General features: G+C 60.2%; 50 protein-coding genes. 31 read left to right on the forward strand and 19 right to left on the reverse strand.

What is annotated here, in order from left to right; all coding sequences use genetic code 11:
• The first annotated feature begins 81 nt into the window (after positions 1–81).
• Positions 82–693 carry a GNAT family N-acetyltransferase gene (locus ACFP6B_RS01080; RefSeq protein ID WP_377125675.1) on the forward strand — a complete coding sequence of 204 codons (612 nt, stop codon included), beginning with the start codon at positions 82–84 and terminating at the stop codon, positions 691–693.
• A gap of 70 nt (positions 694–763) precedes the next feature.
• On the forward strand, positions 764–1,852 hold the full coding sequence (locus ACFP6B_RS01085) for a glutathione S-transferase family protein (protein ID WP_377125678.1): 1,089 nt from the start codon (positions 764–766) through the stop codon (positions 1,850–1,852).
• 47 nt (positions 1,853–1,899) lie between these two features.
• Here the strand turns inward: ACFP6B_RS01085 and ACFP6B_RS01090 are convergent, their stop codons facing one another.
• Entirely contained in the window at positions 1,900–3,786 is a 1,887-nt protein-coding gene (locus ACFP6B_RS01090) for a hypothetical protein (RefSeq protein ID WP_377125681.1), read from the reverse strand.
• A gap of 2 nt (positions 3,787–3,788) precedes the next feature.
• Positions 3,789–4,334, reverse strand: a complete 546-nt coding sequence (locus ACFP6B_RS01095) for a hypothetical protein (RefSeq protein WP_237186768.1) — start codon at positions 4,332–4,334, stop codon at positions 3,789–3,791.
• 266 nt (positions 4,335–4,600) lie between these two features.
• Here ACFP6B_RS01095 and purB point away from each other — a divergent pair, with 266 nt between their 5' ends.
• Entirely contained in the window at positions 4,601–6,034 is a 1,434-nt protein-coding gene (purB, locus tag ACFP6B_RS01100) for an adenylosuccinate lyase (RefSeq protein WP_237222072.1), read from the forward strand.
• A 142-nt stretch (positions 6,035–6,176) separates the two neighbouring features.
• Positions 6,177–7,250 (forward strand): hypothetical protein, encoded by a 1,074-nt coding sequence (locus ACFP6B_RS01105; protein ID WP_377125685.1) that lies wholly within the window; start codon positions 6,177–6,179, stop codon positions 7,248–7,250.
• Positions 7,251–7,380: 130 nt separating this feature from the next.
• Here the strand turns inward: ACFP6B_RS01105 and ypfJ are convergent, their stop codons facing one another.
• From ypfJ to ACFP6B_RS01170, 13 genes are all read right to left on the reverse strand, one after another.
• The gene (gene ypfJ, locus ACFP6B_RS01110; RefSeq protein WP_377125688.1) at positions 7,381–8,319 is read right to left on the reverse strand and encodes a KPN_02809 family neutral zinc metallopeptidase; all 939 of its coding nucleotides are present in this window, start codon (positions 8,317–8,319) and stop codon (positions 7,381–7,383) included.
• Between the two features lie 11 nt (positions 8,320–8,330).
• Positions 8,331–9,134 (reverse strand): di- and tripeptidase, encoded by an 804-nt coding sequence (locus ACFP6B_RS01115; protein WP_377125691.1) that lies wholly within the window; start codon positions 9,132–9,134, stop codon positions 8,331–8,333.
• 108 nt (positions 9,135–9,242) lie between these two features.
• Positions 9,243–10,313 carry an ABC transporter permease gene (locus ACFP6B_RS01120; protein WP_377125694.1) on the reverse strand — a complete coding sequence of 357 codons (1,071 nt, stop codon included), beginning with the start codon at positions 10,311–10,313 and terminating at the stop codon, positions 9,243–9,245.
• 58 nt (positions 10,314–10,371) lie between these two features.
• Positions 10,372–11,034: an ABC transporter ATP-binding protein gene (locus ACFP6B_RS01125; RefSeq protein WP_377125697.1), complete on the reverse strand. Its 663-nt coding sequence runs from the start codon at positions 11,032–11,034 to the stop codon at positions 10,372–10,374.
• A gap of 8 nt (positions 11,035–11,042) precedes the next feature.
• Entirely contained in the window at positions 11,043–12,206 is a 1,164-nt protein-coding gene (locus tag ACFP6B_RS01130) for a hypothetical protein (protein WP_377125700.1), read from the reverse strand.
• Between the two features lie 13 nt (positions 12,207–12,219).
• Positions 12,220–13,089 carry a hypothetical protein gene (locus ACFP6B_RS01135; protein ID WP_377125703.1) on the reverse strand — a complete coding sequence of 290 codons (870 nt, stop codon included), beginning with the start codon at positions 13,087–13,089 and terminating at the stop codon, positions 12,220–12,222.
• A 103-nt stretch (positions 13,090–13,192) separates the two neighbouring features.
• Complete coding sequence (locus tag ACFP6B_RS01140; protein ID WP_377125706.1) at positions 13,193–13,525, reverse strand: hypothetical protein; 333 nt, start codon at positions 13,523–13,525, stop codon at positions 13,193–13,195.
• Positions 13,526–13,708: 183 nt separating this feature from the next.
• Entirely contained in the window at positions 13,709–13,915 is a 207-nt protein-coding gene (locus ACFP6B_RS01145; protein ID WP_377125709.1) for a hypothetical protein, read from the reverse strand.
• Between the two features lie 198 nt (positions 13,916–14,113).
• Complete coding sequence (locus ACFP6B_RS01150) at positions 14,114–14,923, reverse strand: spermidine synthase (RefSeq protein ID WP_377125712.1); 810 nt, start codon at positions 14,921–14,923, stop codon at positions 14,114–14,116.
• Positions 14,924–14,949: 26 nt separating this feature from the next.
• Positions 14,950–15,894, reverse strand: a complete 945-nt coding sequence (locus tag ACFP6B_RS01155; RefSeq protein WP_377125715.1) for a cation diffusion facilitator family transporter — start codon at positions 15,892–15,894, stop codon at positions 14,950–14,952.
• An 11-nt stretch (positions 15,895–15,905) separates the two neighbouring features.
• Entirely contained in the window at positions 15,906–16,223 is a 318-nt protein-coding gene (locus tag ACFP6B_RS01160) for an acylphosphatase (protein WP_377125718.1), read from the reverse strand.
• 16 nt (positions 16,224–16,239) lie between these two features.
• A complete protein-coding gene (locus tag ACFP6B_RS01165) occupies positions 16,240–17,055 on the reverse strand; it encodes a carbon-nitrogen hydrolase family protein (protein ID WP_377125721.1) in 816 nt (271 codons plus the stop codon).
• Between the two features lie 47 nt (positions 17,056–17,102).
• The gene (locus ACFP6B_RS01170; RefSeq protein WP_377125724.1) at positions 17,103–17,774 is read right to left on the reverse strand and encodes a DsbA family protein; all 672 of its coding nucleotides are present in this window, start codon (positions 17,772–17,774) and stop codon (positions 17,103–17,105) included.
• Positions 17,775–17,997: 223 nt separating this feature from the next.
• Here ACFP6B_RS01170 and pta point away from each other — a divergent pair, with 223 nt between their 5' ends.
• The 9 genes from pta to ACFP6B_RS01215 all read left to right on the forward strand — a co-directional run bounded on the left by pta (position 17,998) and on the right by ACFP6B_RS01215 (position 27,769).
• On the forward strand, positions 17,998–20,109 hold the full coding sequence (gene pta, locus ACFP6B_RS01175) for a phosphate acetyltransferase (RefSeq protein ID WP_377125727.1): 2,112 nt from the start codon (positions 17,998–18,000) through the stop codon (positions 20,107–20,109).
• Between the two features lie 19 nt (positions 20,110–20,128).
• Positions 20,129–21,268 (forward strand): acetate/propionate family kinase, encoded by a 1,140-nt coding sequence (locus ACFP6B_RS01180; protein ID WP_377125730.1) that lies wholly within the window; start codon positions 20,129–20,131, stop codon positions 21,266–21,268.
• A 276-nt stretch (positions 21,269–21,544) separates the two neighbouring features.
• Positions 21,545–22,192 carry a hypothetical protein gene (locus ACFP6B_RS01185; RefSeq protein WP_377125733.1) on the forward strand — a complete coding sequence of 216 codons (648 nt, stop codon included), beginning with the start codon at positions 21,545–21,547 and terminating at the stop codon, positions 22,190–22,192.
• A 217-nt stretch (positions 22,193–22,409) separates the two neighbouring features.
• Entirely contained in the window at positions 22,410–23,843 is a 1,434-nt protein-coding gene (locus ACFP6B_RS01190; RefSeq protein WP_377125736.1) for a M48 family metallopeptidase, read from the forward strand.
• 205 nt (positions 23,844–24,048) lie between these two features.
• Entirely contained in the window at positions 24,049–24,243 is a 195-nt protein-coding gene (locus ACFP6B_RS01195) for a hypothetical protein (protein ID WP_377125739.1), read from the forward strand.
• Positions 24,244–24,309: 66 nt separating this feature from the next.
• Positions 24,310–25,281: a bile acid:sodium symporter family protein gene (locus tag ACFP6B_RS01200; RefSeq protein WP_377125742.1), complete on the forward strand. Its 972-nt coding sequence runs from the start codon at positions 24,310–24,312 to the stop codon at positions 25,279–25,281.
• A gap of 89 nt (positions 25,282–25,370) precedes the next feature.
• A complete protein-coding gene (locus ACFP6B_RS01205; protein ID WP_377125745.1) occupies positions 25,371–26,906 on the forward strand; it encodes an ATP-binding protein in 1,536 nt (511 codons plus the stop codon).
• A 157-nt stretch (positions 26,907–27,063) separates the two neighbouring features.
• A complete protein-coding gene (locus tag ACFP6B_RS01210) occupies positions 27,064–27,612 on the forward strand; it encodes a LysE family translocator (protein ID WP_377125748.1) in 549 nt (182 codons plus the stop codon).
• Positions 27,527–27,769: a hypothetical protein gene (locus ACFP6B_RS01215; protein ID WP_377125814.1), complete on the forward strand. Its 243-nt coding sequence runs from the start codon at positions 27,527–27,529 to the stop codon at positions 27,767–27,769. Before ACFP6B_RS01210 ends, ACFP6B_RS01215 begins: the two co-directional genes overlap by 86 nt.
• A 114-nt stretch (positions 27,770–27,883) precedes the next feature.
• Here the strand turns inward: ACFP6B_RS01215 and ACFP6B_RS01220 are convergent, their stop codons facing one another.
• Entirely contained in the window at positions 27,884–29,989 is a 2,106-nt protein-coding gene (locus ACFP6B_RS01220; RefSeq protein WP_377125751.1) for a glycoside hydrolase family 15 protein, read from the reverse strand.
• Between the two features lie 157 nt (positions 29,990–30,146).
• Between ACFP6B_RS01220 and ACFP6B_RS01225 the strand changes: the two genes are divergently transcribed.
• The 11 genes from ACFP6B_RS01225 (at position 30,147) to ACFP6B_RS01275 (ending at position 37,494) form a co-directional block, all read left to right on the forward strand.
• On the forward strand, positions 30,147–30,494 hold the full coding sequence (locus ACFP6B_RS01225; protein ID WP_237196150.1) for a metal-sensitive transcriptional regulator: 348 nt from the start codon (positions 30,147–30,149) through the stop codon (positions 30,492–30,494).
• Positions 30,495–30,578: 84 nt separating this feature from the next.
• Complete coding sequence (locus tag ACFP6B_RS01230; protein WP_377125754.1) at positions 30,579–30,794, forward strand: heavy-metal-associated domain-containing protein; 216 nt, start codon at positions 30,579–30,581, stop codon at positions 30,792–30,794.
• Positions 30,795–30,998: 204 nt separating this feature from the next.
• The gene (locus tag ACFP6B_RS01235; protein ID WP_377125757.1) at positions 30,999–33,281 is read left to right on the forward strand and encodes a heavy metal translocating P-type ATPase; all 2,283 of its coding nucleotides are present in this window, start codon (positions 30,999–31,001) and stop codon (positions 33,279–33,281) included.
• Between the two features lie 195 nt (positions 33,282–33,476).
• Positions 33,477–33,950, forward strand: coding sequence for an Asp23/Gls24 family envelope stress response protein (locus ACFP6B_RS01240; protein ID WP_377125760.1), 474 nt, complete (start codon positions 33,477–33,479; stop codon positions 33,948–33,950).
• Positions 33,950–34,144, forward strand: a complete 195-nt coding sequence (locus ACFP6B_RS01245; RefSeq protein ID WP_377125763.1) for a hypothetical protein — start codon at positions 33,950–33,952, stop codon at positions 34,142–34,144. Before ACFP6B_RS01240 ends, ACFP6B_RS01245 begins: the two co-directional genes overlap by 1 nt.
• Before the next feature lie 63 nt (positions 34,145–34,207).
• On the forward strand, positions 34,208–34,573 hold the full coding sequence (locus tag ACFP6B_RS01250) for a hypothetical protein (protein WP_377125766.1): 366 nt from the start codon (positions 34,208–34,210) through the stop codon (positions 34,571–34,573).
• Positions 34,574–34,713: 140 nt separating this feature from the next.
• Entirely contained in the window at positions 34,714–35,241 is a 528-nt protein-coding gene (locus ACFP6B_RS01255; RefSeq protein ID WP_377125769.1) for a hypothetical protein, read from the forward strand.
• Positions 35,234–35,851, forward strand: a complete 618-nt coding sequence (locus ACFP6B_RS01260) for a hypothetical protein (RefSeq protein WP_377125772.1) — start codon at positions 35,234–35,236, stop codon at positions 35,849–35,851. Before ACFP6B_RS01255 ends, ACFP6B_RS01260 begins: the two co-directional genes overlap by 8 nt.
• A gap of 75 nt (positions 35,852–35,926) precedes the next feature.
• Positions 35,927–36,487 (forward strand): RNA polymerase sigma factor, encoded by a 561-nt coding sequence (locus ACFP6B_RS01265; protein ID WP_377125775.1) that lies wholly within the window; start codon positions 35,927–35,929, stop codon positions 36,485–36,487.
• Between the two features lie 6 nt (positions 36,488–36,493).
• Complete coding sequence (locus tag ACFP6B_RS01270; protein ID WP_377125778.1) at positions 36,494–37,075, forward strand: Asp23/Gls24 family envelope stress response protein; 582 nt, start codon at positions 36,494–36,496, stop codon at positions 37,073–37,075.
• 5 nt (positions 37,076–37,080) lie between these two features.
• Positions 37,081–37,494 carry a hypothetical protein gene (locus tag ACFP6B_RS01275; RefSeq protein WP_377125781.1) on the forward strand — a complete coding sequence of 138 codons (414 nt, stop codon included), beginning with the start codon at positions 37,081–37,083 and terminating at the stop codon, positions 37,492–37,494.
• Between the two features lie 24 nt (positions 37,495–37,518).
• Here ACFP6B_RS01275 and ACFP6B_RS01280 read toward each other — a convergent pair whose 3' ends face one another.
• Positions 37,519–38,499 (reverse strand): AraC-like ligand-binding domain-containing protein, encoded by a 981-nt coding sequence (locus ACFP6B_RS01280; RefSeq protein ID WP_377125784.1) that lies wholly within the window; start codon positions 38,497–38,499, stop codon positions 37,519–37,521.
• A gap of 141 nt (positions 38,500–38,640) precedes the next feature.
• Between ACFP6B_RS01280 and ACFP6B_RS01285 the strand changes: the two genes are divergently transcribed.
• The 6 genes from ACFP6B_RS01285 (at position 38,641) to ACFP6B_RS01310 (ending at position 46,220) form a co-directional block, all read left to right on the forward strand.
• Positions 38,641–40,056, forward strand: a complete 1,416-nt coding sequence (locus tag ACFP6B_RS01285) for an aldehyde dehydrogenase family protein (protein ID WP_377125787.1) — start codon at positions 38,641–38,643, stop codon at positions 40,054–40,056.
• Between the two features lie 117 nt (positions 40,057–40,173).
• A complete protein-coding gene (locus tag ACFP6B_RS01290; protein WP_377125790.1) occupies positions 40,174–41,688 on the forward strand; it encodes a GMC family oxidoreductase in 1,515 nt (504 codons plus the stop codon).
• A gap of 235 nt (positions 41,689–41,923) precedes the next feature.
• Positions 41,924–43,249 (forward strand): MFS transporter, encoded by a 1,326-nt coding sequence (locus tag ACFP6B_RS01295; RefSeq protein WP_377125793.1) that lies wholly within the window; start codon positions 41,924–41,926, stop codon positions 43,247–43,249.
• A gap of 128 nt (positions 43,250–43,377) precedes the next feature.
• Complete coding sequence (locus ACFP6B_RS01300) at positions 43,378–44,586, forward strand: thiolase family protein (RefSeq protein WP_377125797.1); 1,209 nt, start codon at positions 43,378–43,380, stop codon at positions 44,584–44,586.
• Entirely contained in the window at positions 44,586–45,344 is a 759-nt protein-coding gene (locus ACFP6B_RS01305; RefSeq protein ID WP_377125800.1) for an enoyl-CoA hydratase/isomerase family protein, read from the forward strand. The genes ACFP6B_RS01300 and ACFP6B_RS01305 overlap by 1 nt, the downstream gene beginning before the upstream one ends.
• 9 nt (positions 45,345–45,353) lie before the next feature.
• Entirely contained in the window at positions 45,354–46,220 is an 867-nt protein-coding gene (locus ACFP6B_RS01310) for a 3-hydroxyacyl-CoA dehydrogenase family protein (RefSeq protein ID WP_377125803.1), read from the forward strand.
• Positions 46,221–46,317: 97 nt separating this feature from the next.
• On the opposite strand, the gene ACFP6B_RS01315 is transcribed toward ACFP6B_RS01310, so the two are convergent.
• On the reverse strand, positions 46,318–46,746 hold the full coding sequence (locus tag ACFP6B_RS01315) for a PaaI family thioesterase (RefSeq protein WP_237207457.1): 429 nt from the start codon (positions 46,744–46,746) through the stop codon (positions 46,318–46,320).
• A gap of 131 nt (positions 46,747–46,877) precedes the next feature.
• Here ACFP6B_RS01315 and paaZ point away from each other — a divergent pair, with 131 nt between their 5' ends.
• Positions 46,878–48,959, forward strand: coding sequence for a phenylacetic acid degradation bifunctional protein PaaZ (gene paaZ / locus ACFP6B_RS01320; RefSeq protein WP_377125806.1), 2,082 nt, complete (start codon positions 46,878–46,880; stop codon positions 48,957–48,959).
• On the opposite strand, the gene ACFP6B_RS01325 is transcribed toward paaZ, so the two are convergent.
• Entirely contained in the window at positions 48,956–49,384 is a 429-nt protein-coding gene (locus ACFP6B_RS01325) for a hypothetical protein (protein ID WP_377125809.1), read from the reverse strand. The genes paaZ and ACFP6B_RS01325 overlap by 4 nt on opposite strands.
• Between the last annotated feature and the right edge of the window lie 209 nt (positions 49,385–49,593).

Genomic DNA, 49,593 nt, shown 5'->3' on the forward strand with positions numbered 1-49,593 from the left:
TCTAGCCTAGTGGGTGGGGCGGGCTCTGCGGAGCTTGCTAGAGTGAGAGGGCAGTGACAGTAGGTGAAAGGACGGGCACGCATGGGTTTTGTAGCTGATGGCAGGTATGTGGTGGCGCCGGTAGGCGCTGAGGACGCCGAGAAGTATGTTGACCTGCAGCTGCGGTGCCTGGCGCAGACCTATAACGGGCTGGTAGACCCCGGTTTTGGAGCCCGGCAGGCGGCTGAGCGGGACGGCTGGTTGGAAGAGTTTGCTGAGAATATCGCAGCGCCCGGTGCCCGCGCCTTTTTTGCCTACGAGAATCCGGCATGGACGCCCGCCGGTGGTCTGAGCTGTGCGGTGGGAGGCGAGATTGATTGGGACGCCCCGGTCGGTTTTGCCCTGTCCCGCCCCGGCCCCCTGGCCTGGGAGCTAGAAATTGGCCTACCCCCGGTTGATGAGGGGACGCGGGAGCTCACCCACCTTTATACTCTTGCATCGACTCACGGCACGGGCTTGGGGGCGGCTCTTTTTGATGCTGTTCTCTACCCTGATGAACCTGCCTACCTCTGGTACATCGTGGGCAATGAGCGGGCTCGGGAGTTTTATGGCCGTCGAGGCTTTGAGGGCGAGGGGCTCCCCATTGACTGCGGTGGCGCCTGGGCTCCCGCGCGAACAGCTCGTATGTACCGCGGGCTGACGCTGCCCTCTTAGGTAAAGCCTTCAGGACGCCCCACCCCACACAATGCTTTACTTTGAAAGTATTGTGTGGGAAAGTTCTTATATGAGCGCTACCGAACAGACCGAGCATTCAACCCGTGGCTCCTACGTGCACGCCGGGGAAGAATACAACCGCGACACCACTTACATTGAAGACCGCATTGTCGCAGACCCCGCCGCTACTGCCCAGCTTGACCCCAACCACCAGCTCTGGCCGGTCAAGCCCGGTGCCTACCGCCTGGTAGCCGCCCGCGCCTGCCCCTGGGCTAACCGCACCCTGATCGTCCGTCGTCTGTTAGGTCTCGAAGACGCTCTCTCCGTTGGCCTACCCGGCCCCACCCACGACGCCCGCTCTTGGACCTTTGACCTCGATGAAGACGGCAAGGACCCGGTACTGGGTATTGAGCGCCTGCAGCAGGCCTACTTTGCCCGCTTCCCCGACTACCCCCGCGGCATTACCGTGCCCGCCATCGTCGATATTGAATCAGGTGGCGTTATCACCAATAACTTCCCGCAGATTACCGAGGACTTCTCGAAAGAGTGGAAGGCCTACCACCGCGAGGGAGCCCCTGACCTCTGGCCCGCTGAGCTCGAAGAGGAAATGCGGGCGGTGATGAAGCGTATTTACACCGAAATCAACAACGGGGTCTACCGTTGCGGTTTTGCCGGTTCCCAGGAGTCCTACGAGGCAGCCTACGACCGCCTCTGGGCGGCCCTAGACTGGGTTGAAGAGCGCCTGGCCACCCGCCGCTACCTCATGGGGGACCACATCACCGAAGCAGATGTGCGCCTCTTTACCACCCTGGTACGCTTTGACGCGGTCTACTACAGCCACTTCAAGTGCAACCGCCAGACCCTGGCCTCCATGCCCAATCTCTGGGGCTACGCCCGCGACCTCTTCCAGACCCCCGGGTTTGGCGATACCGTGGACTTCCAGCAGATCAAAGAACACTATTTTATTGTTCACGAGGACATCAACCCCACCGGTATCGTGCCCACAGGCCCTGACCTGGCTGGCTGGCTCACCCCGCACGGGCGTGAGGCGCTAGGCGGCTCCCCCTTCGATACGGACGCCGGCGCCACCGCCCCTGCCCCGGTACGGGAAGCCGAGCGAGTAGCGTCCGGCCATAACCCCCTCTACCCGGCAGCTTAAGAGCCCGCCGCTTCGTCCGCCTCCTAGCCTGGCTCCGCCCCGGTACCTCACTCGGGCGGGGTCGAGCTGGCGGGCAAAAAGACTCTCACCCCCTCATCGATTGCTTCGTCGCTGATGAGGTCACCCACCCCAGCTAGGTTGGTCAGGTTGCGTACCTGCTGCTGGGCGGTGGGTTCATACACCCGGATACTGCTATCGGGCATAGGTGCAGGCGGCTGCTCCCCCACCGCTGGCAGGGTGATGGTGGGGTTATAGAGCTGCACACCGCCAATTTCTACCTTGCGCAGCTGGGTATCGAGCCAGCGATCCCCCTTCTGTATCACCTCGGTATCTAAGGTGCGCAGGGCTGAGTCGGCGTCCTGGTAGAGGTCAGAGGGGTTAATGCTGGAACTATTGATTAAGCGGTTGCCCAACCCTATTTTCTGAGCCCCCGCGTGCACAGCGTTACCAACTCCCGCTATAGCCATCTGTTCCTGTTCGGTGCGGGTGATGTCGGGCTTCTGGGTCGTGCCGGCGGTAATCGTCGTTTTTACCACGCTGTAGCCGCCCATCAAGCCCTGCAGCTCGGGTATCACCTGCTCCGTACCGGGGTTAGCACCCGCGATCTTCACGTAGTCCGCAGCCCCGTGAACCGAGGCGTCTGCAGGTCTGTGCTGCATCACGGTAGACGCATCGGGCGCGTAGTCGGGGCGGTCACCCTGAAGGTAGGGGACGGGGTCACCCTCATACCGGGTATCAACGTGGGTCACCGAGGCAGGTACCTTGATCTCGTCCACCGGACTGCCCTGGGTGATGAGCCCCTTGACCCGGTAGCGGGAACCGAAGGACGTATTGGCCGCGAGCGCACCGGCAGCTAGCCCGCCCTGGCTGAACCCGGCCAGAATCACGCCGCTGCCCTCAGCCGCCCCTGCCTGTTCCAGGGCTCGCTCTACCTGGGTCATCAGGGCCGTGTACTGGTTAGGGGTCAGGTCGGAGCCATACCCCGAGGTGGCACTTCCGGCGGTGCCGGCCCAGGTGTTTGTGCCCCCGCGCCAGGGTTGCAAGAAATCCTCGCGCTCGCCGTCACCGTCCGTCCCGGGAATGGTGACCAGGTACTGGGTTTCACCGGTTTCTGGGTTGTAGAGGGTTTGAACCATGACGTGGTCCCAGGCGCCCTGGTAGTGGGCGGCTTCAAAGAGCTCATCGCCCCGGCTCTCTATGCCTTCCATGCGCTGGAAGTGCTCGGCGATTCCGCGGGCGCTCAGGGGTAGTTCCCGACCGGCTCCATTGGGTTCAAGCCGGGGGATACTCTTACCGGGGTCTAGGTTATCGACGCGCAGGCTGGGGCTGAGCACATCCGTCATGTCGCGGGTAGCCCGCAAGCGCCCGGTCGTACCCGTTACCTGCGCCAGCTTATTAAGTCCCTTAGTCGTATCCTGCATGATCTTACGCCCATCGGGAGTAGTGCGAGCCAGCAAGAAGGCGTCCTTCGCGTAGACCACCGCCAGCACCGCTCCCCGCTTAACAACCAGCTTAAGCAGGTCAACCCGGTAGCCGAAGGCCGACTGGGTGCCACGCAGCACCGCCATGCCCAGGGTCTGAGCCTGATTCGTCTGGTTAATAACCCGATTGGCGAAGTCCTCCGCCTGCCGGTAGTTCTCAGCGGCGCTCTGCACGCCTCGGGCTAGGCCCCGCATACCCGCCACCAGGGTGGTGAGCGTTAGGGTGTTGGTACCCAAGGACGCCAGGGCGCGGCTACCTGCCCCCGTCAGATCGAGGGAGGCCAAAAGAGCCACACGCGCAGTGAGACCACCCAGTTCCCGGCTCGCTTCTTCGTACCGCCCAGCTACGGCAGCAAGCTGGTGAGCTAGGGGCTCTAGCTCAGAGAACTCCACCGAGATACGGCCGCCCGAAGGGCCTGCCCCAGGGGCACCAGAAACGTATGCTGCGACCACGCCTACCACCCCTCTCCTGCCAAAGTAGCACTCACACGGGCAAGCAGAGGGTTGCCCATAGCCGAGGTGAGAGCCCCGTGCAGGGCAGGTAGATTAGCCCGCTCGGCGTGCACAATAAAGTCGTCAAAGTCGATATCGTCCAGCACCGCCATACCCGCTAAGGCGGCATCAAAAGCAGCCCCGGCAGCACCGATAGCAGAAGCCACCAACTCAAGCTCAGCAGCAACAGCCTCACCGGCCAACCGCACCTCCTGGGCACCGGCCTCCAACTCCCCCTGCAGAGCCCTAGCCGCACCCCCTTCTGCCTCCAAAGCCCCCTGAAAGGCACGGCCAGCCACAGAATCCCACTGCACCTGCCCCGCAGCTAAAGCCTGCCCAGAGGCCTGCCCGACGGCGTCCGCCTGCCCCAGCACCTGCTGCGCCAGCGCAGCAGACCACTCCCGCACCCGCTGAGCCAAACCCAGTGCACCCGCGGACGCGCTCGCAGCTCCCTGACTTCCCAGGCCAACCCTGCCCGCAGCCGCGACAAGCTCATACACCGAAGGCATCGCTTTTCCTCCTCACTTCTTTCACGGGCGATTCCTTAGCCCACACCCTAAAAGCAGCACCCGGCGGGACACCAGCGTCCGCCCGCCTGTGGATAAGCCCCGCCCCGGCCGTCCGCGCACACCACCCCAAAATTGGTGCAGCCGTGACGCAAGATGACGCAGCGAGTTCACACCCCTTGACGGCAGCCACCGCCTACCCGTAAAAGCCCATCTCACACCCCCGCTAAAACGTGCGCCACCCCACCTAGCCGTGAGAAACTAGAGACATGTCTCATCGCGAAAACTGCACCACCCTGCCCTCTGGCCGTCACTCCCTCACCGGCGCGGGTCTTGCCCTCGGCGCCCTCGACGGACGCTACAAGGCCGCCACCGAACCCTTGGTCGACTACCTCTCAGAAGCCGCCCTCAACCGCGACCGCATCCACGTTGAGGTCGAATGGTTCATCTACCTCTGCGACCACCAGGTACTGCCCGGTCTTGAGCCCCTCACCGACGAACAGCGCGCCGGCCTGCGCGCCATCGTCACCGACTTCACCGAAGAATCTGCCGCCGAGCTGGCAGAAATCGAAGCCGTCACCGTGCACGATGTGAAGGCCGTAGAATACTTCATCGCCCGCCGCCTCGAACCCCTGGGCCTGGGCCACCTCAAGCCCCTGGTCCACTTCGGCTGCACCAGTGAAGACATCAACAACCTCTCCTACGCCCTGGGTATCAAGGACGCCGTCACCAACGTCTGGCTGCCCGCCGCCCGCGGCCTGGTTGAGCAGATCATGAAGCTGGCCGAAGAGGCCCGCGACGTGCCTATGCTTTCTCGCACCCACGGCCAGCCCGCCACCCCCTCCACCCTGGGCAAGGAACTGGCTGTTTTCGCCTACCGCCTCAACCGCCAGATCAAGCACGTTGAAAACGCTGAATTCCTGGGCAAGATCAACGGCGCAACCGGCACTTACTCCGCCCACGTCGTCTCTGTGCCCACCGCCGACTGGCAGAAGATTTCAGAAGAGTTCGTTACCGGCCTGGGCCTGGACTGGAACCCCCTGACCACCCAGATCGAAAACCACGACTGGCAGGCTGAGCTCTACTCCTCCATCGCCCACTTCAACCAGGTGCTGCACAACCTCTGCACCGACGTGTGGAGCTACATCTCTATCCGCTTCTTCCGCCAGATTCCCGTTGCGGGCGCAACCGGTTCATCCACCATGCCCCACAAGGTCAACCCCATCCGCTTCGAGAACGCCGAGGCCAACCTCGAAATCTCCAACGCCCTGCTGAACACCCTGGGCTCAACTCTGGTGCAGTCCCGCTGGCAGCGCGACCTGACTGACTCCTCCTCCCAGCGCAACATCGGTGTAGCCTTCGGCCACTCCGTGCTGGCGATCTCTAACGTGGTCAAGGGGCTGGAGCGTCTGGACATCGCCACCGACGTCATCGCCCAAGACCTCGATGAGAACTGGGAAGTTCTGGCCGAGGCCATCCAGATGGTCATGCGCGCCGAGGCAATCGCGGGCGTCCCCGGCATGGAGGACCCCTACGAGCGTCTCAAGGAGCTGACCCGCGGCCACCGCGTTGATGCAGCCCGCCTCAAGGAATTCGTCGCTGAACTCGGTCTGAGTGCGGACGCCGAAGCCCGGCTCTCTGAGCTCACCCCGGCAACCTACATCGGCCTGGCCCCCTCCCTGCTGGAGCACGCTACCCGCTAAAGCTTAGCCAGGCACAGGTAGCAGCGTTCCTTGCCAGCTGTTACCTGTTCACATCCGGTGAATATACAAACGCAGACCCCGCGCAGACGTCATCTTCCACCTACGAAGACAGCGCCTGCGCGGGGTTTCTTACAATAGACCTATGACCGAAACCTCTCGCCCCGCAGACAGCTCACCCGAGCAGGTCCCCCTGGCTGTGCGCCGCCTGCGCAAGCTCCGTGCCCGCCACCCCGACGCCAGCCCCGCCACCCTGGCAGAGCGCCTAGGCGGAATCTTCGTGCGTGACTTCACCCTGGTCGGCTCAGCCCAGGCCGGCGCCCAGGAGCTGACCCCCAACGTCCTCGGCAGCGTCACCCGCAACCGGCGCGTTGCCGGGCTCACCCAGGCAGCCGCCCACCTGGGCGCGGTACAGCAGGGCATGGCTACCTACAGCAGGGCCGCCAACAAGGGCATCACCACCACAGCCCACGTGGGCAGCGCCCAGGCGGTCAAGACCTACCTGCACGGCATGGCCCTGCTCTACGGGCTAAAAGTTGAAAGCAGCGACGAGGCAGCAGCAGCCGTTTTAGGGCAGGACGTCAACGAGCTACTCACCCAGGTCGAAAACATCCCCAGCGCCGGAGTGCGCCAGGGGCAGCAGATGAACATTCTAGGGGCCGTGGCCGCCATCGGTCTGCGCAACCCCCAGACCCTACTGCTGGTCAAGGCGGGCGAGCAGCTGGTTAAGGCCGGTGGCGCTGTTTTTGCTAGCCAGAAGGTTCGCCGGGATTTCGCTCAGCAGCTGATTGCCCAGGTAGGGCAAAACCTGGGGGACGCCCCCGGGCAGCTACCTGCCAGCACCCTCGCGGTCTTAGACAGCGGTCAGGACGCCGGAACCCCGGGCACGGGGGCAGGGCAGGGCAGCGAGGGTTCGGCACCGGCTGCTGATGACGCTGACCTGCTAGAACTTTCTGCCGAAGAGGTCAGTGCCATTGAGTCGCCCGAGCCCGTGGAGCCCTCTCCCCTCGATGAGCCTGAGCCCGTCGAGCCCTCCCAACTTGAGGCACCCGAGCCGGTAACGGCGTCCGCCATTGAAGACCCGGCCCCGGTAGTGACCGAAACCCAGGTACGGCCCAGCACCGAGGCAGAGCTGGCAGCAGCCGACGGGGCAACCGCCAAGGGTGCCCGCCTCGCTGCCCGCGCCTTCGTCCGCGCCCGCTCCCGTTTCAAGGGTTAAAAGATAAGGACCAGATTCCTACCGAATACCGTGTGGACGTTAGGTACTTCGGTAGGAATCTGGTCCCTACTGTAAAGAGACGGGTGCGGACGCCTAGGGGCAGTTCGCGCGCCCAGGCTAAAAGCTCCGCCTAAGAGTTGAAGGGCTGGGCGCACGCTGCCATGGTGCCCTCGGTGTAGCCCTTGGTAAACCAGCTGACGCGCTGTTCTGATGAACCGTGGGTCCACAGATCGGGGTTAACCTCTTGGCCCGAAGAACGCTGAATTGCGTCGTCACCGATGGCGCGGGCCGTATCGATTGCCTGCTGGATCTGGCTCTCGGTCAGAGGGTCCAGCAGGGCGTTTTCACCCTTATCAGCCTGGGAAGCCCAGACGCCGGCATAGCAGTCGGCCTGAACCTCAACCTGTACAGCGCCCGAATCAGCACCCGGGTCCTGATAGTTGGAGTACTTCAGGGTGCCCATGGTCTGCTGAATGTGGTGGGCAAACTCGTGGGCGGTCACGTACATGACCGCAAAATCACCGTTCGACCCGCCCATAGCCTTGAGCTGATCAAAGAAGGGAACCGACATATACACGGTCTGGTCAGCCGGGCAGTAGAAGGGGCCGGTCTGCGAGATATTGGCGGTACCGCAACCGGTAGAAAGCTGACCTTCACCCAGCACCAGGTCGGGTGCGGTGTAGGAAATACCCGCCTCAGCAGGGAGCTTCTCTTCCCACACCATATCCAGGCTCACGCCGGTCGCCAGAATACGGCAATCATCGTAGCGGTTGGCGTCCTCATAGGTCTGGCAGTGGTCGAAGTTCCCGGCGCCGGTGACCTGGTCCTGCTGGGCTTCGGTGCCGTACATGGAGTTAGAACTACCGCCAGTCAGGCCACCAAGGCCGCCCGAGGCAAAAAGGAAGATAGCACCAAGAACAAGCACACCGGGAATACCGAACTTCCGAGCCACGCTACCCATGAGCATCATCATGAGCGGGTTCGCACCACCGCCACCACCGGAGTGGCCGTTGCCGCCCGATGAGCCTCGCTGGGAGTAGTTGTTATTTAGGTTGTCGTTAAAACCCATGACAGTTCTCTTTACTTCTCAAGCTGCGCGGTCTCACCCTGCGCACCCTCGGAGGTGCCGGCGTCCTCGCCCTTGCCACCCTCAAACTTGGGGGCCCGGTCGAGGTTAAGGGCATCGGGGAAGACAGCGGGCAGGGCACCGAAGGTCTGCTCCACCGACTTGACCACGTTCTTACCCAGGGCCAGGTTGGCACCGCCACCCACCACAGCACCGATACCGAACGGCAGGGCACGACCGAGCAGCGCACCGGACTGGCGGGTCAAGAAGCGCTTAATAAACATATTGCGGATGGTGCGCTCGATACTGAACACCTTGCCGGAGTCCTTGGAACCCATCATCATGCCCCACTTGCGGGAAACACCGCCGGTCTTGCCGGTATGGGCCAGGATTGAGTTCATGAGCACGGAGCCGTCCTCACCCAGCATGATGGCCATGACCATGAGGCGGGATTTTTCGGGGTCATCTACGTGCACGCCGTGCAGCTCAGCCATAGCCTGCGCGTAGATAGCGGTGCGCTCCAGGTAGCCGCCAACCGCCAGGGCAGACAGACCGACGGACGCCGCAGTACCCAGACCGGGCACGAAAGCGGTTGCGCCCACGGCGCCGCCACCAACGGTCACATCGCGCAGGTAGGCCTTTTCGAGGCGCTTGGCAATCTGGTCGGGGGTCTCGTTAGGGTGCTTCTCACGCATCTTCTTGAGCATGGAAACAATCAGGGGACGCTGAACCTTCAGCACAGTGTCGACAGTGCGGGTAACTGCGGGCTTGGGCTGACCGTTAGCGTCGAAAGCGCTAGATGCGTTGAAGTTGAACATAGCTTTTAGTTTACCGGCAAATAGCTGTAAACACAGTGTGCTTGGTATTGCAGTCTTGCGGGCGGCACGCTAAGGAAAGGACGCCGGAGCTAAACCCCGCATCAGCTTTTAGGTAAGAAGTTCAAGTGGCTGCACACGACTTGCTGAAACAGCTGGCAAAGTACCGCCGATAGCACCAGCTAGTGCACCAAGTAGAGGCAGAGCTACCGTGTACGGTGGAAGAATAATGGCCCACCCCTGGGAGACCGCCACGATACCAGCGATGAGAAGCCCTAGAAAAAATCCGAGCACCGCCCCTATAGCGCCAAGAAGAGAGGCTTCAAGCAGAAAACTGGTGAGGACTTTCAAACGCCCTAGTCCCAAAGCACGGCTAATGCCAATCTCACGTCTGCGTTCCCATACCGACATCTGCATGGTGAGAACAGTCCCGAAGCTAGTTGCAACCACCATCACAAGAAGAACAACCCTCACCAGAATACGTGAGTCAGCCCCAAGACTTTCTTTCAGCTGCGACGGTGAGGGGGCAGAGGCAACAGTAACGTTCAACGGCTGCCCAGGGTCTAGGACCATAGGCAGCTGCTGGCCAACAAGATCTGCTGAACCTGGCGTTATTCTGACATGCAGAGCTCGTTGTCGATTCTTCACCGAGGGGACCAGAGATGAGTCTGGAGGCAGTACCAGCATGGTGGAGAGGGCAGCATTATGTGGCCCATCGACAACGATACCTGAGACAGTTACCTCTTGGCCGTCTAGCACAATGCGGTTTCGCCCCTGCTGACTCGATACCCCCAAGTCACGAGCTAAGGACTTGCCTAGAAGCACAGACTCTCCTAGTGGGTAGGAGCCTTCAACAATTTCTGCTTCTCTCGCATCTAGCCCCTGGGAACTAGCGACAGTCACATACGCTTGCTGGCTGCTACCACCATAGATACTACTTAACTGGGCCTCAGGGACCTCCCCAAGAGAAAGAGTCCCCACTGCCGCCACTTCTGGAAGCTGTCTAGCAGCTTCAATAATCTGCTGTTCCCCCCATTCCCAGGCGTAGGGTTGCAAACGTACTTGCACGTTTGCTGCTTCATACTGAGTCATTCTGAGAGCCGTATGATTGACAGAACTTTCCGTTATGCCAATAAGAGCAACCAGGCTTGCTGCCCCAACAGTCATGGCAACTAAAGTCAAGAAGTTCCTGCGAAATCTCCGTAATACAGCGAGTAGGGCGTAGCGTAGCATTATTTACCTACCCGCCCTTCTCCATGAGACACCCATCTACCATAATCAAGTGCCTGTCACAACGCTCAGCAATGTCTGGCTCATGGGTGATGATAACCAGTGCACTTTCGCGATACTCAAGAAGGAGGTCAAGGACTCTGTGGGAGTTCTCGGTATCAAGGTTTCCTGTTGGCTCATCGCAGAGGATTAAAGGCGCTTTGCAGGCAAGAGCTCGTGCAACACCTACCCGTTGTTGCTCACCACCTGAGAGGTTAGAGGGGCAGTGATTAAGTCGATGGTTAAGGCCAACAGCTTCGAGCGCCTTTTGCGCCCGGTGGCGAGCTTCATTTCGTTTAACACCTCGATTTTCTAGGGCATACGAGATATTCTCCTGTGCTGTCAGATGCTGCACCAGATGAAAGGCCTGGAACACAAAGGCAATATACTCAGAACGGATGCGCGTTCGCTCAGAATCATCTGCTTGGGCGAGTTCTTGCCCGCTAATTTTGATGCTCCCCTGAGTCGGTGAATCTAGTAGGCCCAGTAAACCTAGAAGAGTAGACTTTCCAGAGCCTGATGCTCCACTGATAGCCACAGACTGCCCCGGGTAAAGGTTGAGATTGGCTTCTCTGAGAGCCCACGTTGCGGGAGGGTAGAAACGGCTGAGACCCGTGCAGGAGAGAAGAGGCACATCACTTATCATGGCCGGCTCACCTCCGTAGAAGCTAGTTCTAGGGAGGTACCTTCCACAAGCGAGGGGTCAGGGTTAATGAGTTCACAGTAGCCTCGGTAGCAGTACCCTAGAGTCACTGGGAGATGCCGGGAATCTTCGGCCAGTACAACTGAAGTAGTATCGTTATCATGCACCAGGGCAGATTCGGGCACTGTGAGTGCATTTGGGGCACTGGATCCGATAATTACTTTGGCTGCATAGTCCTGCTCAGGAGTAAGGTTGGTACCACCCGAAAAGGTAAGCGAGTATAGAGTTTTGCTGGGGGCTTCAGCCTCTCCATTATCTGTGTTACCTAAGATGTTCTGTGCAATCTCATCACTGACAGGCTTACCTAAAATACCTTCAATCGGTTCGTGACCAGTTGGTTCTAGAACTACTGTTTGACCAGGTTCCAGCTTACCAGCTGGGGTGTTTGCTTCAGCTTCAAAATAAACGCTGTAAGTTCCATCGCTGACAGTGCACAGGGGGTTAGAAGGTGTTTGACCGCGTATTCCGCATACACTTTCAACCTGAAAGGTCTCAAAATCCAGGGTGACATACTCGGTACGTGGTAGCCGTGTATTGTAGGGAGCCTCTAGGTCTTGTGACTGATCCACATCATCTGGCGGGTAGTAGCCGGAGTTCAGATAAAAACGGTAGATAGCATAGGCAGTATCACGACCGTAGTATCCCAGCTCGTCCCAGACAGGGTAGCCAAGATGTACAAGTGTTTGCTGTATCTGCGCCACGTCTTCTCCGCGTGCTCCCGGTCCTAGGTCACGGTAGGCGGGCACTGCTCCCGTAAAGATAAATAGAGGTCTTTCATCGATGGTGGTCAGCACATCACCGCTTACCAGTTGCGCTCCTGGAGGTTGAGAATCACGTGTAATAACAGAAGACGCCCCCTGAAGAACCCCAATGGCTACGCTCCGCTCAGTGGCTATATGTCCAGTTCCTCTTTGTGATTCTTGTAGAGTTTGCCTAACAATTGGTGCGGTTACTATACTCGCAGCTTGTGGCTGGTGGTTAGCCTGTTGATTATTTTTGAGTCCTTGGTATAGAAAGCCAGCACCACCAATGATGAGAACTATTAGTATAAGGAAATTAATCAGGTATTTCGTTGACAATTTAACGACTATTTCTTTAGGCATAGCTAGGCCTTCTTTAACTATTAAGAATCTGGCGTGATGACTCTTGGGCTGTCTGCTCAATATCTCGGATTTTCAGTATTAAATCTTCATGACCTGTAAGCCAATCTGATATTTTTTCAATATATGCATCGTTAATTGCTTTGACGTATCCAGATTCTTGCTGGCACCGATAATCAGCTAGTGCATAATCAACTTCTTCAGCAGAGGGCGGCTCAGCCGGTTGTCTATAGGCTCCAAGTTTCTGTGCGACTAATTCACTGGTTTCCTCCAGGGAGTGAGTGTTCAGGCCGGATGATTCTTGTATACACTTTGTATACTCAGCAAGCAGATGGTCAGCTGAATTTATAGCCTGTTTAATTTCTCCGGGGCCACCGGCGCCAAGGAGCTCATTGATGAAAGTTTCGTAGAATAAAGAGTTTTCAACTGATCCATAGACTTCTGCATAGGCCTGGGCTGCGCACCCTTCAAGGGGGCGACTAGCAACTGCTCCAGTAGAAAGTTCTACACTGACAGTTTCAGAAGTATCTGAACCATAGTAGGCCTCTTGCTCCGCTTCGGTGAGAGGTCGCTCCACCTCATAAGCGATGGTTGATTGGTATCCAGCACGTGCCTCTTCTTCATTTGTAATGACCCCTACCAAACCGGATATCGAGTACCCATGAGGCTGAAGCGAGACCACATCTTCTCTAAAACCTGCATCTCTCATACATTGGCCCGCTACCAAATTAATAGCAAGCGTAATATCTATATTGGGTGAGCTGTACTCATTGAGTATTTGCTGCACTTGGGGGTCAAAGTCAGAAGGTGCAGTGTTTTGAGTACCACACGCTACTAGTGGAAGTACGAGGGCCACCCCCGCGAGAATCGCAAGATGCCTTCTCATAGCACTCAGCTCCTTGTTAAAACTTTAAAACAAATTGTTATGAGATTTGCCCACACCCGGCAACTCAAGGAAATCCCCAAAAGTTACCGGGTGGAGCAGTTAATTAACCTCGAACATCGAAGTGGTCGATGACATCGTTCGCACTCCCCAAGTACGAGATACTCGCGTTATTGGGGACAATGTACACCTCATGAGAGGCATACGGGCCTACAATACTCCGAGCAGAGTATCCCTTACCTGAAAAATTTTTGATAGATGAAGTGCGATCATCTGCCACATCAATAACAGCAGGTGCACCTGATGAAATCCTCACCAGTTCAGCATCCCGGAAATTCGCATCGTCATACGCAACAAACAGAGCATGTGACGGCACCACGGTAGCAACTACCAAGAAAGCAGCAGCGGCTACGGGTGCAACTACTTTTTTGAGCTTCATTGCTCCTCCTAAAGTATGGGGTTTTGGGCCAGCAGACCTAAGAATTTTGGATTCACGCCACTCAGATGAACTAAGCAACTGCCTGCCTGATTCGAGAATACAACCAGGCATAAGTGATGTGCAATACATTTTGATAAGAATAAGTAGATATTCCAAGGTGTTCCACAGTGCCGTGCACCCTGCCTACCAGACTCCTTCGCCGGCATGAACGGGGCCTTCTACCACGCCATTGAGCTGCTGCCCCTGGGGCTGGCGGTCTCGGTTGAATTCGTAGGCCCGCTGGTGCTCGCGGCGGTACTCTCCCGCCAGCGCATCGACGCCCTCTGGATTACCCTGGCAGCTACCGGCATGGCCCTGATCAGAATCGAAAAGGCCTTCGGTGCCGAACACATTTCACCTCTGGGGCTCATCTTTGCCCTGATTGCAGCCTTCTTCTGGGCCTGCTATATTCTGGCCAACGCGCGGGTAGCCCAACTCCTTGACGGGGCAGGTGGCCTGGGTACCGCCCTGGTCGTGGCCACGCTCATCACGCTGCCCTTTGGCGGGTCCGGTGCCGTGCAGGCTTTTGCCAACCCGGGCGTCCTGGCCCTAGCCCAGTTTCCCCAGGAGCTCCACCAGCTCGTCAGTGCCCAGGGCGGACGCCGGGTGCGGCCCGGCACCGACCAGGCGGGTGGCGGCGTCCTGGGTGAGCGCCACGTGCGAGCCCACCAGAATGAGGTTGCCCGCGTGGCGTCCGCTCAGCATGGTGGTGTCGGCCAGGCACCAGACGTGCTCAAAGACATCGAGCAGGGTGCGGGCCTGGGCAACGAAGAAGCTCAGCCCGGCGTCATCCCCCACGTTCACAGCCAGGAGCCCGCCCGCACTCTCACTACTGGCAGGGGCCAGGGAGTCGCGCAGGTCGGTGTAAAACTCGGCGGTGGTCAGGTGGGGCGGAGCCTCCCAGCCCGAGAAAATATCGAGGACGACCAGGTCAAGACCGCCCGGGGCACCCAACTCATCCCTCAGTCGGGGAGCTGCCGCGGCGGCGTCCTCAATCAAAATTGTGCAGTTAGTACCCTCTGGCAGGGGTAGCTGCTCCATCACAAAACCGGGCAGCTCCCGCTCGATGTCAACAGCCAGCTGGGCTGAACCGGGCCGGGTGGCCTGAATATAGCGCACCAGGGTCAGGGCACCAGCCCCCAGGTGGGCGGCGGTGATGGGTGCCCCGGGCTCAGCCTGAAGATCAACCAGGTTGCCGATCCGGCGCAGGTACTCGTAGAAGATGAAGTCGGGGTGGGCTAGATCCACGTGGGACTGCTCTGCCCCGCCGATTTCAAGAATCCGGCCGGTCGCTGAGAAGCCGTCAGGGGCAACGGATGCGCTCAGGCCAGAAAAAGAAAGTTGAATGGTGCGTGACATGTTCTCTAGCCTAGCCCCTTTCCGGTCTAGTGCAGGTGCCGCAGGTCTTCGTCGGCAGCCAGGGAGCGCGGCTCCATCTGGAAGGTGGAGTGCTTGATCGACACCTCAAAATGCTCAGCCACACAGCTTTGCAGGTGCTTGAGAATCTCTACGGAGTGGCCCGAGGTGAAGCACTCGTCATCCAGCACAATGTGGGCGGTGAGCACCGGCAGGTCGGAGGAAATCTGGCTGGCGTGTAGGTCGTGTACGGCAACCACGTGGGGCTGGCTTTCCAAGTGGCGGCGGACCTCGTCGAGATCAAGCCCCCGCGGGGTTGATTCCAGCAGGACCGAGGTGGTTTCGCGGAAGAGCTTGACGGTGCGCGGGATAATCAGCAGGCCGATGAGCATAGCGACCAGGGCGTCGGCCTGGTAGAAGCCGGTACGCCATATCACCAGGGCCGAGATGATGACGGCCACCGAACCCAGGGCGTCGTTGAGAACTTCGAGGAAGGCTGCGCGCATGTTGAAGTTGGTGCGGTCACCACCGAGAAGAACGGCGATCATCACAATATTGCCTACCAGGCCGATGACGCCGAAGATTAGCACTTCACGGCCAGGAATGGGGGCCGGTTCCAGCAGGCGCTGCACAGCCTCGTAGAGCACAAAGAGCCCTACGCCCAGGAGTACGGCTGCCTGGAACATGGCTGAGAGCACCTCGACCCGGCGGAAGCCCCAGGTGTGGCGGGAGGACGCCGGTAGGCGGGCCAGGCGCGCAGCGGCCAGGGCCACGCTCACCCCCAGGGCATCGGTGAAGACATGAACCGTGTCGAAGAGCAGAGCCAGGGAGCCGGTCAGCCAGGCCCCGACCAGCTGGAAGGCTACCAGCGACCAGGCGATAGCCACCACGACAATGAGGCGGCGCTCGTTGACTCCAGCACCGTGGGAATGCCCGTGGGCATGACTATGAGAGTGACCGTGAGAATGTCCCATAGTGCGCCTTCCTAGTAGATGCCGAACCCCTTATAGGAGCCTACCGGCTGGGTGATGTCAGAGTCAACGTGGTTAACCCTACCGGCGGTATCACCCCCGGTCAGTTCGGCAAGGAGCTGCTCACAGGCGTCCGCACTGCCCTGGGCGATAATCTCAACCGAACCGTCGTCCATGTTTTTGGCGTAGCCCACCAGCCCCAGGGGCTTGGCGATACCGGCGACCCACCAGCGGAAGCCCACACCCTGCACGTGCCCGTAGGCAGTAGCCATAAGCTGGGCCTCGGCCGGTTCGGCGGGGGCTTTATCGGTGAAGATATCAAAGAAACCCATGTCAGGTGCTCTTTCTCTAGTAGTCCAGCTTGGCGTTGCGTAGTACGGGCAGGGCGGAGCGGGCACGATCTACCTCAGAGAGGTCAATGTCAACCACCAGAATTTCGGGGGCTTCACCCGCCTCAGCCAGGGTCACGCCGAAGGGAGAAACCACCCGGGAATAGCCCACACCGGTCGGCTGGGTGATATCTGCCCGCGGGTCAGCGCTCGTGGGGGAAGCCTGGTCAACAGCCAGCACAAACATATTGGAATCCAGGGCACGAGCGCTAGTCAGAATCTGCCACTGGCTCACCTTACCCTCACCCCCAGCCCAGGAGGCCGCAACAATCGTCGCCTTAGCCCCTGCCCGGGAGTAGTCGGCAAAAAGCTTGGGGAAGCGCACGTCGTAACAGGTGGCCAGGCCAATTCTGGTGCCATCCACGGTGACGGTCACTAGCTGTTCACCGGCCTTAACCCCCTCAGATTCCTTAAAACCAAAAGCGTCGTAGAGGTGCATCTTGGTGTAGACGGTCTCTACCCCGTTCTGGTCGAAGCAGTAGAGGTTGTTATAAACCCTCAGGTTCCATTCGTCAGAGAGCTGCACCGGGGCGAAGCCGCCCGCCACCACGGTCACGTAGTTCTCGCGGGCAATGTTAGCGAGGGCGGTGCGGAAGGTTAGCTCGTGTTGGGCAGCGTCATCATACAGACGCCCGCCAAAACTCAACATGGCGGCCTCGGGGAAGACCACCAGGCGGGCCCCGCGCTCTGCTGCGAGCGCCGTGTATTCACGGATCGTCTCGATATTGCGGGCAACGTCCTTGGTACTGAGCATCTGGGCGAGAGCTATCTTCATACCTTCAACTCTAGAGGGCGCAGCGGGCGGTGACCAGGTTAACGCGCTTAGAGCCCGCCAGCCTGCTTGAAGGCCGCCACCATGTCGGCGGTGCTGGTGCCTGAATCCACGTTCTCCAGTTTGGTTCCCTCCACCACGAAGCTCGGGGTGCCCTTCACGCCTGCGGCGACGCCGTCCTGATACTCCTGCTCAATCAGGGCAAGAGCCTCTTCGCTCGGCAGGTCAGACTCGAAGCGGGCACGGTCCAGGCCCAGCGCCTCGGCATAGTCTCCCATGAGGGTGGCGAACTGGGCGGTGTCGGTGATTTCCTTCCAGTCAGCCTGGTGGGTGTAGAGGTGATCAGCCATAGCCACGTAAGCCCCCTGGGCCTCAGCAGCCTGCACAGCCTGGGCAGCGGGAACCGCGTTGGCGTGCATCGGCAGCGGGAAGTGACGCACCGTCACGTTCATGGTGCCCTCTAACTCGGCAGCGGCCTCACGGTACTTGGGGTCAGCCTTAGCGCAATAGGGGCACTGCAGATCGGTGTAGAGGGTCACCGTGGGGGCACCGTCGGTTACCGCGTTGAGCTGGTAGCCGGCATCGGTGCGGACGCCCGCCGCGCCTTCCCCGCTTGCGGCGGCAGAAGCGCTGCCGGCAGTCTCGCTAGAACCACCACAGGCCACCAGACCTACAACCGGAAGAAGGCTCACCAGGGCACGACGGGTTAGCTTCACAGACATAAGACTCTCCTCAAAAAATACTGCTTCTCCCAGCCTAACCACCCACCCGCGCACCCCACAGGCACACACTGTCAGCAAGCGTCCGCCCCTCATGAGATACCACACAAACGCACGCCGCTCCGCCCCTAAAGCCCACACAAAGGAATAAACTCAGAAGTAAACATACGGTAGCTCCACAGCCGCCGTAACCCACAAAAACACAGCCACAAGGATGTAGACCCAGATGACCAACGGCATGTACATTTCCGCGATGAACCAGGGCTCCGGCAAGTCCCTCATCGCCATCGGCCTGCTCGACTCCCTGCTCAAAGAAACCGACCGCGTGGGCTTCTTCCGCCCCGTCTTCAGCGGCGAAATCGAGTCACAAGACCCCCTCATCCGTCTGCTCCGCACCAAGTACAACCTCAGCGACGCCCAGGCCCGCGGCGGTGTCTCCCTCGAACGCTGCCGCGAACTGCTGGCCTCCGGCGATCACGAAGAAATGTCCTCCATCGCCGTCTCCGTCTACTCCGACATGGCCAAGCACTGCGACGCCATCATCGTCGACGGCACCGACCTGCTCTCCCACAACGCAGCAACCGTAGAATTCGACCTCAACACCCAGTTCGCCAAGGACCTCGGCACCCCCGTCATCGCCGTCGTCGGCGCCCAGGAATCCACCGTCTCCGACGTCGTCAACGCCGTTGACGTCGCCCGCACCGAACTCCACGGCGCCAAGGTAGACGTCCTGGCCATCATGGTCAACCGCGCCCGCCCCGAACTGCGCGAAGAAATCCTCAAGAACGTCAAGCGCGGCCCCTCCAACCGCCCCGTCTACGTCCTGCCCGAACTGCCCGAAATCTCCCTGCCCACCGTCGCCGAAGTCGTCTACAACCTCGGCCTCAACCACGACGGCATGAGCCAGGACTTCCTGGACCGCGACATCCACGACATCAAAATCGCGGCCATGACCGTCTCCAACTTCCTCTCCCAGTTCACCGACGGCGACTTCGTCATCGTCCCCGGCGACCGCTCCGACATCATGGTCGCAACCCTCGCCTCCGCCCTCTCCCCCAGCTTCCCCGCCCCCTCCGGTATGCTGCTGACCGGCGGCCTGGCCGCAGAACTCAAGGGCGACACCGCCATCGGCCAGCTGGTCGAAAAGGCCCCCTTCCCCGTCTTCACCACCCAGCTCGACACCTTCAAGGCCGGCCGCGCCGTCTCCATGGTGCGCGGCCAGCTAGCCCTCGGCCAGCCCCGCAAGATTGCAACCGCCCTGGGTGAATGGTTCCGCAACGTCGACGAAAAGGAACTCTTCGAGCGCCTCGAACTCGAACGCCCCGCCACCATGACCCCCCTGCGCTTCCTGCACAACCTCATCGAAAAGGCCCGCAGCGACCGCCGCTCCATCGTCCTACCCGAAGGCTACGACCCCCGCATCCTGCGCGCAGCCTCCATCATCGTCCGCCGCGACTTCTGCGACCTCACCCTCATCGGCAACCCCGAAAAAATCGCAGAAATCTGCCAGCGCGAATCCATCGACCTGCCCATCGCAGAGGACGGCAAGCGCGGCGTCACCATCATCGACCTCGACAACAACACCTACACCGAGGACTTCGCCAAAACCTACGCCGAACTGCGCGCCCACAAGGGCATGACCCTCGAAGGCGCCCAGAACCGCATGATGGACCCCTCCTACTTCGGCACCATGCTGGTGCACAAGGGCATCGTCGACGGCATGGTCTCCGGCGCCGTGAACACCACCGCCAACACCATCCGCCCCTCCCTGGAATTCATCAAGACCCGCGAAGGCGTCAAGGTCGTCTCCTCCGTCTTCCTCATGCTCATGGAAGACCGCGTGCTCGTCTTCGGCGACTGCGCCGTGAACCCCAACCCCAACGCAGAGCAACTGGCCGACATCGCCAAGGCCTCCGCCGAGACCGCCCGCCAGTTCGGTGTTGACCCCAAGGTCGCCATGCTCTCCTACTCCACCGGCACCTCCGGCTCCGGCACCGACGTCGAACTCGTCGTCGAAGCCACCGAAAAGCTGCGCGAGGCCAACCCCGACTTCGCCTTTGAGGGCCCCATCCAGTTCGACGCAGCCTCCAACATGTCCATCGCCTCCTCCAAGCTCCCCGGCTCAGAGGTCGCAGGCCAGGCAACCGTCTTCATCTTCCCCGACCTGAACACCGGCAACAACACCTACAAGGCTGTTCAGCAGACCTCCGGCGCTGTAGCCGTCGGCCCCGTCCTGCAGGGCCTGCGCAAGCCCGTGAACGACCTCTCCCGCGGCGCTACCGTCGATGACATCATCAACACCGTAGCTATCACCGCGATCCAGGCCCAGACCCTCTAACCTAAAGGAAAACACTTTCATGCTCGTACTCGTTATTAACTGCGGTTCCTCATCTGTGAAGTACCAGGTGCGTGACACCTCCGCTACCGGTGAAGAGAACCAGGTCATCGCTAAGGGCCTGGTGGAGAACATCGGCTCAGCTGAGATTCCCACCCACACCGAAGCTCTCGACATCATGGCTAAGGCCCTGGTTGCGCCCCTGCACGGTAAGACCATCGACGCTATCGGCCACCGTATCGTTCAGGGCGGCGACGTCTTCTCAGAGCCCGTACTGGTCGCCGACGAGGTCATCGCCAAGATTGATGAACTCTCCCCTCTGGCTCCCCTGCACAACCCCGCCCACGTGCTGGGTCTGAAGGCTGCCCAGGAAACCTACCCCGGCGTCCCCATGGTTGCCGTCTTCGACACCGCCTTCCACGGCACCATGCCCGAGCACGTCTACCGCTACGCTGTGCCCGAAGAACTGGTGGAGAAGTACGGCGTGCGCCGCTACGGCTTCCACGGCACCAGCCACGACTACGTCACCGGCATTGCCGCTGACTTCCTGGGCCTGGACCGCTCCGACTTCAACGGCGTGATTGCCCACCTGGGTAACGGCGCGTCCGTCACCGCCGTTGAGGGCGGTCAGTGCCTGGACACCTCCATGGGCTACACCCCCCTGGCTGGCCTGGTCATGGGTACCCGCTCCGGCGACATCGACCCCTCCGTGCTGACCTCCATCATGATGCGCGACCCCGAAATGACCCCCGCCAAGATGGACTCCCTGCTGAACAAGGAATCCGGCCTGCTCGCTATCGCTGGCAACAACGACATGCGCGCCGTGGTTGAGGCTATGGAAGCTGGGGACGAACGCGCCAAGCTGGCCCTGGACATGACCTCCTACCGCCTGGCTAAGTACATTGGCGCCTACCATGTAGCTGTTGGTGGCGCTAAGGCCCTGGTCTTCACCGCCGGTATTGGTGAGAACTCCCACCAGTTCCGTGAGCTGGCTGTTGAGCGCCTGGGCGCCCTGGGCATCAAGCTGGACGCCGAAGCCAACAAGGTACGCGGCGACGAGCCCCGCATCATCTCCACCGAAGACTCAGCCATCCCCGTACTGGTCGTTCCCACCAACGAGGAAAAGGCTATCGCTGAGGCCACCGAGGCTCTGGTTGCCTAAATTTTAGGGCCTCACCGCTGATAGGGCGGGGTTTCTTTCGACATGCGGTGATTCTATCCGCAGTTCGAAAGAAACCCCGCTTTTCGTTTCTATCCAGGTAGCAAGATTCGCCAGGCTAGGGGCACCCCGAGGAAACTCTTGAAAAACGTATCGGCTTTTTTTAGATAACTTCTTGACTGGATTTAACCAAGGTATTAAAGTCAGAAGCACAAGAACTCACTCTTGATCCCCAAGTCTCAGCCAAAGACGGCTGACCAAGCACTCAAGGAATACCCAATGAAACTCGCCTCAATATCAAAAGGGATAGCACTAGCTTTTATTGCATCTACAGCACTTTCCGGCGCAGCGTTTGCAGATACCAACAATCAAACGATATCTGATACCACGATGTCAACTGAACGGCAAATGGTCGCCAAAGCACTGGAAGAAAGCCAACCAGCACAATGGTCAAATCTAACTTTCCAAGAAAAAAATCAAGTGCTTGATGTTCTAGTTTCGATGGATAAGCTACCCGAGACAGACGAAGAAGCTAAAAGAATTTCTCCTATCCTGGCAGTTGAAACTTCCGAAACCAGCCTGCGTGCATTACCATCACTTTCACAAACTTTAAGTAGCTCAGGGTCTCGTTCCGACTGGTATGAGCGTCGATGGACCATTCTCGGAATATCATATGCCAAAGCAACCACACATTTTGGATATAACTACAATAGCACTCGAGTAACTTCTTCAAATTACTGTTATGGAACTATTCTCAACTTAGTACCATTACGAGCAATCAACCACCATTCATATGTGAGATTTGAAGGAAACAACGCAGTTTGCGAAACTGCAATAACACTTCAGAGATTTGGACATGCTACAACCTACGGATATCAAGGTATCCGCGTAAATAGAAACGGAATAATCGCCACCTGGGGGCCGTAATGTTTGAAATAACACCATTAGAAATTCTTAACAGCGGGCTGTTGCTTCTTCTAGCCTCTGCTATTGCATATAGATTTATCCGCTCGCAACCAAACAAGAAATAATAAACCCAACGCCTGTGCCACTGAGAAATACTCAGTAGCGCAGGCGTTCCTTCACCTATCGCTTTCTTGCTACTGTTGAACCAGAACACACCGCCTAACCAGCAGGAAATCGCATGAGTGAGAACAACCCCGGCACCACCCCGCCCTACCCGCAACAGCCCGGCCCACAGGCGTCCGCTCACAGCAAGGAGCAGGGCCTCACCCAGCCCCTGCCCAACGACCTCAGCGGCGGCTGGCTGCCCGAAGACATGCGCCAGCGGCCCCTCTCGCCCCTGCCCGCGCCCAAGCTCTTCGGCTTCCAATCCCTGCTGCCCTTCAAGTTCCTCAATGCGCTGCGCCATCCTGCGGAACTGCCCCTGGTCGTCATGGCCTACGCGCTCACCATCATGCTCTACGTGGGCGGCGGTATCTATCTCATCTACTCGCTCTTCACCAGCGTGCTGGGGGACGACTTCGTCAACTACCAAATCAGCAACCTGATTGGCCAGCTCATCGCCATCGCCATCTACCTGCCCCTGGGCATCTTCTTTGTACGCGGTGCCATGTACGGACGCCTGCGCCTGAGCGGGGTGCGCATCACCCCCACCCAGTTCCCCGAGGCCCACCAGATAGTAGTTGAAGCCGCCCACGCCGCCGGTCTGCGCCGCGTACCCGACGCCTACGTCGTGCTCGGCAACGGCCAGATCAACGCTTTCGCCTCGGGTCACGGACACCGCCGCTTTATCGCCATCTACTCCGACCTCTTCGAAATCGGCGGGGCAGCCCGCAACCCCGAAGCCCTGCGCTTCATCATCGGGCACGAGGTAGGGCATATCGCCGCCGGTCACGTCAGCTACTTCCGCCTGATTTTCACCAGCTTCTTCATGCAGATTCCGATCCTCGGCAATCTGCTCTCCCGCACCCAGGAATACACCGCCGACAACTTCGGCTACCGCTACGCCCCCGACGGCGCCGAAACCACCACCACCGTACTCGCCGCCGGTAAGTACCTGATGAACGACGTGAACTTCCACGAACTGGCCAACCGGGCCGTCTACGAGCGCGGCTTCTTCACCTGGTTCGCAAACATCGGCTCCACCCACCCGCCGGTGACCTGGCGCGCCCATGCCCTGCGCGACCGCACCGAACCCGGCCGCCTGATCTGGCGCCCCAAGAACAACCCGCCCTACCCGCTCTCCATGATTCCGGCAGCAGAGCCCGCCGAGGCCTGGGCCGACCCCCTACAGGCCACCGACCATCTGGCCACCTACCCCGAACGCGCCGACAACCAGCACTGGGGTTCAGTCAACACCACCTACCGGCCCCCAGCCCAGTACCGCGACCGCACGGTAGGCGACATGCTCTACACCGGCTGGGTACCCCCGCAGTACCGCCAGCGCACCCCCTGGAACAGCTTCGGTGCACCCTCACCGCAGGGCTCCCAGCAGGCACCTGGCCAGTCACCTGAACAGCAGGGTCAGGACGCCAGTAGCGGCCCAGGTGCTACGCCTCGGGAAGGTGAGCGCCCGGCGTCCGCCCCGAGCAACCCGCCCATTGACCAGGACTAACCCTCGACGCAAAAACCCCACCCCAACCTGTTGCCTAAATCACAAGCACGGGTTAGGGTGGGGTTTATTAGCCCTCAACGAAGAAGGTGAGCCCCATGGGTTTTCTCTACGCTATCGCAGGTATTGTTGCCCTGGTTCTGGCCGCGCGCGGCGGCGCTAAGTGGTACGCGAGCGAGCAAAAGAAAGACTAGGGAAGGACGCAACAATGCAAACTCCCACCAAGCGCCAGGCTCTTCTCTGGTCAGTTGCTGCACTCATGAGCATCAACTTCATCTGCGCCATTATCTTTGCTGCAGGAGGCCGTACCAACAACGGCATACTCATATTTGCCATTGGTTGCGCGGTTGCAGGTTGTCTGGGAGGTCTCATAGCCACCTTTTATCGCTCCCCTGAAGACTAGCCAACAACCTTACAAAAATCGGCTGCCGCATATTTGGCAACCAAACCCAAGAGTAGAATGGGCTAAATGGCCCTACCCCAGAAATTGCGCTCCTGGCGCCCCGACCCGCTGATTACCCTGATTCTGCTCGCCGTTGCCCTGGCGATTATCTTCCCGGCGCGCGGGGACTTCGCCGAGGGGTTCAGCGTAGCCACCAAAATCGCTATCGGCCTGCTCTTCTTCCTCTACGGCGCCCGGCTCTCACCGCAAGAAGCCCTGCAGGGCCTGAAAAACTGGCGGCTCCACAGCACCATTCTGGGCTTTACCTACCTCATCTTCCCGCTCATTGGCCTCGCCCTCTACCCCGTTCAGGGCATTATCGGCCGGGAGCTCTATCTGGGCCTGCTCTTTATGACCCTGGTGCCCTCCACTGTGCAGTCTTCGGTGGCTTTCACCTCTATCGCCAGGGGCAATGTGGCCGGGGCAATTGTTAGCGCGAGTGCCTCGAATATCGTGGGCGTGATAGCCACTCCCCTGCTGGTCATGCTGCTGATGCAGAGCGATCAGCTCACCATCTCAGGCTCCGTTTTTGGTGATATCGCGCTCCAGCTGCTCCTACCCTTCGTGCTGGGCCAGCTCCTGCGCCGCTGGGTGGGCGACATAGCCAAGAACAAGCTCACCAAGCACGTTGACCGCCTCTCCATTGCCATGGTGGTCTACGCGGCCTTTTCGGACGGCATTGTGCAGGGCATCTGGACCCGCATTAGCCCCTGGCAGATTCTGCTCCTGGTCCTTCTGTCCATTGCCCTGGTTGAGTTCCTGCTCTGGCTCAGCGGGGTTGTCTCAAAGAAGCTGGGCTTTAGCTACGGCGACCGGGTGGCGGTGCAGTTCTGCGGCTCGAAGAAGTCCCTGGCAACCGGCCTACCCATGGCAGCGGTAATTTTCGGGGGCGGAGCCGTGGGCGCCCTCATTCTGCCGCTCATGATTTTCCACCAGGTGCAGCTCATGATTTGCGCTGCCAAGGCCGCCCGCTGGGGCAGGCAGACCCAAGCTTCATAGTGAAAATCATGGTGACTATCATGGTGAAAATGGCCATCATGGTTAGCAATGACGTTGACTTTTCACCATGACAGCCCCATGCTTTAACCATGACCTGGACACCCGAACGCCTTACCGAAACCCTCAAACAGCTGCGTCAGCGCCAAGGCGACACCACCACCATTGAAGTCAAAAAAGCCCAGGGAGGCATGCCCACCCGCCTAGGGGAAACCCTCTGCGCCTTTGCCAATATGCCTAGTGGTGGAACTATTATCCTAGGTGTCGACGAGAAAGCAGGGTTCACCGTTACCGGGGTACCCCAGGTTGCCCAGCTTGAGGCAGCGATTGCTGCACATAACCGAAACGATGTTACTCCGGCCCCGTATCTAGAGTTCACGTCCCTCTCCCCAGAAGAGAGTGAACCCGCTACCGTGCTCATTGTTGAAGTCCAGGGGCTGCCCATCACAGACAAGCCTGCCACCTACAAGGGCATATCGTATCTTCGCCAGTCAGACGGTGACTATGCCATGAACCCCGTGGAGCTACGCATGATTGAGATTGCTAAACTCCATACTTCTGAGCACATTCGCTATGATGCCCAGCCTGCCCCCAACAGTACCAGGGCAGATTTAAACCCCCAGCTCGTCAAGAGCTATCTGGAGCACACTCGGGCAAGCAGCAGGCGTATGCGGCAGCTAGAGGACGAAGATATTCTCAGGGCAACAGGTGTCTTAGATGCCCGGGGTACACCCACTGTAGCGGGTTTGTACGGACTAGGTTTTTACCCGCAGGGCCCTGAACCTGCGCTGGGGGTGACCGCCGCCGTCCTTACCACCCGCAACGGCACGTCGCGAAGCCGCAATCTTGAACATTTCGATGGAGCCGTACCTGACCTGCTTGCGGACCTCACGAACTGGGTGGAGGCTAACCTTCCCACCTACCAGGTCTACAACAGCAGTGGGGACCTCTACGACCAAACAGTTCTCCCCATGACCGCAGTGCGTGAGGTCATTGCCAACGCCCTGGTTCACCGTGACCTGAGCCCTCTGACGCTCAGCACCGGCAAGTCTGTGCAGGTTCGCATCACCGAGCGGTGCCTCATTGTTGAGAGCCCCGGTGGGTTGCGCGGCCTGTCCACCCACCAGCTCCTGAGCGAAGAACATGCTCAGGCAGCGGTCAATCAGAGGCTCTATCACCTGATGAAGAACAGCGAAACCTCAGATGGGGCTCGGGTTATTGAGGGTGAGGGCGGAGGGATTCGGGAGGTCCAGCAGGCCCTTGAAGCGGTAGGAGCACCTGCACCTATTTTCACCGATACCGGGGTCAAGTTTCGGGTGGTTCTCTGGTTCGCAGAGCACCCCCTACCTGCCCGCCAGGAACAGCCGGCACCTCCTGTGCCGACACATCGCCCTAGCGTGCAACAATCTCCTACCCCGGTTCTACCTCAGGGAGTCGGCAAGAATGCCCCCCTTATTGCGCAGTCCCTTGCGTCTGGCCGGGTGCTGACGCGCGCCCAGCTTGCCGACCAGACCGGGCTCAGCCCCGCCCAGGTTCGCTACGCGGTAGAGCAGCTCCTTGAGGCAGGCCTAGTTACGATGGTGGGTGAACGAGGACGCAAGGGAACCGGCTACCGTTGGGTGGGTTAGGACGACGCCGGGCAGTTCGGAGTGGTAGAGCCTGCCCAACACCAGATGGGGCAGCAAAGCTACCGCATAGCCACCGTAGGCCGAGTACAACTGCCAGCTGAGACCGGCTGCATACATGGAATTGAACCGGGTTTACCCCTAGTTTACAGTGGAGTCCATGACTCTCACCCAGGCCCTCATCGGTTTCGCCGGCATCGCTTTCCTCATCACGATTATCCCGGCCACAGACACCGCCCTGGTGTTGCGCTCCCTGGTCGCGGGTGGACGACGAAGCGCCTACGCCTGCGTCTTCGGCATCACCGCAGGCCTGCTCATTTGGGGTATCACCGCCGCAACCGGCCTAGCCGTGCTCATGGCCGCAGCTCCCCTGGTCTTTGACCTCATCACCGTGGCAGGTGGCCTCTACCTGATCTACCTGGGTATCAAATTCCTGCTCAACCTCAGGCGCTGGGGACAGGTGACCGCCCTCAAAACCGACCAAGCCGCCCTGGCCTCACTGCCTGCACCCGCGGCGTCCTTACCCGGAGCTAGCGGAGCGGACGCCCCCGCTGGCGAACACAGGGGATTTTCTCGCGGGCTTCATCGCCAACATTCTCAACCCCAAAATCGCGGTCTTCTACATCGCCAGCGTGCCACCCTTTATGGTCGCCAGCGTGCAACCCTTCATCATGGGAAGCCTGCTAGCCCTCATCCACGGCGGCATTAACGTGCTCTGGTTTACCCTCATCATTTCGCTGGCCTCACTGGCCATGAAGTGGCTACTGCACCCGCGAGCCGCCCTCGTCATCGACGGCATCGCGGGGTCAGTGCTCCTGGTCTTTGGCGTGCTGATCCTGGTGGAGGCGGCGCACAAGCTGCTCTAGGGCGCCCTGGACGGTGTGCATAACCAGAAAAGACCATCTAAATCAGAAAAACCCACCTGGTTCGTGGGTTTTTCTGATTTAGATGGTACCTACCCAGGGGTGGGCGGGGCCTGCCTATAACCCCAGCGCCTCCACCGCCCGGATCAGAGAGATATGGGCCAGGGCCTGGGGGAAGTTGCCGGTGAGGCGCTGCTGTTCAAAGTCGTACTCGGAGCTCATCAGCCCCAGGTCGCTGGCGCAGTCCAGGACGGTGTCGATGAGGGCGCGGCCGTCCGCCTCCCGTCCGGAGCGGATGTACTGCTCTGCTAGCCAGAGGGAGGAGATGAAGTGGGGGTTATCCTGCCCCTCAAAGCCGTCTTGGGAGTCGGAGTTGTCGTAGCGGTAAATCATGCCCGAGGAGTGGCGGATGGTCGCTTCGATGCGTTCAACGGTTGCCAGCATGCGGGGGTCATCCCAGTCTACGAGCCCGATTTGGGGTAGTTGTAGCAGGGAGGCGTCCACGGCGGTGCCGCCGTAGGTTGAGACGAAGCAGCCCAGGTCGGCGTTGAAGCCGCGGCTCAGGATTTCATCGGCAACGGCGTCGCGGCAGTGTTCCCAGGTGGCGGCGTCCCCGTCGAGCCCGAAGTCGCGCACGGCGGAAACGCCGGCGTCGAAGGCTGCCCAGAGCATGGCCTGGGAGTGGGTGTAGACGGCGGGTTCGCCGAAGGTCTCCCACATGGAGCGGTCAGTGTCGCCGATGCGTTCGGTGGCGGCGTTGAGCAGGGCCTTCTGAATCGGCCAGGAGAGGTGGTCTTCTGCTACGCCTGCTTCGCGCAGGTTGGCGAAGGTGACGAGCACCTGGCCCAGGGCGTCCCCCTGGAACTGGTCGCCCGAGCCGTTGCCGCTTCTCACCGGCTGGGACCCTTCGTAGCCGGGCAGGGCGAGGCGGCGCTCGATGTCGTCCTTTTCGCCGGCCAGGCCGTAGACCGCGTGAATGCGGCGCGGGTTGTTGGCTAGGGCTCGCAGGATCCAGTTACGCAGCTGGGCAGTCTCACGCTCGTGGCCGTGGGTGAGGGTTACGTCCATGGCCATGGCGACATCGCGCAGCCAGGTGAAACGGAAGTCGTAGTTGCGTTTACCCCCGATGACTTCGGGCAGGGAGGTGGTCACAGAGGCAACCAGGGCGCCGGTTTCACGGGAAATCAGGGCGCGCAGGACCAGCAGGGACCGCAGGCGGGCTTCCCGGTAGCGGGCGTTGGCTTCTTCGCGGTGGTCCTCGGCGGTGGGGGCAACCACCTGGCTCGCAGCCGTTTGGGCCAACTCGTGGTAGGTGGCTTCGTCGACCTCGGGGGCGGCGGTGTTGGACCCGGTTTCCAGCAGGATTGATGAGGTCTTAGCTTCTTCCAGCTCTTCAACATCGCGCACCGCCGAAATAGCGGCCGGCTCTGTTTCTTGGGGTTCAGCTGCGCGGACACCGGTGGGCACCTGCCCGCCCTCGGGCAGGTGGGCGGGGGTGGCGTCCTCATCTTCGGTCTCTGGCAGGGAGTCTGCGGGGCTGTAGAGATCTGACCATTCCTGCCACTGCTCCTGGGTGTAGGTCAGGGCGCTGGGGTAGTCGACCGGGGCAGGCGGATTGTGGTTAGACGCAAAGTAAGACAGGGTGAAAGTATAGCTCTGACCTGCCGAAACGGTGAAGGTCTCGGCCTTAGACTCGGGGTCACCCTCGGGAAGGGAGTCCCCCCGAAAGACCAGGGCATGGGGGCCAGCCATACCCACCAGCATGTCGGCGGACGGGTCGGGGGCGCCGGTGGCGTCCACCCCCTCATAGCGAGTAACCCAGGGAACCGTCTTGCCGTAGTCAAAACGCAGGGCGAGCTCATGGTACATGGTGACCTCGCCGGTCAAGCCCTCCACGTTGCGCACAATCGTGGTGCCACCCGAAAGCGGCATAAACTCGGTGACACGCACCGACGCCTCCCCCACAAACCAGACGGTCTGCAAAATAAAGGTGTTCTCGCGGTAGGAGCGTTCAGTGCGGACTTCTTCGACCGGGGCAGGATTGACCGACTCAAGGGGAGCCAGCAGCCAGCGTCCATGTTCCCGCTCCCCCAGAAGGGCGGCGAAGACCGCGCGGGAGTCAAAGCGCGGGGCGCAGAACCAGTCGATGGAGCCGCTTCGCGACACCAGCGCACCGGTATTCATATCTGAGAGCAGGGCGTAATCCTCGATGAAAGAAGCCATAGAACCAGTCTAACAGGGCGCTTAGTATCGACCGGCGGTGCTGAAGGTAATCGAAATTTTCATTAGCACGTTCTTTTTCCGCACCTATGGCAATTTCGGTTACTTTCAAGAAACCACCCCCTTGTAAATATACCCCCAGGGGGTATATGTTTAAGGCATGAGCGAAGAACACTGCGCAACCCACCAGGCCAGCCCGCACGAGGGGCACCAGCACGGCTACACCGCCGACAAGGACGCCTACCTCAAGCGCCTGCGCCGCATCGAGGGGCAGGTGCGCGGCATCCAGCGCATGGTTGACGAGGACGTCTACTGCATCGACATCCTCACCCAAGTCTCTGCCATCAACAAGGCCCTGCACAGCGTCTCCATCCAGTTACTGGAAGACCACGTGCGGCACTGCGTCGTCGAAGCTGCCACCCAGGCAGAGGCCACAGGCGACACCGCCCCACTCGACGACAAAATCAGTGAGGCCATGGCAGCCATCACCCGCCTCATCAAGAGCTAGAATCCAGACCCCGGCAGGGAGTCAACCGGCTCCCGCCAACCCAAGTACGGGCGTCCGCGCCCCACACCCACAAGGAGAAAACCCATGTCAGCAACCATCGTCAAAGCAACCGGCCTCACCTGCAACCACTGCGCCATGAGCGTGCGCGAAGAAATCGAAGAAATTGAGAACGTCACCGGCGTAGAGATCGACGTGGTCAAGGACGGCGAATCCACCGTCACCATCAACCACACCGGCAACCTGGACACCGCCGCCGTCTCAGCCGCCATCGAGGAAGCCGGCTTCACCCCCGTCGGCTAATCTTCTAGCGCGCTCTGCCGGCTCATTTTTCTAGGGCTTTGGAGGGCGGCTGGCGCCCAGCTGGCTCCGGGGCTGGCGTGAATTGCGACGAGCCCCCAGGCGAGGAGCAAGAGGGTCGCTGGGCAAAGCCGCCCTCCACAGCCCGCGATAGGCACCCTGCAAGCACCGGCTAACTAACAAACAAACTAAGTGAAAGAAGGCATCATGCCAACCCAATCCACCGCTGAGGTTTTCACCGGTGATACCCGCATCGTGAATCTGAATGTGGGGGGTATGACCTGCGCGTCCTGTGTGGGGCGGGTGGAGCGCAAGCTCAAGAAAATTGGGGTGGACCCCTCGGTCAATCTTCCGCTGGAGACCGCCCGTGTGGTTGCACCTGCTTCGGTCACTGACCAGCAGCTGATCGAGACCATCGAGAAGGCCGGGTACACGGCCAGTTTGAAGCAGGACGCCGTCGAGCAGGTTGATGAGCCTGAGCAGGATTCGCTCACTCCGCGCCTGTGGGTGGCGGCGGTCTTTACCCTGCCGGTGTTTCTGATATCTATGTTTTCTGCTTTCCAGTTCCCCCACTGGGGCTGGGTGGTCGCAGCCCTGACCCTGCCGGTGGCCACCTGGGCAGCTATGCCCTTCCACCGCCCGGCCTGGACTAACCTGCGGCACGGCTCTTTCACCATGGACACCCTCATTTCTCTGGGTGTGGTTGCTTCTTACGCTTTTTCGCTCTGGCAGCTGGCCATGGATCCGGCTATGACCGCCCATGCCGGGCACGGGGCGTCCGCCGGTGGGCACGGCATGGACCATATGCTCTACTTCGATGCCGCCGCCATGATTACCCTCTTCCTGCTGGCTGGCCGCACCATTGAACACCGCACCGCCCGGCGGTCCTCCCAGGCCCTGCGGGCCCTGCTGAACCTGGGGGCTAAGTCTGCCACGGTGCTGCAGGGCGGGCGGGAAGTGCAGATTCCCGTCAAGGATCTGCTGCCCGGAGACACCTTTCTGGTGCGCCCCGGTGAGAAAATCGCGGTGGATGGCGAGGTCCTTGAAGGACGCTCGGCGGTGGACACCTCCCTGCTGACCGGTGAGTCTGTGCCGGTTGAGGTGGAAGTTGGGGACGCTGTTGTCGGGGCGACCGTCAATACGTCCGGCTCCCTGATGGTGCGGGCAACCCGGGTGGGGGCCGATACCGTGCTGGCCCAGATGAGTCGCACCGTGGCCGAGGCCCAGTCCACCAAGGCTCCTATCGCCCGCCTGGCTGACCGGGTTTCTGCGGTTTTTGTTCCGATTGTCATTGGGCTGGCCCTGGCAACCCTGGCAGGCTGGTTGTTGCTGACCGGCGACCTCAACGCTGCCTTTACCGCAGCCGTATCGGTGCTGGTTATCGCCTGCCCCTGCGCCCTGGGTCTGGCTACCCCTACGGCCCTGCTGGCAGGCACCTCGCGCGGTTCCCAGCTGGGTATTCTGATTCGTTCAGCCCAGGTGCTCGAATCCACCAAGCACCTGCGCACCGTGGTGCTCGATAAGACCGGTACCGTCACTACCGGCGCCTTCACCCTGGCTGAGGTAACCCCCTTAGCGGGCTTTGAAGCCCAGGATGCCGGACGCCTGCTCGCGGTGGCCGGGGCGGCTGAGAGCCGCTCTGAGCACCCCCTTGCCCGGGCCGTTACCCAGGCGACTCAGGCAGCTGCCGCCCAGGCAGGCACCTCCCTACCCCAAGTCACCGACTTTGAGTCAGCCCCCGGCGGGGGTGTGCGAGCCACCCTGCTGGAAGAAGTTTCCGCAGGTCAAAGCCGTAAGGTCGCAGTTCTAGTGGGCCAGGCTAGCTTCTTAGCCGCTGAAGGTATCGCACTGAGCCAGGCCCAAGCCCGTGCCCTGCTAGCTGAGCAGGAGGCCGGACGCACCAGCGTCGTCCTTGCCGTCGATGGGCAGCCCGCGGCCCTGCTAGCCCTGCAAGATACCCCCAAGCCGGAAGCCTCCACAGCCCTGGCAGAACTCAAGGAACTGGGGATCACCCCGGTGCTACTGACCGGGGATGCCGAACCCGTCGCCCGCGCTGTAGCTGCCCGGGTGGGTATTACCCCCCAGAATGTTTACGCGGAGGTTAGCCCCTCCGACAAGCTGGCAACCATCACCCGCCTGCAAGAAAACGGGGTCGGGGTCGCCATGGTGGGCGACGGTGTCAATGACGCAGCCGCCCTGGCCAAGGCCGATGTAGGCGTGGCCATGGGGTCGGGCACCGACGTGGCTATGGAAGCAGCCGACATGACCCTGATGCGAAGTGACCTCACAGTCTTACCGACTGCGATTCGCCTTTCCAGGGCCACCCTGCGCCTGATTAAGAGCAACCTCTTCTGGGCCTTTGCCTACAACACGGTGGCGCTTCCGGTGGCAGTAGCTGGCCTACTCAACCCCATGATTGCGGCAGCGGCCATGGCCCTCTCCTCGGTCTTTGTGGTACTAAACTCCACCCGACTACTGCGCTTCTCCTAAAGGGCAGCCCACCGGGTCCGGCAGGGTGTTCAGCTGTCCCGAAAAAAATTAAAAAATTTTCGTGACATTTTGCCCGCCCACCCCGTCTTACTTATGACGGCGCATCTGACATAGGTTGAGGGCCTCTCAACCTGCACCGTCACCCCAACCACCACGTAGCCTAAGCTACTCAAGCCCCACAGAAGGAAGACAATCATGGCTCAGACCACCGTAACCCCCGCTGATGTAGCCGCAACCCAGGGAGCTGAACCCCTCACCCACAATACCGGCGCTGACAACGGCCAGGGCACCACCAGCATTAACGATGGTGTCATCGCCAAGCTAGCAGGTATTGCCCTGCGCGATGTCGAGGGTGTCTACGCCCTAGGTGGTGGAGCTGCCCGAGCTATGGGGGCCCTGCGCAACGCCGTAGGCCAGGAAGATAACCTGAAGCAGGGAATTAGCGTTGAAGTAGGCCAGACCCAGGCCGCCCTGGATCTCTCCATCATCGTTGAGTACCCCTACCCCATCTACGATGTTGCCGATCAGGCTCGGCAGGCGGTTATTGAGGCCGTCCAGGCCCTGGCCGGTCTTGAGGTAACTGAGGTAAACATTGAGGTTCTCGATGTTCATATTCCCAGCGACGACTCCGCTGAAGAGGCCGAGGAATCTGAGGGCCGTGTTAAGTAATGACTAAGACTTTTGCTGGTGCCCTGCTGGGCGCACTTCTGGCCTTTGCCGGGCTTACCTATGGCTTTGGTGGCTTCGCCCTAGTTGCCCTCCTCATGGCTCTTGGTGCAGCTGCCGGGTATGTGCTACAGACCTCAAATCTTAATCTCTCAGATCTCTTTGATGCTCTGCGTAAAAGCACATCTTCTCGGTAAGTTCAGTATTCCGCACTGTGCGCGGGCAGCCACGGCCGCCTGCGCACCGGCAAATGAGGTTCAATGACTAGACAAACTACAGGGGCCGGGCACACCACGGTAAGACAAAAAGCCCTTATAACGGCCTGTTCAGCTCTCTGCGCTGAGGCTCTGGGGGTATCTCGTGAGAAGGTGGCCACCTCCCTCTTTGATGATGACGGCAAGCTCGGCATAGCTGTAAACGTCAGCTACCCGCTACCGCAGCTGGACAGGCTGGACGAGCATAAAACCTATCTTTCGGCCCTTGGCGGCACTATCTTCGATGCGGTCTCCCGAGCCCGTAGCCAGATTGTAGCCAGAGCCTCATATCTAACCAGTGCTGAGGTAGGCTCTGTTAACGTGACCCTTGACGGGATTGTGCCACCGAGTAAGGGGGTAAGAGTACAGTGAAGCAAGAAAAATTTTCAGCAGAGGGAAGTCCGTCTACTTCCCCTCATTCCACCGCAGAGAGCTACTTAGAAACAGCTCCGAGCCGGGATAAGCCCCTGGTCAATCTCATGCTACGGAGGGAAACTCACTCCTCGCGCTCTTTGGCTACGGTACTCCTGGCCCTGCTACTTATCGTCCTTCTGATCTGGCTGGGCACAGAACTCGTGCTTGCAGTTCTGGGACTTGCCCCCCTGCTCTTCTCAGGGGAAGAAATTTTCTCTGCCTTCTTCTCCGCTCCCCAGCTACTCTCCCCCGCTCTTGGCATAGCCCTCGGCCTTCTCCTGGCTCTTTTGGGCATCTTCCTCCTTTTCCTAGCCTGCGCCCCCGGTGGCCTTAAGCGCCACAGCTCCAGGGCAGGAGGACGATTCGCCTTCCTTCTCGACGATAAGGCGCTAGCTGCCTCCCTGAGTGCAGCTATACGCAAGCAGACCGGTCTAGGCCGCGATCAGGTAGTCACCCGCATCTCCCCTCGCCAGGTAGTCCTGACGCTTACCCCTACCTCTGGCCACCGGCTAGATGCCCAAGAGCTGACCCGGCTGGCTCAGGCCACCCTTGATAGCTACGCCCTCAAACCTGCCCTAGAGGCCCGCGTCCGCATAGAAAAACAGGGGGTTCTCTCTCATGGGTAACACACCTAGAGCACTCAACCGCTTCTTCCTGGGAACTTTTGGCGTCCTCCTCCTTGCCCTGGGACTAGGCTTCATAGCCACGCTAACCCTGCCCCAGGCCCAGCAAGCCTGGGAGACGTACCGCCCTACCGTCCAGGCAGAAATTCAGCAGGCCCTGACCAAGGCCACGCTGGATACCCCCTGGGGGCAAACCAGTCTCTTAACCCTGGCCCTCTTGCTTGTTCTGCTTCTAGCCCTTACTGCCCTGCTCTGGCTGATTAAGAAACAGCGGGCCCGGCGCGTTAGCAACCTCATCAGTCAGCAGGATTCTCAGGGGAAGGGGGAAACCGTCCTCTCCCATACTTTTGTCAAGGAAGCACTCAAGCAGGCCTTTGCCGATTCCCCTGACCTGCTTGCTGTTACTGTTACCTCTCTGGCTATCAAGAAAACTAGCGGGGTGCAGGTTAAACTCACCGTCCGGCAGGGGGCTAACCTCCTCCAGCTTCACCAGCAGACGGCCCGCATTATTCAGGGGCTGGATCGGGTCTTAGGTTACGAGATACCGATTCTCGTCCGAGTTACCGGAGGCCTGCGAGCTACCCTCCATAAGGAAGAGCAAAGAGTTAGTTAGGCCATCTCGATAAGGGTGGAGGCAGTTGCCTCCGCCCCTGTCGCATGTGCAACCACCTATTGTCAGGAATTTCAGGTGACAGAAACAAGCCAGCAGCCTTCCTCGGCTCCCACTGACCAGCTCCTATGCCAGCGGGCTATAGACGGAGATCAGCAGGCCTTTCAGCTGCTTATACGCCGCTACCTGCCCCTCATGCGGGCCTACGCCCTGAGGCTAACAGGTAACGGGGCGGACGCGGACGATGCCCTACAAGAAACCCTGCTCCAGGCCTGGAAGAAATTAGATACCGTGCAGGATCCGAGCAGGATTAAAAGTTGGCTCATGACCCTCACCGGCCGCAAGTGCTTTGATTTGATTCGGGCCAGACCCAAGAATCTGCCGCTGGAAGATCAGCCAGATAGACCGGCTACAGAGCCTACACCAGAGGCACAAGCGGTCATGAGCGCAGATATGCAGGCCCTGAGCCAGGCCTTGAAAACACTTCCCGAACGCCAGCAACACATCTGGCTTATGCGCGAGTTCGGGGGGTCTAGCTATCAGGAGATAGCGGAGATTCTTAATCTAACGACAGCCACGGTCAGGGGGCAGCTGGCCCGGGCCCGGGCCAAGCTACTTGCAGCTATGGAGGGAAAGTAAGGAACGATGACAGATTGCACCATGCCCGTCAGCTCGCTCAGCAGCTGGGTAGACCGCGATAGCACCCAGCCCCTCACCCCCACACATCAGAAGCTGGCTTATCATATTGATTCCTGCCCGGAATGCACCCGCAAAATTGCTTCTTTCAGCAAGCTCCGTAGTCTGGCTACAAGAACCCTAGACCAAGAAACCCAGCAGCAGGAGCAAGATAGCTCCTGGGTAGATTCCCTGCTCAACAATCTAGCGTTTGAAGCAAAAAGCGGGCGTTCTATCCCCCTAGATTCCCCCTCTGACCGCATAAAACTCAGCCAGACCGAGGGGGCTGTTGTGGCAGCTGCCAGGGCCGCAGCTGATCGCATTGAGGGGCTTATCATTGGTAGGTGCCGCCTCATCGGTGATCTTCAAACCTGGGGAGCACCCATTAAGGTAGAGGTAACGGCCGCAGTGCAGCTAGGGCAAGAAATCCCCCTACTGGCAGAACTCCTGAGAGAAACTCTCAGGGCTGAATTGAGCCGAGTAAGTCAGCTCAAGGTGAGGAGTATTGACATCACGGTGCAGGACTTATACAGCGGGAACCAGGAGATATAACCCCAATGGGCCACCTTCTTTTTATCGAACCTGCCAGCTCTGGGGCAGAAGCCGATCAGCTGGCCGGGGTGAACCTTGCTGATCTCCGGCAGTCTATTCTGAGCCTGCCGGGGGTGGAGAAAATCTACCCCCGTTCCCCCTATCTTCTGCGGAGCCTGAAAACAGCCCAGAAGCATCTAGAGGCCACAAGAGCTAGAGCCGCTGGAGAGGGCCAGGAGGCCAGCCCAGGTGGCAACCGTCCCCACTCCACTCGCTCCGCCCATGGCGAAGATCAACCCACTGATAGCACAGACCGGGTGAGGGTACGCATCGGGGCGGCAGAGGGGGTGCAGGTTCCCCAGCTGGCCTGCCAGGTTGGCACCCTGCTGGCTCAGCAGCTACCGGAGCACACTGTTGAGGTAGAGATTGTCAGCTGCTAAACCGGTTCCCCAGCAGGCAGAGCGCTAGTGGCCACCAGTGCCTTCTGGGGCGGAGAATATACGTGCCCGATAGCTTGAGGGGGACTCACCGTATTCAGCCTTAAAGGCCTTGCTCACATGCGAGGGGTCAAACAGGGCATAGCGAGCACTGATAGTCTGCACCGAATCCCCGCGGTAAAGGGGGTTAGCCAAATCCTCTCGAATACATTCCAGGCGGCGGGTGCGGATGTAGGTAGAGACGGTCTGCTGATTGGCCGCAAACCTGCCATGCAGCTGCCGCAGAGAGATGTAAAGAGCGTCAGCAATTTTACCGGGACCCAGGTCGGGGTCGCCCAGATGCTCTTCAATATAGGCGACGGCCTGGTGAAAGAGCATATTGCCCGGCGAGCGCCCGGCTTCGTTTGACTCTGCTGCCATGACGGTAATCAGCATTTCGAGGGCTGAGCGTACGAGGGCCAGGGCATGGGGGCCACTGAGTTCGTCAAGGTTGGCTGCGAGCTGCTCAAAGAGGGGCACAGCAAACTTCCCGAGCCCCTGCTGGTCAGAGACGGGGGTGGCCGTAATAACCCCTACGTAGTCGGCCCCCAGGTGCACGAAGTTTTGTGGGAAGAGCACGATGAGGCTGCGTTGCTGGCCGGGGTATTCGAGCTGGTAGGGGCGTTTGGTCACGTAGAGGGCCAGGTCGCCGGGGCGCAGGTGGCAGGTGCGCCCGTCCTGGGTGAGCACGGCTTCGCCGTCGAGCTGCAGGCTGAGTTTGCAGTAGCCGTTGTGTTCGACGTCGTGCACGTCGGGGGTGCGGGCGACGCTGTGGGCGGGGGTGGTCATGTCGAAGAGTTCTACATCCCCCAGGGAGGCGGTGCGGACGCTGGCGCTGAAGTTTTCGGGGTCGTCGCAGGTGATACGCAGGTCACCGAAGCTTTCGCGCGCACCGGCACACCAGTCGGTGAAGCCGAGTTCTTGGTGCTGTCTGAAGCGGTAGGCTGCGCGGTTTTCTTCTTGGCTCACGTGGGCGTCCTCCTGCTGTCCTGCGGTCACATAAGTGGTCGGGCGCACACTGCGCCAAATACTGTGCACGGCTCGCCTAACGCGCATAAAACCGTGACTCACATCATAGATGTAACCGTTTTTAACAGCAAGGAGATGACAATGCTGTCACTACCCACATCCTACTCAGAACTGGTGAGCCGCGTGACCGCGGGCGGCACCCGCGAGGTTTTTGACCCGGCCACCGAAGAACTTATCGGCCTGGCACCCGAGCAGGGCACCGACGTCCTTGACCAGCTTGTCGCCAAAGCGCGGGAGGCCCAGCCGGCCTGGGCAGCCCTCTCTCACGCCGAGCGCAGCGACTACCTCATGAAGATGGCGGACGCCATCGAGCAGGCCTCCGAGCCCCTGGCCGAACTGCTGTCGCGCGAGCAGGGTAAGCCCCTCAACGGCCCCAATGCTCGGTTTGAGCTGGGCGGTTGCGTAGCCTGGACTCGCGCCACCGCGTCCTTCGGCATGGAGGAAGAGACCCTGGTGGATGACGGCGAGACCCGCGCCGTGCTCAACTACCGCCCCATTGGCGTAGTGGGCGGCATCGGCCCCTGGAACTGGCCCCTCATGATTACCATTTGGCAGATTGCCCCGGCCCTGCGCATGGGCAACACCATTGTCCTCAAACCCTCCGAGTACACCACCCTGAGCGTGCTGGCCCTGGTTGAGGTTATCAACACCGTGCTCCCCGAGGGCGTCGTACAGATTATCCCGGCAACCCCCGAGGTGGGCGCCGCCATGACCACCCACCCGGGCATCGACAAGATTACCTTCACCGGCTCCACCGCCACCGGCAAGAAGATTGCCGCTTCAACCGCAGATACCCTCAAGCGCCTCACCCTGGAACTGGGCGGCAACGACGCCGGTATCGTGCTTGACGACGCCGACCCCAAGGCCATTGCCGAGGGCCTCTTCTGGGGCGCCTTTATCAATACCGGCCAGACCTGCGCGGCCCTCAAGCGCCTCTACGTCCCCGATTCCCTCTACGACCAGGTCTGTGATGAGCTGGTTGCCGTCGCCCAGAACATGCCCATGGGTGTGGGCCTTGAGGAGCAGAACGTCCTGGGCCCCCTGCAAAACAAGGCCCAGTACGACATTGTGGCCAACCTGGTGCAGAAGGCTAAGGACGGCGGTGCTCGCGTCCTGCTGGGCGGCAACCCCGACGAAGATGCCAAGGGCTTCTTCTACCCCACCACCCTGGTGGCCGATATCGACAAGGACAACCCCCTGGTGGTTGAAGAACAGTTCGGCCCGGCTCTACCGATTATCCGCTACTCCACCCTGGAGGAAGCCCTCGAAGAGGCTAATAAGCTGAATGTAGGCTTGGGTGCCTCGGTCTGGTCATCGAATATTGAGCGAGCCCGGGAGGTTGCTGCCAAGGTTCAGGCCGGCACCGTCTGGATTAACAAGCACGGTGCGATTGACCCCCGCATCCCCTTCGGCGGTATCAAGGAGTCAGGTTACGGCGTGGAGTTTGGCGTCGAAGGCCTCAAGCACATGGGCCTGCCGCAGGTTATCTGCGAGTAAAGCGCTAGAGCATCACTGAGCCACACACCCCATACGCCCCCGAGCATAGGGGTTCCGTAATTGCCCGGGATTCTATAGCTTGGGGGCGTGAATACATATATTTCAAAGGAGAAAGTCATGACAGATTTTTTGATTGTAGGGGGCGGTTCAGCAGGAGCCGTACTTACCCGCAGGCTCATCGATGCAGGCAAAACAGTAACTTTGATTGAGGCTGGCTTGCAGGAGCCGAACCCAGACATTGACCACCTCAATGATCTCGGTAAACTTTGGCACTCTGAACAGGACTGGGACTATCTAACGACTCCTCAGCCTGGAGCTAATAACCGTCAGCTCCATCTGCCACGAGGTAAAGTACTCGGTGGCTCCCACGCCCTCAACGCCTGCATTTGGGTACGCGGTGCGGCAGCTGACTACAACACCTGGGAATACCTCGGCAACCCAGGATGGGGCTGGGAGGATGTGCTCCCCTACTTCATCAAGGCCGAAAACTACGACGGCCCACCTTCTGACCTTAGAGGCACCAAAGGTCTTCTTGACGTGCGACAGAACTTTTCTCGCAGCCCACTCCAAGAATCCATGGTGGAAGCTGCACAGCAAGCTGGGCATCCGCTAAATTCCGACTATAACTCAGGGAACCCTGAGGGCATCTCACGCATGCAGCTCAACGTTCGGGAAGGCAAGCGCTTCAATGTCTGGCACGCCTATCTTAAGCCCATCTCCAAACATAAAAATCTGACGCTAATCACTGGGGCTCGTGTTGAAAAAATACTCTTTGACAGCACTTCCGCTGTTGGTGTTCTAGCGCATACAGCTGATGGTGTGAAAGAAATTTTCGCCCAAAAGATTGTACTTTCTGCGGGTGCCCTCGGAAGTCCTGAGATTTTACTGCGGTCAGGTATTGGACCAGCCCATGAGCTCAAGGAGCTTAGTATTGACCCTATCGCAGACATACCAGGAGTGGGTAAGAATCTGCACGATCACCTTCTCGTGCCCGTCATTTACAAGTCTTCGCGCCCCATACCCTTACCGGAAGTTGCTCCGGCAGAAGTCCATCTTTTTGCCAAATCCACCCCGGCCCAAGCCCTGCCCGACACCCAACCAATTTTCTTCTCTTTCCCCATGTATTCGCAGGCATACGGCCCAGGAGAAATGACAGGCCCAGAAGAAGCTTTTACCCTCATGGCTGGCATCGTTCGACCTCAGTCACGAGGCGAACTTACTCTCACAGGGTCAACCCTAAACGATCCTGTCAGGGTAGACCTCGGTGTTTTTGAAGCAGATTCAGATATACAGGCTATGGTCGAGTCCATCAAGCAATGTCGTGACATAGGACGCCAACCTGCCCTTGCAAAAGACTGGCAAGCATCAGAAATTTGGCCCGGTCCCAACGTAACTGATGATGAACTAGAAGAGTACGCTCGGAACGCCGTGGTCACTTATCACCACCAGGTTGGCACTTGCGCCATGGGAACAGGACGCCAAGCCGTTGTATCGCCCAGTGATTTATCGGTATACGGCATCCAGAATCTGCATGTTGTCGACGCATCGGTCATGCCTCTAGTGCCCACAGGAAATACCAATGCTCCTTCCGTTATGATTGCCGAGAAAATTGCCGACGTTCTGGTGAAGTAAAAATAACTTCAATCACAACCCCACCCGCACCTGCCCCGCCCGGACGCACCCGGGCGGGGCAGGCGTCCTTAAGCCCCTGTGTGCGGGGCGAGTAAAAAATTACTGACCGAGCGTTAAAAAAATTCCCGCGCAGACCTGTTGCCAGGCCCCGGTTTTCGTATATGATTTCAAACAAATGTGACACCCGCCTCAGAAAAGGCGCCCATCATCCGCCCCCGCACACAAGGAGACACCGATGTCTTCACACATGGCAACCAGCACCCGCCACCGGGTCAGCCGCGAAGAAAAGAAGGTGCTCGCAGGCACCCTCATTGGCACCACCATCGAGTGGTACGATTTCTTCATCTACGCCCAGGCCGCAGGCCTCATCCTCGCCACCCAGTACTTCACCCCCGAAGGCGAAGATAAGACCATTGCCCAGATTGTTTCCTGGGCTTCCCTGGGTATTAGCTTCATCTTCCGCCCCCTCGGTGCCATCGTAGCTGGCCATATCGGCGATAAGTTCGGCCGTCGTATCACCCTGGTGCTCACCCTCATCCTCATGGGTATTGCCACCGTAGGTATCGGCTTCGTACCCACCTACGCCCAAATCGGCATCGCAGCCCCCATCATCATCGTGGTTCTGCGTATTCTTCAGGGCTTCTCCGCCGGCGGTGAATGGGGCGGCGCTGCCCTCATGTCAGTTGAGCACGCCCCCCGCAACAAGCGCGGCTTCTTCGGAGCCTTCCCCCAGATTGGCGTGCCCCTGGGCATGATTTTGGCAACCCTGGTCAACCTGCTCCTGAACGCCCTTTTGACCGAAGAGCAGTTCTTGAGCTTTGGCTGGCGCATCCCCTTCTGGTCCTCCATCATCCTGATTTTGGTAGGCTTCTACATCCGTCACTCCGTTGAAGAGTCCCCCGTCTTCAAGGAAATGCAGAACCTTAAGAAGCGCGAATCAGCCCCGCTCAAGCAGCTCTTTAAGTCCAACACCAAAGAGGTTGTTCTCGCGGCGCTCATCTTCATCGCCAACAATGCTGCGGGCTACCTGGTCATCGCCTTCTTCATCTCCTACGGCGTCAAGGCCCTGGGCATGAGCCGCGGCGACGCCATGACCGCCTCACTTATTGGTGGCCTGGGCTGGCTTACCTTCACCATGGTCGGCGGCTGGATGAGCGACAAGATTGGCCGTGTGCGCACCTTCCAGCTGGGTTACGGTTTTATGATTCTTTGGGCCGTACCCATGTGGTTCCTGATCGACAGTGGCAACGCTGCTCTCTTCACCCTGGCTATTTTCATCCTGACCATCGGCCTGGGCCCCTCCTACGGCCCTCAGTCGGCCATGTACGCCGAGATGTTCCCGGCCTCCGTGCGATTCTCGGGCATCTCGATTGGCTACGCCATCGGCGCGATTTTGGGTGGCGCTTTTGCCCCCATGATTGCTGAGATGATTCTGAAGCAGACCGGCCAGTCCTGGATGATTGGCGTCTACATCTCGGCCCTGGCTGTGGTGTCGGTGATTGCGGTCAGCATGGTACCCAAGAGCAACCAGGAGATCGACCTTCACCCCGAAGAGGCATAAGCTCTCAACCCCCGCCACCCACCGGTGGCGGGGGTCTTTCTCTTGCCCTTGACCTACATCACTTAAAGTGAAAAGATTTAGTGAACGATTGGTCAGTTATTTCTTGGCTTTCTGACAAAGGAGTTTGAATGTCGCAGACACCCCAGGCTTATCTCGTAGGCGGCTCCCGTACCCCCGTGGGGCGTTACGGCGGGGCGCTGTCGTCCGTCCGTCCTGATGATCTCGCAGCCCTGGTCATTAAGGACGTCGTCGAGAAAGCCGGGATTGACCCGGCGGCTGTCGATGAGGTTATTTTGGGCAACGCCAACGGTGCCGGTGAAGAGAACCGAAACGTAGCCCGTCTGGCCTGGCTACTCAACGACTACCCCGACACCGTCCCGGGCATTACCGTCAACCGCCTGTGCGCCTCAGGGCTCAGCGCTATTACCCTGGCCGCCCAGATGATTAAGGCAGGGGACGCCGATATCGTCATTGCGGGCGGCGTGGAATCCATGTCCCGTGCCCCCTGGGTCATCGAGAAGCCCACCACCGCCTTCGCCAAGCCCGGCCAGAGCTTCGACACCTCTATCGGCTGGCGCTTCGTCAACCCCGTCTTTGCAGAGCGCGACAAGTTCACCTACTCCATGCCAGAAACCGCAGAAGAGGTAGCCCGCGTCGATTCGATTTCCCGCGAAGACTGTGATGCCTTTGCCGTCCGCTCCCACGAGCGGGCTCTTGCGGCCATTGAGGCCGGGCACTTTAAGGACGAAATCGTGCCCGTGGTCGTACGCGACCGCAAGGGCCGGGAAACCGTCGTTGATACTGATGAAGGCCCCCGCCCCGGCACTACCGCTGAGGTGCTGGCTGGGCTGCGGCCGGTTGTTGCTGGCGGGTCTGTAGTGACGGCCGGCAACTCATCCTCCCTCAACGACGGGGCATCAGCCATTATTGTGGCCTCCGAAGATGCCGTGAAGAAGTACGGGCTGGCCCCCCGCGCCCGCGTCGTCACCGGCACCTCGGCGGGCCTGGCTCCCGAAATCATGGGTCTGGGCCCGGTTCCAGCCACCGAAAAGGCCCTGGCTAAGGCCGGGTGGACGGTGGCCGACCTGGAGGCCGTGGAACTCAACGAGGCCTTTGCTTCCCAGTCCCTGGCATCCATGCGCCGCCTGGGCCTCAGTGAGGAGATCGTCAACCGCGACGGCGGGGCGATTGCCCTGGGCCACCCGCTGGGTTCGTCCGGCTCCCGCATTGTGATTACCCTACTGGGCCGCATGGAGCGCGAGGGGGCCACTAAGGGCCTGGCCACCATGTGCATTGGCGTGGGCCAGGGCGCTGCCCTGCTGGTGGAGGCTGTCTAATGTTTGAGCATTTCACCGCCCTGGCCGTTGAAGAGGGCGAGGACCGCCTGCTGGTTCGCATGAACCGCCCCGAAGTGCGCAACGCTATTGATGCCACCATGGTCGCTGAACTGCACGAGGTCTGCGCCTACCTAGAGGTCACCCCCAAGATTCTGATTCTGACCGGGTGCGAGGTGAATGGGCGCGGTATTTTCGCCTCGGGGGCAGATATTGCCCAGTTGCGCGAGCGCCGCCGGGAGGACGCCCTGCGCGGGGTCAATTCGCAAATTTTTGACCGCATTCACAAGCTCCCCATGCCGGTGATTGCCGCCATTGACGGCTACGCCCTGGGGGGTGGGGCGGAGCTGGCCTATGCAGCTGACTTCCGTCTGGGCACCCCCTACATCAAGATGGGTCAGCCCGAAACCAATCTGGGTATTATCGCCGCAGCCGGTGCCCTCTGGCGTCTCAAGGAGCTGGTGGGTGAGCCGGTGGCTCTTGAGATTCTCATGGCCGGTCGAATCCTGTCTGCCGAGGAGGCACTGAAGCTGCACCTGGTCACTGAGCTGCATGAGCCGTCCGAGCTTCTGGCTGCCGCCCACGCCCTGGCAGACCGTATTGGGGCCCAAGACCCCCTGGCGGTGCGTGTGACCAAGCGGGTTTTTGGGGCCCCGCGCGAGGCCCACCCCCACATTGACGAGCTAGCCCAGGCGATTCTGTTTGAGTCCCAGGCCAAGTTTGACCGCATGCAGGCTTTTCTTGATCGGAAGAAGAAGTAGAGGTAAGTGATGACTGAAGTTCACGAGTTGAAGGTTCCTGCCCGCGTGGGCGTGCTGGGCGGCGGACGCATGGGCGCGGGTATTGCCCACGCCTTCCTGCTGGCCGGGGCCCAGGTTGTGGTGGTTGAGCGGGACGCCCAGGCGGCCGAGGCTGCCCGCGAGCGCGTGGAGCGCGATCTGGCTAAGTCGCTGGAGCGCGGGGCTTTTGACGGTAATTTTGATGAGCTGACCGAGCGGTTTGCGGTGTCGGTGGATTACGGTGATTTTGCAGACCGCCAGCTGGTGGTTGAGGCTGTGCCCGAGAACTGGGATGTGAAGGTTTCAGCCCTGCGGGCTGTGGAGGAGCAACTGGGCGAGGACGCCTGGTTGGCGTCGAATACCTCGTCGCTGTCGATTGATGGGTTGGCTGAGTCTTTGCAGCGCCCCGGCAATTTTATTGGCCTGCATTTCTTTAACCCGGTGCCGGCGTCCAAGCTGGTGGAGGTGGTGCAGTCCAAGCATTCGTCTGCCGACTTGAAGGAGGCTGCCCGCCTCTGGGTTGAGGGCCTGGGCAAGACCCCGGTGGTGGTCAATGACGCCCCCGGTTTTGCCTCCTCGCGTCTGGGTGTGGCGATTGCCCTTGAGGCTATCCGTATGGTTGAGGAAGGCGTGGCTAGCCCTGAGGATATTGATAACGCTATGGTGCTGGGCTACAAGTTCCCCATTGGTCCGCTGGCCCTGACCGATGTGGTGGGGCTGGACGTCCGCCTCGGCATTGCTGAGTACCTTGAGTCGCAGCTGGGTGAGCGGTTTGCTCCGCCGCAGCTCATGCGCGATATGGTGGCCCGCGGGGAGCTGGGCCGTAAGAGCGGCAAGGGTTTCTACGACTACAGCTAGGCCCGCCTGCCCCAGTAGGTACCATCTGAGTCAGAAAAACCCACCTAGTTGGTGGGTTTTTCTGATTTAAGTGGTACCTACCCGACTGAGGTGGTACCTACTTGATGAAGTTGGTGATCCGCAGGGTGCAGAGGCGCGCGCCCGTGTCTTCGTGGGTGATAATGACTTCGTGGGTGGTCAGGGAGCGGCCCAGGTGGATAGCGGACGCCGTCGCCCGCACAGTGCCGGTTTTTGAGGATTTGTGGTGGGTGGCGTTCACATCCACGCCCACCGCCACCTTACCCATGGATGAGGCATGGATGACCGCGGCCCAGGAGCCTACGGCCTCCCCCAGGGCCAGCATGGCACCCCCGTGCAGCAGGCCCAGGGACTGGCGGTTGCCTTCCACCGGCATGGTGGCCACCACGCGCTCGGCGGACTCTTCGAGCACCTGCACGCCCATCTTTTCGTCTAGCTCACCCAGGGTGATTTTCCAGAGTTCGACCTGCCCGTCAGCCTCCTGGCCGGGGCCTACCTGCTCGCCCATGAGCGTCCTTTCCGCCCTGTTCCTCAAGGGGTGCAAGGCTTTTCTTCACCTGTGATGTGAACTATAGTTTATACCAATAACTGAACGCTCGGTCATTTATTTCCGGGCTTCCTAACAGTAAGGATTTCTCAATGACGAGCACCCCCGCACTGGTCCCCAGCTTCATCAAGGGCTCCTGGTGGACCCCGGAAAACCCCATCTCTTCCCAGGACGTCCTCAACGCCATCACCGGCGAGCCCATCTACCGGGTATCCACCGAGGGAATCGACACCGCAGGGGCCATTGACTACGCCCGCACCACCGGCCAGGCCAACCTGGGCAAGCTCACCTTCCACGACCGCGCCCTGATCATCAAGCAGCTGGCCCAGTACCTCACCGAGCACAAGACCGAACTCTACGAGCTCTCCTTCGCCACCGGCGCCACCCAGCGCGACCACTATATCGACGTGGACGGTGGCATCGGCACCCTCTTCACCTTCTCATCCAAGGGCCGCCGCGAACTGCCCAACTCCCGCGTCATTATCGACGGCAACGTTGAGCAGCTCTCCCGCGACGGCTCCTTCATCGGTGAGCACATCTACACCACCCTGCCCGGGGTTGCCGTTGAGATTAACGCCTTCAACTTCCCCATCTGGGGCATGCTTGAGAAGTTCGCCCCGGCCTTTATCGCCGGTATGCCCACCATCGTCAAGCCCGCCACCCCCACCGGCTACGTCACCGAGGCAACCGTGCGCCTCATGCTGGATTCCGGCCTGCTGCCCGAGGGCTCCCTACAGCTGATTTCTGGTTCGGCCCGCGACCTGCTGGACTACCTGGACTACCGCGACCATGTAGCCTTTACCGGTTCGGCCGCCACCGCCCGCGCCCTGCGTCAGCACCCCAGCGTGCAGACCAAGGGCCTGCACTTCACCGCCGAAACCGACTCCCTGAACGCCGCTATTCTGGGCCCGGACGCCACCGCCGACACCCCCGAGTTCGAGGCCTTTATCAAGTCGGTCATGGTGGAGATTACCGCTAAGGCGGGCCAGAAGTGTACCGCTATCCGCCGCGTCCTGGTGCCTGCCGGACGCTCTGCTGAGGTGATTGAGGACCTGGCAGGCAAGATTTCCGGACGCGTGGTGGTTGGCGACCCGCGCGAGGAGGGCGTAACCATGGGTTCCCTGGCCTCTCCCGAGCAGAAGGCCGAGGTTGAAAAGGCTGTGACCCGCCTGGTGGAGGCTGGCGGCACGATTGCCTTCCGCGGCGAGGCCCCCGAGGGCCCCTCTTTCTACCCGGTCACGGTGCTGACCTTTGAGGACGCCCGCACCCCCGAGGTTCATGCCGTTGAGGCCTTTGGCCCTGTGACCTCTGTGCTGGAGTACACCGACCTGGCCGAGGCTGTTGAACTGGCCGCCCTGGGCGAGGGCTCCCTGGTGGCTACGGTCTGCACCCACGATGACGCCACCGCCGCCCAGCTGGCCCTGGGCATTGCCGCCCACCACGGCCGCGTCCTGGTATTGGACCGCGAGGACGCCAAGACCTCAACCGGCCACGGCTCCCCTGTACCCCACCTGGTGCATGGCGGCCCGGGCCGGGCCGGTGGCGGTGAGGAGCTCGGTGGCGTGCGCGCCGTGAAGCACTACATGCAGCGCACCGCTATTCAGGGCTCCCCCAATAAGCTCACTGCCCTGACCGGGGTGTGGCACCCCGGGGCGGACGCCGCAACCGTCACCCGCGCCCAGGTAGAGTCGGGCGAGGGCGTGCACCCCTTCCGCAAGTCCCTAGCCGAGCTGGCCATCGGCGACCAGTTCGCTTCTGACCTGCGCGAAGTGAAACTGCAGGACATCACTGATTTCGCCCATGAAACCGGGGATATGTTCTATGCCCACACCGACGAGGAGGCTGCGGCGGCTAACCCCTTCTTCCCCCGTCGTGTGGCCCACGGCTACCTGCTGGTCTCTTGGGCAGCGGGGCTCTTCGTTGACCCGGCCCCGGGCCCGGTGCTGGCTAACTACGGCCTGGAGAACCTGCGTTTCATCACCCCGGTTACCTATGACGATTCGATTCGCGTGACCCTTACCGCCAAGAAGATTACCCCGCGCGTGACCGACGAGTACGGCGAGGTCACCTGGGACGCGGTGCTACACAACCAGAAAGACGAAATCGTGGCCACCTACGACGTGCTGACCCTGGTGGCCAAGACCTGGCCTATGGCCGAGGCTGACGCCAGCTAGCACCCCAGCTTAGCCAGGAGCCGGTCGTGGTAGAAAGGCGGGTAGCAGCCTGCTTCTACCACGGCCTGCATGGCAGCACGGTCACCCATAGCAGCCGCAAAGGCCTGCCCCATAGTCACCCCGTGGTCGGGGGCAGGTAGAAAAGTAATAGTATCCCCGGCTGTGATGGTACCGGGCTGGAAAACGCGCAGGTAGGCACCGGCGTGGTGTTTGGCGTCCCCCACAAAATCCCCGCTCACGCCGGAGCCGTTGCCATAGCCGGGTGCCGGGGCAAAAACCTCCAGCGAAGCTACCGGCTGCTTATTGATACCGGTAGTGCCCTTACCGGTCGGGCTGGGCATTTCTGCCCTGCGATTGGTGGAGCGGACGCGCGCCCCCGCCAGGCTTAGGCCGGTAAAGGTGGGTGCGGGGTGGGTTTCAGTCATAGGTCTACGATACCCCGCGCCAGTAGACCTACCCTCCCCTTAGGAAAAATATATCTCCTTCTTCCGAACAGTTTCGGTATGAAGCCCAGAAAAACGATTGGAGATATATAAAAGAAAGTTGGTATGGTATGAGGCTTATTCAAAAGTAGACACGCACCCCACACCCACCAACTAGACAACGGCCCCACCCGCGGCAAAAATATGAGCGT

Origin of the sequence: Rothia nasimurium (assembly GCF_042660305.1) — a bacterium.
Classification (GTDB): Bacteria; Actinomycetota; Actinomycetes; order Actinomycetales; family Micrococcaceae; genus Rothia; species Rothia nasimurium.

Bases quoted from the DNA above. Each gene is read 5' to 3' on its own strand.
- ACFP6B_RS01080 (WP_377125675.1), top strand. From the start codon at position 82: ATGGGTTTTGTAGCTGATGGCAGGTATGTGGTGGCGCCGGTAGGCGCT.
- ACFP6B_RS01085 (WP_377125678.1), top strand. From the start codon at position 764: ATGAGCGCTACCGAACAGACCGAGCATTCAACCCGTGGCTCCTACGTG.
- ACFP6B_RS01095 (WP_237186768.1), bottom strand. From the start codon at position 4,334: ATGCCTTCGGTGTATGAGCTTGTCGCGGCTGCGGGCAGGGTTGGCCTG.
- purB (WP_237222072.1), top strand. From the start codon at position 4,601: ATGTCTCATCGCGAAAACTGCACCACCCTGCCCTCTGGCCGTCACTCC.
- ACFP6B_RS01105 (WP_377125685.1), top strand. From the start codon at position 6,177: ATGACCGAAACCTCTCGCCCCGCAGACAGCTCACCCGAGCAGGTCCCC.
- ypfJ (WP_377125688.1), bottom strand. From the start codon at position 8,319: ATGGGTTTTAACGACAACCTAAATAACAACTACTCCCAGCGAGGCTCA.
- ACFP6B_RS01115 (WP_377125691.1), bottom strand. From the start codon at position 9,134: ATGTTCAACTTCAACGCATCTAGCGCTTTCGACGCTAACGGTCAGCCC.
- ACFP6B_RS01130 (WP_377125700.1), bottom strand. From the start codon at position 12,206: ATGCCTAAAGAAATAGTCGTTAAATTGTCAACGAAATACCTGATTAAT.
- ACFP6B_RS01135 (WP_377125703.1), bottom strand. From the start codon at position 13,089: ATGAGAAGGCATCTTGCGATTCTCGCGGGGGTGGCCCTCGTACTTCCA.
- ACFP6B_RS01140 (WP_377125706.1), bottom strand. From the start codon at position 13,525: ATGAAGCTCAAAAAAGTAGTTGCACCCGTAGCCGCTGCTGCTTTCTTG.
- ACFP6B_RS01150 (WP_377125712.1), bottom strand. From the start codon at position 14,923: ATGTCACGCACCATTCAACTTTCTTTTTCTGGCCTGAGCGCATCCGTT.
- ACFP6B_RS01155 (WP_377125715.1), bottom strand. From the start codon at position 15,894: ATGGGACATTCTCACGGTCACTCTCATAGTCATGCCCACGGGCATTCC.
- ACFP6B_RS01160 (WP_377125718.1), bottom strand. From the start codon at position 16,223: ATGGGTTTCTTTGATATCTTCACCGATAAAGCCCCCGCCGAACCGGCC.
- ACFP6B_RS01165 (WP_377125721.1), bottom strand. From the start codon at position 17,055: ATGAAGATAGCTCTCGCCCAGATGCTCAGTACCAAGGACGTTGCCCGC.
- ACFP6B_RS01170 (WP_377125724.1), bottom strand. From the start codon at position 17,774: ATGTCTGTGAAGCTAACCCGTCGTGCCCTGGTGAGCCTTCTTCCGGTT.
- pta (WP_377125727.1), top strand. From the start codon at position 17,998: ATGACCAACGGCATGTACATTTCCGCGATGAACCAGGGCTCCGGCAAG.
- ACFP6B_RS01180 (WP_377125730.1), top strand. From the start codon at position 20,129: ATGCTCGTACTCGTTATTAACTGCGGTTCCTCATCTGTGAAGTACCAG.
- ACFP6B_RS01185 (WP_377125733.1), top strand. From the start codon at position 21,545: ATGAAACTCGCCTCAATATCAAAAGGGATAGCACTAGCTTTTATTGCA.
- ACFP6B_RS01190 (WP_377125736.1), top strand. From the start codon at position 22,410: ATGAGTGAGAACAACCCCGGCACCACCCCGCCCTACCCGCAACAGCCC.
- ACFP6B_RS01195 (WP_377125739.1), top strand. From the start codon at position 24,049: ATGCAAACTCCCACCAAGCGCCAGGCTCTTCTCTGGTCAGTTGCTGCA.
- ACFP6B_RS01200 (WP_377125742.1), top strand. From the start codon at position 24,310: ATGGCCCTACCCCAGAAATTGCGCTCCTGGCGCCCCGACCCGCTGATT.
- ACFP6B_RS01205 (WP_377125745.1), top strand. From the start codon at position 25,371: ATGACCTGGACACCCGAACGCCTTACCGAAACCCTCAAACAGCTGCGT.
- ACFP6B_RS01210 (WP_377125748.1), top strand. From the start codon at position 27,064: ATGACTCTCACCCAGGCCCTCATCGGTTTCGCCGGCATCGCTTTCCTC.
- ACFP6B_RS01220 (WP_377125751.1), bottom strand. From the start codon at position 29,989: ATGGCTTCTTTCATCGAGGATTACGCCCTGCTCTCAGATATGAATACC.
- ACFP6B_RS01225 (WP_237196150.1), top strand. From the start codon at position 30,147: ATGAGCGAAGAACACTGCGCAACCCACCAGGCCAGCCCGCACGAGGGG.
- ACFP6B_RS01230 (WP_377125754.1), top strand. From the start codon at position 30,579: ATGTCAGCAACCATCGTCAAAGCAACCGGCCTCACCTGCAACCACTGC.
- ACFP6B_RS01235 (WP_377125757.1), top strand. From the start codon at position 30,999: ATGCCAACCCAATCCACCGCTGAGGTTTTCACCGGTGATACCCGCATC.
- ACFP6B_RS01240 (WP_377125760.1), top strand. From the start codon at position 33,477: ATGGCTCAGACCACCGTAACCCCCGCTGATGTAGCCGCAACCCAGGGA.
- ACFP6B_RS01245 (WP_377125763.1), top strand. From the start codon at position 33,950: ATGACTAAGACTTTTGCTGGTGCCCTGCTGGGCGCACTTCTGGCCTTT.
- ACFP6B_RS01250 (WP_377125766.1), top strand. From the start codon at position 34,208: ATGACTAGACAAACTACAGGGGCCGGGCACACCACGGTAAGACAAAAA.
- ACFP6B_RS01260 (WP_377125772.1), top strand. From the start codon at position 35,234: ATGGGTAACACACCTAGAGCACTCAACCGCTTCTTCCTGGGAACTTTT.
- ACFP6B_RS01270 (WP_377125778.1), top strand. From the start codon at position 36,494: ATGACAGATTGCACCATGCCCGTCAGCTCGCTCAGCAGCTGGGTAGAC.
- ACFP6B_RS01275 (WP_377125781.1), top strand. From the start codon at position 37,081: ATGGGCCACCTTCTTTTTATCGAACCTGCCAGCTCTGGGGCAGAAGCC.
- ACFP6B_RS01285 (WP_377125787.1), top strand. From the start codon at position 38,641: ATGCTGTCACTACCCACATCCTACTCAGAACTGGTGAGCCGCGTGACC.
- ACFP6B_RS01290 (WP_377125790.1), top strand. From the start codon at position 40,174: ATGACAGATTTTTTGATTGTAGGGGGCGGTTCAGCAGGAGCCGTACTT.
- ACFP6B_RS01295 (WP_377125793.1), top strand. From the start codon at position 41,924: ATGTCTTCACACATGGCAACCAGCACCCGCCACCGGGTCAGCCGCGAA.
- ACFP6B_RS01300 (WP_377125797.1), top strand. From the start codon at position 43,378: ATGTCGCAGACACCCCAGGCTTATCTCGTAGGCGGCTCCCGTACCCCC.
- ACFP6B_RS01305 (WP_377125800.1), top strand. From the start codon at position 44,586: ATGTTTGAGCATTTCACCGCCCTGGCCGTTGAAGAGGGCGAGGACCGC.
- ACFP6B_RS01310 (WP_377125803.1), top strand. From the start codon at position 45,354: ATGACTGAAGTTCACGAGTTGAAGGTTCCTGCCCGCGTGGGCGTGCTG.
- ACFP6B_RS01315 (WP_237207457.1), bottom strand. From the start codon at position 46,746: ATGGGCGAGCAGGTAGGCCCCGGCCAGGAGGCTGACGGGCAGGTCGAA.
- paaZ (WP_377125806.1), top strand. From the start codon at position 46,878: ATGACGAGCACCCCCGCACTGGTCCCCAGCTTCATCAAGGGCTCCTGG.
- ACFP6B_RS01325 (WP_377125809.1), bottom strand. From the start codon at position 49,384: ATGACTGAAACCCACCCCGCACCCACCTTTACCGGCCTAAGCCTGGCG.